Annotated in this window: 49 protein-coding genes and 5 tRNA genes (1 of these 54 running past the window's edge); 41 read left to right on the top strand and 13 right to left on the bottom strand. The window is 34.0% G+C overall.

The window, feature by feature from the left end:
• The 4 genes from gcvP to B2745_RS05905 form a co-directional block, all read left to right on the top strand.
• On the top strand, nucleotides 1-1,253 hold the 3' end of the coding sequence (gene gcvP, locus B2745_RS05920; RefSeq protein WP_304064330.1) for an aminomethyl-transferring glycine dehydrogenase. Its footprint begins 1,630 nt before the window's first position; the window shows 1,253 of its 2,883 coding nt (coding positions 1,631-2,883); the start codon falls outside the window, past its left edge; it ends in the stop codon at nucleotides 1,251-1,253.
• 126 nt (nucleotides 1,254-1,379) lie between these two features.
• The gene (locus B2745_RS05915; protein WP_304064329.1) at nucleotides 1,380-3,581 is read left to right on the top strand and encodes an ABC transporter substrate-binding protein; all 2,202 of its coding nucleotides are present in this window, start codon (nucleotides 1,380-1,382) and stop codon (nucleotides 3,579-3,581) included.
• A gap of 101 nt (nucleotides 3,582-3,682) precedes the next feature.
• A complete protein-coding gene (locus tag B2745_RS05910) occupies nucleotides 3,683-4,270 on the top strand; it encodes a YceI family protein (RefSeq protein WP_304064328.1) in 588 nt (195 codons plus the stop codon).
• A gap of 378 nt (nucleotides 4,271-4,648) precedes the next feature.
• On the top strand, nucleotides 4,649-5,059 hold the full coding sequence (locus B2745_RS05905; protein WP_026902971.1) for a response regulator: 411 nt from the start codon (nucleotides 4,649-4,651) through the stop codon (nucleotides 5,057-5,059).
• Here the strand turns inward: B2745_RS05905 and B2745_RS05900 are convergent.
• Nucleotides 5,052-5,828 carry an MBL fold metallo-hydrolase gene (locus B2745_RS05900; RefSeq protein WP_304064327.1) on the bottom strand — a complete coding sequence of 259 codons (777 nt, stop codon included), beginning with the start codon at nucleotides 5,826-5,828 and terminating at the stop codon, nucleotides 5,052-5,054. The genes B2745_RS05905 and B2745_RS05900 overlap by 8 nt on opposite strands.
• 107 nt (nucleotides 5,829-5,935) lie before the next feature.
• Here B2745_RS05900 and recJ point away from each other — a divergent pair, with 107 nt between their 5' ends.
• The 7 genes from recJ to B2745_RS05865 all read left to right on the top strand — a co-directional run bounded on the left by recJ (nucleotide 5,936) and on the right by B2745_RS05865 (nucleotide 13,208).
• A complete protein-coding gene (gene recJ, locus B2745_RS05895; protein WP_304064326.1) occupies nucleotides 5,936-7,636 on the top strand; it encodes a single-stranded-DNA-specific exonuclease RecJ in 1,701 nt (566 codons plus the stop codon).
• Between the two features lie 10 nt (nucleotides 7,637-7,646).
• Nucleotides 7,647-8,387 carry an LPS export ABC transporter ATP-binding protein gene (gene lptB / locus B2745_RS05890; RefSeq protein ID WP_304064325.1) on the top strand — a complete coding sequence of 247 codons (741 nt, stop codon included), beginning with the start codon at nucleotides 7,647-7,649 and terminating at the stop codon, nucleotides 8,385-8,387.
• A gap of 40 nt (nucleotides 8,388-8,427) precedes the next feature.
• Complete coding sequence (locus B2745_RS05885) at nucleotides 8,428-9,945, top strand: GH3 auxin-responsive promoter family protein (protein WP_304064324.1); 1,518 nt, start codon at nucleotides 8,428-8,430, stop codon at nucleotides 9,943-9,945.
• A gap of 69 nt (nucleotides 9,946-10,014) precedes the next feature.
• On the top strand, nucleotides 10,015-10,587 hold the full coding sequence (locus B2745_RS05880) for an RNA polymerase sigma factor (RefSeq protein WP_026902976.1): 573 nt from the start codon (nucleotides 10,015-10,017) through the stop codon (nucleotides 10,585-10,587).
• Nucleotides 10,577-11,314: a hypothetical protein gene (locus tag B2745_RS05875; protein ID WP_304064323.1), complete on the top strand. Its 738-nt coding sequence runs from the start codon at nucleotides 10,577-10,579 to the stop codon at nucleotides 11,312-11,314. The genes B2745_RS05880 and B2745_RS05875 overlap by 11 nt, the downstream gene beginning before the upstream one ends.
• Before the next feature lies 1 nt (nucleotide 11,315).
• Nucleotides 11,316-12,134, top strand: a complete 819-nt coding sequence (locus B2745_RS05870; RefSeq protein WP_304064322.1) for an outer membrane beta-barrel protein — start codon at nucleotides 11,316-11,318, stop codon at nucleotides 12,132-12,134.
• Nucleotides 12,135-12,239: 105 nt separating this feature from the next.
• Nucleotides 12,240-13,208, top strand: a complete 969-nt coding sequence (locus tag B2745_RS05865; protein WP_304064321.1) for an ABC transporter ATP-binding protein — start codon at nucleotides 12,240-12,242, stop codon at nucleotides 13,206-13,208.
• Between the two features lie 28 nt (nucleotides 13,209-13,236).
• On the opposite strand, the gene B2745_RS05860 is transcribed toward B2745_RS05865, so the two are convergent.
• Complete coding sequence (locus B2745_RS05860) at nucleotides 13,237-14,991, bottom strand: lysophospholipid acyltransferase family protein (RefSeq protein ID WP_304064320.1); 1,755 nt, start codon at nucleotides 14,989-14,991, stop codon at nucleotides 13,237-13,239.
• Between the two features lie 112 nt (nucleotides 14,992-15,103).
• Here B2745_RS05860 and B2745_RS05855 point away from each other — a divergent pair, with 112 nt between their 5' ends.
• The 24 genes from B2745_RS05855 (at nucleotide 15,104) to B2745_RS05740 (ending at nucleotide 33,581) form a co-directional block, all read left to right on the top strand.
• Nucleotides 15,104-15,982, top strand: a complete 879-nt coding sequence (locus B2745_RS05855) for a ComEA family DNA-binding protein (protein ID WP_304064319.1) — start codon at nucleotides 15,104-15,106, stop codon at nucleotides 15,980-15,982.
• Nucleotides 15,982-16,509 (top strand): adenine phosphoribosyltransferase, encoded by a 528-nt coding sequence (locus B2745_RS05850; protein WP_304064318.1) that lies wholly within the window; start codon nucleotides 15,982-15,984, stop codon nucleotides 16,507-16,509. Before B2745_RS05855 ends, B2745_RS05850 begins: the two co-directional genes overlap by 1 nt.
• Nucleotides 16,510-16,535: 26 nt before the next feature.
• On the top strand, nucleotides 16,536-17,060 hold the full coding sequence (locus B2745_RS05845; RefSeq protein WP_304064317.1) for a hypothetical protein: 525 nt from the start codon (nucleotides 16,536-16,538) through the stop codon (nucleotides 17,058-17,060).
• Between the two features lie 54 nt (nucleotides 17,061-17,114).
• Nucleotides 17,115-17,801 (top strand): outer membrane beta-barrel protein, encoded by a 687-nt coding sequence (locus B2745_RS05840; protein WP_304064316.1) that lies wholly within the window; start codon nucleotides 17,115-17,117, stop codon nucleotides 17,799-17,801.
• 34 nt (nucleotides 17,802-17,835) lie between these two features.
• Nucleotides 17,836-17,979 (top strand): hypothetical protein, encoded by a 144-nt coding sequence (locus B2745_RS05835; protein WP_304064315.1) that lies wholly within the window; start codon nucleotides 17,836-17,838, stop codon nucleotides 17,977-17,979.
• Between the two features lie 94 nt (nucleotides 17,980-18,073).
• On the top strand, nucleotides 18,074-18,262 hold the full coding sequence (rpsU, locus tag B2745_RS05830) for a 30S ribosomal protein S21 (protein ID WP_026902983.1): 189 nt from the start codon (nucleotides 18,074-18,076) through the stop codon (nucleotides 18,260-18,262).
• Between the two features lie 82 nt (nucleotides 18,263-18,344).
• Complete coding sequence (locus B2745_RS05825; protein WP_304064314.1) at nucleotides 18,345-19,226, top strand: tyrosine-type recombinase/integrase; 882 nt, start codon at nucleotides 18,345-18,347, stop codon at nucleotides 19,224-19,226.
• 14 nt (nucleotides 19,227-19,240) lie between these two features.
• Nucleotides 19,241-19,579, top strand: coding sequence for a ribosome hibernation-promoting factor, HPF/YfiA family (gene hpf, locus B2745_RS05820; protein WP_026902985.1), 339 nt, complete (start codon nucleotides 19,241-19,243; stop codon nucleotides 19,577-19,579).
• A gap of 170 nt (nucleotides 19,580-19,749) precedes the next feature.
• Nucleotides 19,750-19,822 (top strand) — tRNA-Thr (locus B2745_RS05815).
• 9 nt (nucleotides 19,823-19,831) lie between these two features.
• Nucleotides 19,832-19,911, top strand: a tRNA-Tyr gene (locus B2745_RS05810).
• A gap of 10 nt (nucleotides 19,912-19,921) precedes the next feature.
• Nucleotides 19,922-19,994, top strand: a tRNA-Gly gene (locus B2745_RS05805).
• Between the two features lie 62 nt (nucleotides 19,995-20,056).
• Nucleotides 20,057-20,128, top strand: a tRNA-Thr gene (locus B2745_RS05800).
• Nucleotides 20,129-20,190: 62 nt separating this feature from the next.
• On the top strand, nucleotides 20,191-21,378 hold the full coding sequence (tuf, locus tag B2745_RS05795) for an elongation factor Tu (RefSeq protein WP_026902986.1): 1,188 nt from the start codon (nucleotides 20,191-20,193) through the stop codon (nucleotides 21,376-21,378).
• Nucleotides 21,379-21,440: 62 nt separating this feature from the next.
• Nucleotides 21,441-21,511: transfer RNA gene (locus B2745_RS05790), tRNA-Trp, on the top strand.
• Between the two features lie 14 nt (nucleotides 21,512-21,525).
• The gene (gene secE / locus B2745_RS05785) at nucleotides 21,526-21,720 is read left to right on the top strand and encodes a preprotein translocase subunit SecE (protein WP_026902987.1); all 195 of its coding nucleotides are present in this window, start codon (nucleotides 21,526-21,528) and stop codon (nucleotides 21,718-21,720) included.
• 11 nt (nucleotides 21,721-21,731) lie between these two features.
• Nucleotides 21,732-22,274 (top strand): transcription termination/antitermination protein NusG, encoded by a 543-nt coding sequence (gene nusG / locus B2745_RS05780; protein ID WP_026902988.1) that lies wholly within the window; start codon nucleotides 21,732-21,734, stop codon nucleotides 22,272-22,274.
• A gap of 138 nt (nucleotides 22,275-22,412) precedes the next feature.
• Nucleotides 22,413-22,856, top strand: a complete 444-nt coding sequence (gene rplK / locus B2745_RS05775; RefSeq protein WP_026902989.1) for a 50S ribosomal protein L11 — start codon at nucleotides 22,413-22,415, stop codon at nucleotides 22,854-22,856.
• A 22-nt stretch (nucleotides 22,857-22,878) separates the two neighbouring features.
• A complete protein-coding gene (rplA, locus tag B2745_RS05770) occupies nucleotides 22,879-23,577 on the top strand; it encodes a 50S ribosomal protein L1 (protein ID WP_026902990.1) in 699 nt (232 codons plus the stop codon).
• A gap of 4 nt (nucleotides 23,578-23,581) precedes the next feature.
• Nucleotides 23,582-24,100 carry a 50S ribosomal protein L10 gene (gene rplJ / locus B2745_RS05765; RefSeq protein ID WP_026902991.1) on the top strand — a complete coding sequence of 173 codons (519 nt, stop codon included), beginning with the start codon at nucleotides 23,582-23,584 and terminating at the stop codon, nucleotides 24,098-24,100.
• Between the two features lie 60 nt (nucleotides 24,101-24,160).
• Entirely contained in the window at nucleotides 24,161-24,538 is a 378-nt protein-coding gene (gene rplL, locus B2745_RS05760; protein ID WP_026902992.1) for a 50S ribosomal protein L7/L12, read from the top strand.
• Nucleotides 24,539-24,695: 157 nt separating this feature from the next.
• Nucleotides 24,696-28,496, top strand: coding sequence for a DNA-directed RNA polymerase subunit beta (rpoB, locus tag B2745_RS05755; protein ID WP_026902993.1), 3,801 nt, complete (start codon nucleotides 24,696-24,698; stop codon nucleotides 28,494-28,496).
• Between the two features lie 74 nt (nucleotides 28,497-28,570).
• Nucleotides 28,571-32,863, top strand: a complete 4,293-nt coding sequence (gene rpoC, locus B2745_RS05750; RefSeq protein ID WP_304064313.1) for a DNA-directed RNA polymerase subunit beta' — start codon at nucleotides 28,571-28,573, stop codon at nucleotides 32,861-32,863.
• Nucleotides 32,864-32,960: 97 nt separating this feature from the next.
• Nucleotides 32,961-33,206 carry a hypothetical protein gene (locus tag B2745_RS05745; RefSeq protein ID WP_304064312.1) on the top strand — a complete coding sequence of 82 codons (246 nt, stop codon included), beginning with the start codon at nucleotides 32,961-32,963 and terminating at the stop codon, nucleotides 33,204-33,206.
• Between the two features lie 60 nt (nucleotides 33,207-33,266).
• On the top strand, nucleotides 33,267-33,581 hold the full coding sequence (locus B2745_RS05740) for a DUF3467 domain-containing protein (protein ID WP_026902996.1): 315 nt from the start codon (nucleotides 33,267-33,269) through the stop codon (nucleotides 33,579-33,581).
• Here the strand turns inward: B2745_RS05740 and miaA are convergent.
• The 6 genes from miaA to B2745_RS05710 all read right to left on the bottom strand — a co-directional run bounded on the left by miaA (nucleotide 33,578) and on the right by B2745_RS05710 (nucleotide 39,358).
• A complete protein-coding gene (gene miaA, locus B2745_RS05735) occupies nucleotides 33,578-34,501 on the bottom strand; it encodes a tRNA (adenosine(37)-N6)-dimethylallyltransferase MiaA (protein ID WP_304064311.1) in 924 nt (307 codons plus the stop codon). The genes B2745_RS05740 and miaA overlap by 4 nt on opposite strands.
• Before the next feature lie 50 nt (nucleotides 34,502-34,551).
• Nucleotides 34,552-35,172 carry an IS1096 element passenger TnpR family protein gene (locus tag B2745_RS05730; protein WP_304064310.1) on the bottom strand — a complete coding sequence of 207 codons (621 nt, stop codon included), beginning with the start codon at nucleotides 35,170-35,172 and terminating at the stop codon, nucleotides 34,552-34,554.
• Between the two features lie 71 nt (nucleotides 35,173-35,243).
• Nucleotides 35,244-36,656 (bottom strand): CCA tRNA nucleotidyltransferase, encoded by a 1,413-nt coding sequence (locus B2745_RS05725; protein ID WP_304064309.1) that lies wholly within the window; start codon nucleotides 36,654-36,656, stop codon nucleotides 35,244-35,246.
• A gap of 95 nt (nucleotides 36,657-36,751) precedes the next feature.
• Nucleotides 36,752-37,318, bottom strand: a complete 567-nt coding sequence (locus B2745_RS05720) for an L-threonylcarbamoyladenylate synthase (protein WP_304064308.1) — start codon at nucleotides 37,316-37,318, stop codon at nucleotides 36,752-36,754.
• Nucleotides 37,299-38,438: a glycosyltransferase family 4 protein gene (locus B2745_RS05715; protein ID WP_304064307.1), complete on the bottom strand. Its 1,140-nt coding sequence runs from the start codon at nucleotides 38,436-38,438 to the stop codon at nucleotides 37,299-37,301. Before B2745_RS05715 ends, B2745_RS05720 begins: the two co-directional genes overlap by 20 nt.
• Before the next feature lie 101 nt (nucleotides 38,439-38,539).
• Entirely contained in the window at nucleotides 38,540-39,358 is an 819-nt protein-coding gene (locus B2745_RS05710; protein WP_026903002.1) for a 2,3,4,5-tetrahydropyridine-2,6-dicarboxylate N-succinyltransferase, read from the bottom strand.
• A 74-nt stretch (nucleotides 39,359-39,432) separates the two neighbouring features.
• Here B2745_RS05710 and B2745_RS05705 point away from each other — a divergent pair, with 74 nt between their 5' ends.
• Entirely contained in the window at nucleotides 39,433-39,834 is a 402-nt protein-coding gene (locus B2745_RS05705; protein WP_304064306.1) for an RNA-binding S4 domain-containing protein, read from the top strand.
• A 117-nt stretch (nucleotides 39,835-39,951) separates the two neighbouring features.
• On the top strand, nucleotides 39,952-41,073 hold the full coding sequence (locus tag B2745_RS05700; protein WP_304064305.1) for an ATP-binding protein: 1,122 nt from the start codon (nucleotides 39,952-39,954) through the stop codon (nucleotides 41,071-41,073).
• 26 nt (nucleotides 41,074-41,099) lie between these two features.
• On the opposite strand, the gene B2745_RS05695 is transcribed toward B2745_RS05700, so the two are convergent.
• From B2745_RS05695 to trxA, 4 genes are all read right to left on the bottom strand, one after another.
• Entirely contained in the window at nucleotides 41,100-42,074 is a 975-nt protein-coding gene (locus B2745_RS05695) for a Gfo/Idh/MocA family protein (RefSeq protein WP_304064304.1), read from the bottom strand.
• A 1-nt stretch (nucleotide 42,075) separates the two neighbouring features.
• On the bottom strand, nucleotides 42,076-42,546 hold the full coding sequence (locus tag B2745_RS05690) for a nucleoside deaminase (protein ID WP_304064303.1): 471 nt from the start codon (nucleotides 42,544-42,546) through the stop codon (nucleotides 42,076-42,078).
• Nucleotides 42,547-42,613: 67 nt separating this feature from the next.
• Nucleotides 42,614-43,210 carry an OmpH family outer membrane protein gene (locus B2745_RS05685; protein WP_026903007.1) on the bottom strand — a complete coding sequence of 199 codons (597 nt, stop codon included), beginning with the start codon at nucleotides 43,208-43,210 and terminating at the stop codon, nucleotides 42,614-42,616.
• Between the two features lie 111 nt (nucleotides 43,211-43,321).
• Nucleotides 43,322-43,642 carry a thioredoxin gene (gene trxA / locus B2745_RS05680; RefSeq protein ID WP_026903008.1) on the bottom strand — a complete coding sequence of 107 codons (321 nt, stop codon included), beginning with the start codon at nucleotides 43,640-43,642 and terminating at the stop codon, nucleotides 43,322-43,324.
• Between the two features lie 317 nt (nucleotides 43,643-43,959).
• On the opposite strand from trxA, the gene B2745_RS05675 reads away from it, so the two are divergent.
• From B2745_RS05675 to B2745_RS05665, 3 genes are all read left to right on the top strand, one after another.
• Nucleotides 43,960-48,840, top strand: coding sequence for a translocation/assembly module TamB domain-containing protein (locus B2745_RS05675; RefSeq protein ID WP_304064302.1), 4,881 nt, complete (start codon nucleotides 43,960-43,962; stop codon nucleotides 48,838-48,840).
• Nucleotides 48,837-51,125: a BamA/TamA family outer membrane protein gene (locus B2745_RS05670; protein WP_304064301.1), complete on the top strand. Its 2,289-nt coding sequence runs from the start codon at nucleotides 48,837-48,839 to the stop codon at nucleotides 51,123-51,125. The genes B2745_RS05675 and B2745_RS05670 overlap by 4 nt, the downstream gene beginning before the upstream one ends.
• A 178-nt stretch (nucleotides 51,126-51,303) precedes the next feature.
• The gene (locus B2745_RS05665) at nucleotides 51,304-52,476 is read left to right on the top strand and encodes an ATP-binding protein (protein WP_304064300.1); all 1,173 of its coding nucleotides are present in this window, start codon (nucleotides 51,304-51,306) and stop codon (nucleotides 52,474-52,476) included.
• Between the two features lie 40 nt (nucleotides 52,477-52,516).
• Here B2745_RS05665 and dnaE read toward each other — a convergent pair whose 3' ends face one another.
• Nucleotides 52,517-56,881: a DNA polymerase III subunit alpha gene (dnaE, locus tag B2745_RS05660; RefSeq protein WP_304064299.1), complete on the bottom strand. Its 4,365-nt coding sequence runs from the start codon at nucleotides 56,879-56,881 to the stop codon at nucleotides 52,517-52,519.
• Nucleotides 56,882-57,055: 174 nt separating this feature from the next.
• On the opposite strand from dnaE, the gene B2745_RS05655 reads away from it, so the two are divergent.
• Nucleotides 57,056-57,671: hypothetical protein (locus B2745_RS05655; protein WP_304064298.1), on the top strand; the 616-nt coding region annotated here is incomplete at its 3' end.

The raw sequence follows: 57,671 nt of genomic DNA, 5'->3' as shown, positions 1-57,671 counted from the left end.
TGCAAATTATGGATGAATTAAACCGTTGGTTAAGCGAAATAACCGGCTTTGCCTCGATGAGCTTACAACCAAATGCAGGTGCACAGGGTGAGTATGCAGGTTTAATGGTTATCAGGGCTTATCATCAAGATAGAGGAGATTTCCATAGAAATATTGCTTTAATTCCATCTTCTGCACATGGTACAAACCCAGCTTCCGCTGCTATGGCTGGTATGAAAATCGTGGTGACAAAATGCGATGAAAAAGGTAATATTGATGTTGAAGATTTAAGAGCAAAAGCAGAAGAGCACTCTGCCAACTTAAGCTGTTTAATGGTTACCTATCCATCTACCCATGGTGTTTTTGAAGAGTCTATCATAGAAATCTGCGATATTATCCATCAGCATGGAGGGCAGGTTTATATGGATGGTGCCAATATGAACGCACAAGTAGGTTTAACATCTCCGGCTAATATTGGTGCCGATGTTTGTCACCTAAATTTGCATAAAACATTCTGTATTCCACATGGTGGAGGTGGTCCAGGTATGGGGCCAATTGGTGTAGCTAAACATTTAGTTCCGTATTTACCAGGCCATGCCGTGGTAAATATTAGTCAAGAGAAATCTATACATGCAGTATCGGCGGCACCATGGGGTTCTGCGTCTATTCTGTTAATTTCTCATGCTTACATTGCGATGATGGGCGCAGAGGGTTTAACTAACGCTACTAAATATGCTATTTTAAATGCAAATTATATTAAAGCTAGGTTAGAACAATATTATCCAGTATTATACTCAGGGGCAAACGGAAGATGTGCACATGAGATGATTTTAGATTGCCGAGAGTTCAAAACTTTAGGTATCGAGGTTACAGATATCGCTAAAAGATTGATGGATTACGGTTTCCATGCACCAACGGTTTCATTTCCTGTTGCTGGTACGGTGATGGTGGAGCCTACAGAATCTGAACCTAAACACGAGTTAGACCGTTTCTGCGATGCTATGATAGCTATCAGAAATGAAATAGCTGATATTGAAACTGGTTTATTGGATAAACTCAATAATCCTTTAAAGAATGCTCCACATACAGCAGCAGTAGTTACTGGTAATGATTGGGATAAACCTTACACAAGACAAAAAGCGGCATTTCCATTAGCTTATGTAACTCAATATAAGTTTTGGCCTTCTGTAGGTAGGGTTAATGATACCCATGGCGATAGAACTTTAATTTGTTCTTGCCCACCATTAGAAACTTATGTAGAGGAAACTGTTTAAGAAAGAGAATATTTTCATTCATAAAAAAAAGCTGGATTATCCAGCTTTTTTTGTTTAAGTTTAAAACATAAAATAAATATTTTACAAGAAAAATATTGTCATTAAAATTATGTTTTAGCTATAGGTATGCGGTTTTTAATATCATTTTTAACTAGCTTTCTTTTAGTACTTAAAATTTTAAATGCTTCTGAAAAAGACACGATTAAGCTTCAGCTCAAATGGCGTCATCAATTTCAGTTTGCAGGTTATTATGCGGCACTTATTAAAGGGTATTATAAAGAAGAAGGTTTAAATGTTCAGTTAATTTCTGGAGGTCCATCTGTATCACCTATCAATGAAGTTTTAAGAGGCAGAGCAGACATCGCAATTTTTGATCCTAATATAATTCTTAGAAACTCTAAAAAGAATCCTTTAGTTGTTTTAGCAACTATCATGCAATCATCTCCCTATGTAGTCTTAAGTTTAAAAGAAAAAAATATATTAAAACCTTCCGATTTAATAGGTAAAACAATCTTAGCAGATCAAGACCAAGGATGGAATATTGTTAAAGCTACTTTACTAAAAGAAGGTATAAAGGAAGACTTAATAAATATAATCCCGAGAAAAAAAGATTCAGAAGAAATTGCCGACGGCAAAGCCGATGCTGTTGTTACTTATATTACCACACAACCACAAAGACTTCATCAATTGGGTTTAAAGCTTAATATGATTAGGCCAGTAGAATATGGTGTTGATTTTTATGGAGATGTTTTGTTTACAACAAAATCTTTTGCCTACCACAATACTCAAGTAACAGATGGATTTATTAGGGCAACTTTAAAAGGCTGGGAATATGCGCTAGCACATGAGGATGAAATGATTACCTATATTCTAACATTGCCAGGTGTTAAAGAGTATGGTAATAATAAAGCTTTTTTGAAAGTAGAAGCAGCAGAAGTAAGAAAGCTAATCATGCCAGATTTAGTACAAATTGGTCACATGAATTTAGGTAGGTGGCAGTATATGCTTCAAATTTACCAACAATTAGGTATTGCAAACAAAGATTTAACTTTAAAGGATTTTATCTACAACGCAGAAGATCGTAGCTTAAGTAAATGGCTTAAACCCTTAATTTATCTAAGTATTGTTGTTTTAATTGTTATCGTTATTATTTCTTTTATCAATTGGCAATTGAGGAAAAGAGTTAGAATTAAAACAGCAGAGTTATCGGCAGAAATTGAAAGCAGAAAAGCTGCCGAAAGCTTGGCTAAAAGGAATGAACAAAAGTTAAAGTTGGCTATAAAAAGTGCAAATATTGGTCTTTGGGATTGGGATTTACACCAACAAAGAGCTTTTGTGAGTAAAGATTGGTGCGAAATCTTAGGAATAACTTATCAAGAAACATTAAATCAAATAAATTTACTCCATTATATACATCCCGATGACAGATTAAATGTTGTTAAAAGTTTTCTACGATTTAGAAACAGTATTGAAAAGCAGCAAATTGTACAATTTAGATTAAAAAGTAATCATGGAGATTATTTATATGTTATGGCTTCCTTTACTTTTGGAGAGCAAATAAGTAAGCATATTGTATCGGGCATTGTTATCAATATAGATACCATCAAACGTAAAGAGTTTCAACTCATCAAAGTTTCTGAAGAATTACTGAGAAGCAATAACGAGCTTAAAAAGTTTGCATATATCACTTCTCATAATCTAAGAGCACCTATAGTAAATCTGGAAACACTGTTTAATATGTTGCATCTTCCTGATTTAAATCACGAACAAGTCATTATTATTGATAAAATAAATATCTCTATTCAAAAACTCAGTAATGTATTAAATGATTTGATAGAAATTGTATCTCATCAAATCGCATCAGAAAATAAATATCCAGTTGAAATTAATCTAGAGGAAGAGTTCGTAAAAGTAATTACTTCCCTAGAGCCTCAAATAGTAAAAGCCAACGCCAAAATAAGATTGTATTTTGAAGAAAATGTTCTGTTTTATCCTAAGCAATATTTTGAAAGTGCTATTTATTGTTTATTAACCAATGCTTTAAAGTATAAATCAAATGATAGAAATTTAGAAATAAATATATCAGCACTTAAAGTAGAAAATCAAGTTGTCTTAAAAGTTTCTGATAATGGTTTGGGCATTGATATGAAAAAAAATGGAGATAAAATTTTTGGTTTGTATCAAAGATTTCATGAAAATATTGAAGGTAAAGGATTAGGTTTATTTATATTAAAATCACATTTAGAATCTTTAGGTGCATCCATAGAAGTAAGTAGCCAGCTAAATGTAGGTAGTACTTTTATCCTGAGATTTAATCAATTTGACTAGGTTTAAACAGCTTTTAATAATGTCAGTTTAATGTAAATTGATATTTACATGTTTAAACATGTAAATTATTTATGTAGGTTTGCAATACAAAATTAAAAATTATGAAAAAAGGAATATTATTAATTGCTTTAGTAAGCATGATTATGGTGGCATTTAAGCCTGCTGCTGTAGAGTATAAGGTTGATACTCAAAAATCAAAAATCGAATGGATTGGTAAAAAAGTTACAGGTGAGCACCGTGGTGAAATCAAACTTTCATCAGGCGTATTAAACTATAATGGAAATGCGTTATCTGGAGGTAATTTCATCATCAATATGAACAGTATGACGGTAACTGATTTAGAAGGTGAAATGAACGCAAAATTGTTAGGACACTTAAAAGCCGATGATTTTTTTGGAGTAGATAAATATTCACAATCAAAATTTACGATTACTAAAGTTACTCCTGTTAGTTCAGGAAAAGTAAATATTACTGGTAATTTAACTATAAAAGGGATTACCCAGCCTATAACATTTCCTGCCGCTGTAAGTATTAAGAATGGTGTTTTGGTAGCAGTTGCTCAAGGTGTTAAAGTAGATAGAACTAAATATGATATCAAATACGGTTCTAAAAGTTTCTTTGATAGTTTAGGAGATAAAGCAATTAATGATGATTTCGAGCTTAATATCAATTTAGTTGCTAAAAAATAAGCAATAGAATTATTTAAAATCATCAATAAGGGGGATAAGTATAAACACTTTATCCCCTTTTTTATTTTGTGTAGAAAATAATGCTTGTAATTAACCAATAGTGTATATTTGTCCCCAATAAATGTTTCCCAAATAGCACTACAACTTTAAATGTTAAATGAATAAAAATTAAAATGTGGTATTATATTCCTGATATAGGCTATAAATGATTAATCTTTATGAATGAATATTTATGGTATAAAACTTGAAACAAATTTTAAATTATACTGTATCAATTATGATTAATGATTATAATAGCGGAATAATTTTATTAGGCTAAGTCGAAACTTTATAATTAATAAAAACTTTATTTAAACTCTTTCGTAAAAGAGCCCATATATGATGAATCAAGCCTTACATATTTTAATTATTGATGATGACGAAATCAATAATTTTATAGCCGCTAAACTAATAGACAAGATACCACCAAGAGCAAAAGTTTCTACTTGTTTAAATGGACAAGAAGGGATAGATTATATAATTTCTGGGTTAAATAATCAAGAAGAGCTTCCTGATATTATTTTTTTAGATATCAATATGCCTGTTATGAATGGATGGGAGTTTTTAGAAGAGTACGCTAAAATAGCTCATCAGCTATCAAAAAAGATAGTTATCAATATGCTTTCTTCATCTGTGTACAATGATGATATCAGTAAATCAAAAACTTTTTCTACAGTAAATAAATTTATTTCTAAACCATTAACTGTAGAAAAAATAAAGAGTTTGTATGATAGTTTAGGTATTAACTAAAAGCACTTACCGTAATATTTCCTTGTTCGTCTTCTTTTACTGTACCGATAGTTCTGTTTTTAGCATGATAAAATAAGCAAATCCAATTGTTTTGTGCTGCTTTTTTACCATATTCAGTCCTTAAATCTTTAGCTAATTTTCCATCAAAATCATATTTAGCTATAAAATTTCTTTGTAACTGTTCTGGTTCAGGCACTACATCGCCGCCGAAGAAAATCTCATGTTCTGTATTTTTGATAAAATACACTTGGTGAAATTCACAATGTCCACCGGTAAGTTCATAACTAATTTCATCGGTTAAGATTCCATTTCCATCAATAAAATGAACTTGTCCTGATCTTTGTATCACATCAAAAATCTCTGTTTTGTATGAGGATGATTGCTTGGCATAAGCCGTTTCCCACTCGCCCCTTTGGATAATGTATTCTGCGTTAGCAAAGCTAGGTTCTAATTTGCCCTGATTATTCCAAACCATCCCACCGCTATGGTCGTAATGCAAATGAGACATTAAAACTTTAGTAACATCATCCGGATGATAACCTGCTTTTTTAATATTTTCATGTAAAATAAGATTGCCTTTCTCATCATGATAACCTAAACCCGTATCTAGAATTAATAATTCCTTTTCAGTTTTAATCAAAAACGGATTGATGTGTATAAACAATGAAGCAGGTCTTTCACTTGCTTGATGAATGCTAGGATCAAAAGGGATAAATTTCTTTGATGAATCTACAGAGTATGAACCTTCTTTAAGTGCTATAATTTCCAAAATGCTAGTTTTTTGTAATTTAAATAAGACATAATCAGTGGCTTACAATTCTTTTTTATGGAGCTTATTGATTATTGTATCTTTACTGTGTTACATTGCGCAAATATATGGAAAAAAGGTGGGTAGAGCATTCGATACAAGATATAGAAACTGTTAAATTACTCTCAGAAGAGTTAAATATAGATGAGATTTTAGCTCAAATGTTGGTTGCCAGAGGTATAAAAACTTTTGAGCAAGCTAAGCTATTTTTTAGACCATCTTTGGATGATTTGCATGATCCATTTTTAATGAATGGGATGGAAGAGGCCATATCCAGAATACAAAGAGCCATCAAGAATCAAGAGCATATTTTAATTTATGGAGATTATGATGTTGATGGCACTACCTCCGTAGCTTTAACTTATTCTTTTTTTAAAGATTTATATCCTCATTTAACTTATTATATTCCAGATAGATATGTAGAGGGCTATGGTATATCAACACAAGGGATTGATTATGCCGCACATCATGGTATAAGTCTTATTATAGCTTTAGACTGTGGTATCAAATCAATTGATAAGGTTGAGTATGCCAAAGAAAAGGTAATAGATTTTATCATTTGCGACCATCACCTACCGGGAGATGAAATTCCGGATGCGGTTGCTGTATTAGACCCAAAACGTAAAGATTGCGATTATCCATATAAAGAACTTTCTGGTTGCGGTTTAGGCTTTAAACTGATTCAAGCTTTTGCATCTAGGAATAACATCCCAAAAGAAAAAGTGTTAAAATATCTCGATTTGGTAGTGGTAAGTATTGCTTCGGATATTGTGCCTATTACCGGCGAAAATAGAATTTTAGCGCATTATGGTTTAAAAAAGCTTAACTCAGACCCATGTAACGGTTTAAAAGCTTTAATTGAGTTGTCTGGTAAAGCCGATGATTTTACCATCACAGATATTGTTTTTTCTATTGGCCCCAGAATTAATGCCGCTGGTAGAATTGATGATGCCAAACAAGCGGTTAAACTTTTAATAGCTTCCTCAACGCAATTGGCAGAGGATGCTGGCTTTATCATCAACCTCAAAAACTCAGAACGTAAAGAGTTTGATAATAACATTACAGAACAAGCGCTTAACATGATTTTAAACTCACCAGAAATGGAGAACAGAAAATCAACGGTTGTTTATCATGAAACTTGGCATAAAGGTGTAATTGGTATTGTAGCGAGTAGATTAACAGAGAAATATTATCGTCCAACAATTGTTCTAACTCAATCTAATGGACATATCGCAGGTTCGGCAAGGTCTGTTTTGGGATATGATTTGTATGAAGCTTTATGCGAGTGTAGCGATTTGCTAGAGCAATTTGGCGGACATAAATACGCCGCAGGTTTAACCATGAAACCAGAAAACTTACCTGCTTTCATCCATAAATTTGAAGAGGTTGTATCTGCCACCATTACCGATGATATGCTTATCCAAGTAATAGAAGCAGAAAAATGTATAGATTTAAAAGATATTAATCCTAAATTTTTCAGGATATTAAAGCAGTTTGCTCCTTTTGGTCCTCAAAATATGGCACCTGTTTTTATCAGTAGAAATGTATATTCGTACGGCTATGGCTCTATTGTTGGTAATAACCATTTAAAAATGAGTGTTAGACAAAAAGATAGTCAGGTTTTTGATTGTATAGCCTTTGGTTATGGAGATTTTTTAGAGCAAATTAACAGAGGTATCCCTTTTGATATTTGTTACACCATAGAAGAAAATGTATGGAAAGATAAACGTTCAATACAATTAAACATCAAAGGTATTAAAACCTATTAGGTTAAAATTTATGATATTAAGAGCAGAAAATCTAATCAAAAAATATAAGCAGAGAACCGTTGTTAACAACGTATCCTTTCATGTAGGGCAGGGTGAAATTGTAGGTTTACTTGGTCCAAATGGTGCCGGTAAAACTACTTCGTTTTATATGATTGTTGGCTTGATAAGACCAAATGAAGGTAATGTTTTTTTAGAGGATGAAAATATCACCCAAGACCCGATGTACAGAAGAGCGCAAAAGGGTATAGGCTACTTGGCGCAAGAAGCTTCTGTATTTAGAAAGCTCACCGTAGAAGATAATATCAAAGCTGTTTTAGAGATGACTCAACTCTCCAAAATAGAACAAAAAGATAAATTAGAACAGCTTATTGATGAATTTAGCCTCCATAAGGTAAGAAAAAACCGTGGCGATTTATTATCAGGAGGCGAGCGCAGAAGAACAGAAATTGCCAGAGCTTTAGCCGCAGACCCAAAGTTTATTTTATTAGACGAACCTTTTGCAGGGGTAGACCCTATTGCGGTAGAAGAAATTCAAACCATTGTTGCTAGGTTAAAGCATCGTAATATTGGTATCTTGATTACAGATCATAATGTAAACGAAACCTTATCTATTACAGATAGAGCGTATTTATTAGCAGAAGGTAAAATTATGCTTGCTGGCACTCCTCAAGAAATTGCGGATAATGAAATGGCTAGGAAGTTTTATCTAGGTCAGCATTTTGTACTTAAAATCAAGAATTTTAAAGTTTAAAAATTATATCTCTTACATTCAAAGTAGCCCATAACCCATTATGACAATTGTAAATTCTTTTCTTAACTGGATTATGAAAAAGCGTATGCACCAGATAGAGCTTTTCATGAAATATCCTAATGAAGTACAAGAAGAATGGTTAAATACTTTGGTAAACTCAGCAGAAAATACAGAGTGGGGTAAGCTTTATGACTATAAATCCATAGAAAACGAGCGCCAATTTAAAGAGCGTGTACCGTTGCAAAGTTACGATACGCTAAAGCCTTTTATTGAAAAAATGCTAAAAGGCGAACAGAACATACTTTGGCCATCAGAAATTAAATGGTTTGCAAAATCATCGGGTACTACCAGCGATAGAAGTAAATTTATCCCTGTAAGTGAAGAAGCTTTAGAAGAATGCCATTTTAAAGGAGGTAAAGATATGCTGGCTATTTATTGTAATAATAGACCAGATGCCAAGATGTTTACTGGTAAAAGTTTAGTTTTAGGAGGTAGCCACCAAATCAATCAATTAAGTCCCGATTCCTTCTATGGGGATTTATCAGCTGTTATCATAAAAAATCTACCTATATGGGCAGAAATGATGCGTACGCCAGATATGTCAATTGCCTTAATGGATAACTACGAGGAGAAGATTGAAAAGATGGCTAGAGCAACTATGGAAGTTAATGTAACCAATATTGCTGGTGTACCAACCTGGACTATAGTTCTTGCAAAACGCATTTTAGAACTTACGGATAAAAATAACCTCATGGAAGTTTGGCCTAATTTAGAGCTTTATGTACATGGTGCTGTTAATTTTGAGCCTTACCAAGAGCAATTTAAAATGCTTATTCCTAACGAGCAAATGTATTATCTAGAAACCTATAATGCATCTGAAGGCTTTTTTGGGATACAAGATCAAAGTGAAGATAAAGATTTATTACTGATGCTTGATTATGGTATTTATTATGAGTTTTTGCCAATGGAGCATTTTGATGAGGAAAATCCTAAAACATTATCTTTAAGCGAAGTAGAGTTGAATAAAAACTACGCCATCATCATCAGTACTAATGCAGGTTTATGGAGATATATTATTGGTGATACAGTAAAGTTTACTTCATTAGACCCTTACCGAATTAAAATAACAGGAAGAACCAAGCACTTTATAAACGCTTTTGGCGAAGAGGTTATCATAGACAATGCAGAAAAAGCGCTAACCAAGGCTTGTGCAGAAACCAATGCTATCATCAAAGATTATACTGCTTGTCCAATTTATTTCCAAGGTAATGAGGCTGGTGGTCATGAATGGATTATAGAGTTTGAAAAGAAACCTAACGAGTTTAATAGATTTGTTGATATTCTGGATAATACTTTACGCGAAGTAAACTCTGATTATGACGCTAAAAGATTTAAAGATATGGCTTTAAGAAGACCAACAGTACATATCGCTCCTGATGATACTTTTTATAAATGGTTAAAACAGAAAGGAAAATTAGGCGGACAGCACAAGGTTCCAAGATTGGCAAACAACAGAACTTATGTTGATGAAATCTTACAAATCATACAAAGTTCATAGCTATTTAAAAAATAATTAAACCCACATGCAACCTATCTTATAAATTCATCATCTACCTCATATAACACGATGAATTTGCAGCACAAATACTCTCAGGAAGAAATTATTAAAGGATGCCAAGCAGGCGAAAGACGTTATCAAGAGTTGCTGTATAAGATGATGTCTTCAAAAATGCTAGGTGTTTGTATGCGTTACGCCAAAGATCAATTTGAAGCAGAAGACATGATGCAAACTGCTTTTGTAAAGGTATTTAAGAATATAAATGCGTACCGCGGAGAAGGTTCTTTTGAGGGTTGGATAAGAAGAATAATGGTAAATACTTCTATAGAAGTGTACCGTAAAAATTTAAGAAGTTTAAATATTGTTGATATAGATGAAACACATGATCATCAGGCCTCAACAGCATTTGATATGAGTAGATTAAATATTGCAGACTTAATGAAGTTGATAAGAAATCTTTCTGATGGTTATAGATTGGTATTTAACATGTATGCTATAGAAGGATATTCGCATAAAGAAATAGCAAAAGAACTTGGCATTACAGAAGGAGCATCAAAATCCCAGTTAAGTAGAGCTAGAGCAATATTAAGAGAACAAATTTTAAAAATGGAGGGAAACAGTTATGGAACCAATGTCGGATAAAGAATTGGATATATTATTCAAATCTAAATTTGAAGATTATGAAGTAGAGCCATCAGTTTCAAGCTGGTCTAAGATAGAGGAACAGTTATCTATTAAGCCTATGCAGCGCAGGAAAGTTCCTTTTCTATGGATGGCAGCTGCTAGTGTATTAGTTGTTTTGGGTTTAGGTTTAATATTTTGGAATAAACCACAGGAGCAAATTATGCTAAAAGGTAAGCCCGCTGTTGAAGAAGGAAACATCTTGATTGCTCAAAACAATAGCACTAGTTTAAGTAATGAGGTTAACACTAGCACTAAGCAAACCAATATACAATTAGGAAATCAAGAAAATGAAGTGCAAAAAATAGTTAAAGCTGCTCCAGAACAAAATAGTTTGCAAGAAGAAAATCTTTTTGCATCCACACAAGCAAATAAGCCTGAAATACAGCAAGAGCAAGAGCTTGTAATACGTACAGAACCTGTTAAAAGAATTACAGTAACAGAACTGATACTTCTTGAAGAAGAAAATGCAGCAAAGACTGATAAAATTAAATCGAGCATGTTTTCTTCTTTAAATGAAGATAACCAATCATCAGAAAAAATAAGATCTGTAGGAGATTTGGTAAATTTTGTTATCGCAAAAGTTGATAAAAGAGAGCAAAAGCTTATCAGAATTAGTAAAACAGACGAAAGTGATATAGAAATAACAGGAATTAATCTAGGACTCTTTAAATACAAAAAAGACTAAAATGATGAAACAATTCATACTTATAACATGCAGCATTTTTTCTATCGCAGCATTTTCTCATGCCCAAACGGCAGACTCAGTGATGGTTAAAAAAGAAAGAAAAGCCCATTTAGAAATAGGGAAAGAGGGAGTTAATATTCATATTGGTAAATCAGATTCAACTCAAAAAGATAAAAAGGGAAGTTTTCCCAAAATAAGTTTTGGATTTAACTTTGAGCATTTTGATATTGGTTTAAGCAAATATCATAACAATGGTGATTTCGGGTTCCCAAATAGCTATGATTTTTTAGAGCATAACAACTGGAAAACGCATACTTTTGGTTTTGATATTCTGCAATTTGGAGTAAGGTTTAATCCAAATTTTAAAATAGCGCTTGCCGGGGGGATAGATTGGAACCATATAAGGCTTGAAAAAGATGTAACCATCAGACCAGATTCGCCCGTGTTAACAGCTGACCCATCCTCAGAAACGAATTTAAAAAAGAATAGATTTTCTAGTAGATACGTAAGAGTTCCCTTGTATTTTGAATATAGAAGTAACCAAGGTAAAGATGGGAAAAGATTTTCTGTAGTAGCAGGTCCGGAAGTAGGTTTCCTGATAGATGGCAAGGTTAAGCAAAAGACTGATGGCGGCGAGAAAATCAAAGTTAAAGATGATTTTAATTTTAACCAATTTAGATATGGTGCCAATGTTAGGCTAGGTTACGGGGGCGCAGGTTTATTCTTCAAATATTACCTTAACGATGTATTTGCAGAAACAGAGGCTCCTGGCCTAGAAGGGTATAAAAACCTTTCATTTGGATTAACTTTCGGATTTTAACCTGTATAATATGATGTGTGTAAAAGCTCTGTTTTGATACAGGGCTTTTTTTATTCTTTTATTTATCAACACGATGATTATATTTACTAAGTAAACAATAAGATTTTGCCTTTAATCAGCGTAAGTAATATTTATAAGAACTTTACAGATACCTCTCATTCTGGTGTTTCCGGAATTAGCCTTGATATTCATGAAGGTGAAATTGTGAGTATTGTAGGAGAAAGTGGAAGCGGTAAAACAACTTTACTAAAGCTAATTTATGGTTATCTTATTCCTCAGGAAGGAGAAATCCTTTTTGAAGGTAAGCGTGTATTGGGACCCACAGAAAAATTGATTCCAGGGCATGATGAAATGAAAATGGTTACGCAAGAACTTACCTTAAACCTTTATGCTAGGGTTTATGATAATATATCGTCTCTGCTATCTAATACTGATTTAGATGTTAAAAGAGATTTAACCATGCAAACCATGGAATTCTTAAGAATAGACCATTTGGCCTATAAAAAAATTGTTGAATTAAGCGGCGGCGAGCAACAACGAGTAGCTATAGCAAGGGCGGTTATTACCGAGCCTAGAGTGTTATTGTTAGACGAACCTTTTAGTCAGGTTGATACCATTCTAAAAAAACAATTAAGAGATGATATAGAACGCTTAGCTCGTTTTTTAAAAATAACAGTTATCATGGTATCGCATGACCCTAGCGATGGCTTGTCATTATCTGATAAGTTGGTGATTGTAAAAGACGGAAAAGTAGTTAGAGAAGGTAAACCACAAGAAATTTATCACCACCCACAACATGCTTACGTGGCTCAGCTTATTGGTAAAGCCAATATTTTAGAAGGTCTATCTTTTTTAGAAAAAGGTAAGTATGCTGTTTACCCTCAGGATGTTGTTGTAAAAAAAGATGGTATAGCTGCTAAAGTTAAATCAGTTCATTTTGGAGGTTTATATCAAGAAGTTGAATATGTAATTGAAGATAAAATCATATTATCTTATGATTTTGATTTTCTACCGTTATCTAAAGGCGATGAAATAAACATTGCTTTTAAAAAGCAAATAGCGTTGGATTCTTAATAAAAATCGAAGCATAAATTGGGCAAAATCAAAGATTTTTACCCAGTTTTTCTATCATATCTTGAGGGATATTTTCTAAATCCAAAACTAAGAAACCATCTAAACTATCAGAGAATTTAGGGTCAATATTAAAACAAATAATCTTAGCATTTAAGGCGATATATTGCCTTAGCAAAACAGGAATTTTAATATGATTGCTCTCTACTTCAGCAATTAAACTATCCAGATTTTTAAGAGAGTTACTGTTAGCCGTTAGTATATCAGCATCAATTTTAGAAAAGTCTACCTTAAATTGTTTCCTAGGTTTAACCATTTGTGCCATTTCGTGGTCAAAATGATTACGGTAAATAAAATCCACAATCAAAGATTTAGAAAATTTACTAAAAGTATTACTAATGGATACAGGACCAATCAAATATTTATATCTAGGATTATCAATCAAAAATTTAAGAATCCCTTTCCACAGTAAAAACAGTGGTAAAGGTTTTTGTTGATATTCTTTTCTTATCCAAGAACGCCCAAGTTCTAAACTATTTCTTAAAACAACACTAAACTGAGGCTTTATCTTAAACAACTCGGCAGTGTAAAAGCCTTTTTTGCCATAGCTGTAAAAAATTTCATCACCTTTACCAATTCTATAAGCCCCAACAACCATTTTTTGCTCGGTATCCCAAATAAATAAATGGTTGTAATAAATATCATAACTATCTAAATCGATAGATTTATTAGTGCCTTCTCCAATTTCCCTAAAAGTAATTTCTCTTAATCTTCCTATTTCTTTAATGATGTTAGGGATATTTTGAGTAGGGGTGATGTAAACCTCATAGTTTTTCTCTGTCCACACCAAACACTCACCACGCAAGTCCTCAATTTCTTTTTCCATCAAAGGTGTTTCAATAGGAGGAATAATATCTTGAGATTGCTTTAAAATTTTAAATAAATTAGCACTGCTAAAAATTTTTCGCTCGTTTTCTAAACCGGCACCTAAAGCATAAGTTTTGGCTCTTAAAAAAGCCAATAGAGCGCTGTTATTATCGTTATTCGGGATTTCTTCAAATTTTATAGGTTTCCCTATTCTTACATGGATGGTATGCCCCTTTTTATTAAACAATTCTGATGGTAGCTTGGCAGTTCTTAAAGCAGGGTGTATGAGTGATAATAAGTTAAATAACAAACCATTATTACCATGAAAATAAATAGGTACTACGGGTACTTTTGATTTTGATATCAATTTACCTACTACCGGATGCCACAGCTTATCTGTTACTTGCTGTTGCTCTAATTTAAAGGTAGATACCTCGCCAGCAGGAAAAATCCCGATAGGAGTACCGCCATTTAATAAGCCCAAAGTTGTTTTTATACCGCTAATGCTAGATGAGTGATCTATATTTTCAAACGGATTTACAGCTACAAAAAAATCACTCAGGTTAGGTATTTTCTTCAATAAGAAATTTGCCATCACCTTGGCTTCTGGTCTTATAGTACAAAGTATTTTTATCAAAACCAAACCTTCTATGCCGCCATAAGGATGATTTGCTACGCTTATAAAAGCACCATCTAGTGGGAGATTTTTAAAATCACTTTCTTTAATCTCTACTTTAACACCTAGAAGTCTTAGAATTTCATCTACAAAAGCCACACCCTCAAAATCGGCTGCTTTAGCAAATGTTTCGTTAATATCATTTATTTTCATGATTTCCATTAACAAGTAAGCCAATCCGGGCATTCTAAGCTTGTTAATTTTAGTAGCTTTCGCAAATTCTTCTGTCGTAATTATTTTCATCAGAATTGGTCGGTTTTTTATGCAAATATCAACTCTTTTAATAGATATTAACTAATTAAATTTTTATTGATAGTATTAAAAATAATTCTTTAATTTGATTTATTATCTACGTATGAATCAAAAATTTAAAGAATACTTTAGTATTTCTCGTCAGGAATACAGAGGTGTATTGGTGTTATTTATATTAATTGGGATACTTTTTAGCCCTTATGTTTATGAACGTTTCTTTTTCAAGCCTTTAGAAATAAAAATAGAAACCATTAAGCCCGCTTTAACCCAAATTGATAAATATAAAAATATAGGCGATGAAAATCATGAAGAAGAATTTCATAAACCTATTTTATTTAAGTTTAACCCGAACCATTTACCAGTGGAGGATTGGATAAAGCTAGGGCTATCAGAAAAGCAGGCTCTTTCTATTAAAAAATATGAAGCCAAAGGAGGCAAGTTTTATAAGAAGGAGGATGTTAAAAAAATGTATGCTATTTCTCCTGCTATGTACCAACGGTTAGCACCTTATATAGACATACCAGAAAATAAAAAGGAGGCTTATACCACTTACGATAGGAAGGAGTCTTTCCCTAAAAAGGCTTTTGTTATGGTTGATGTAAATAATGCAGATTCATTACAGTTATTAAACATCAAAGGAATAGGTCCTGCATTTGCCTCAAGAATTATAAAATATAGAAATAGGTTAGGAGGTTTTATCAGAAAAGAGCAACTCATGGAAGTTTACGGATTAGACTCTGTTAAATATGCTCAAATAGAAAGACAGGTTTTGATAGATACAGAGAAAATTATACCCATCAATATCAATACCTGCGAATTTGTAGATATCAAGAGGTTCCCATATTTGTCTTATAAGCAAATGAATGCCATTATTGCTTACCGTAAACAACATGGGGCTTATAAAACTATTGCAGATTTAAATAAAATCCACATCTTAAATCCCGAAATAATCAGTAAAATTGCTCCATATATCCAATTTTGATGATTGAACAAAAAATAAAGGAAACCGTAAGAGATGTTATGGATTTTCCCAAGCCAGGTATTGTTTTCAAAGACATTACACCTATTCTAAAAAACCAAGAATTATGTACTCAAATAATTGATGCTTTTGTAATACGATTAAAAGAGTTAGACTTTGATGCTATAGCAGGTATAGAAAGCAGAGGCTTTTTATTTGGATTAATGTTAGCCAATAGGTTAAATAAGCCTTTTATTCCTATCAGAAAAGCAGGTAAATTACCCTATAAAACCGTAAAACAAAACTATAACCTAGAATACGGCTCAGCAACTATAGAAATGCATGAAGACGCTTTTGAACCAGGAACCAAAATTCTGATTCATGATGATTTATTAGCTACCGGAGGAACTGTTGAAGCTACATCTTTATTGATACAAAAAATGAAAGGTGAGATAGCAGGCTTTTCTTTTATCATTAGCCTAGATTTTTTAAAGGGTAAAGATTTAATTAAGCCTTATGCTGATAAAGTTGTGGCTTTGGCAGAGTATTGATTAAAAAGTTTAATTAAAATCTAAATATGAAAAACAGCTTACTATTATTACTGTTATTTGGTGCTACACTCACCAATGCCCAAGACCTTCCCAGAAAAGGCTTTTTTAACAAAACTAAATTAGGTGTAGCCATACGAATGAATACATCTCCATCTTATTCTGGTATTAGGGATGAAGGAAACGGTACAGAAATTACCACCATAAACGGTTGGCATATCAATAAGCATGTTTCATTAGGTTTAGGGTTAAGTACATCTTCTTACATCAATCCAACTTTAACTTCTTATCCTGTATTTGCAAATGCACATTACTATTTTAAAAAAAGCTTTAAAACGCCTTACACTTTTACAAATTTAGGCTATGGCATTACATCTAACAGATATGATGGGGGCTTACTATATGAGATAGGTGCAGGTTACAATCTTAAATTAGGTAAGAAAACAGCCCTAACACCAGAAATATCTTATAAATATCAAGATTTTAGATATAAAAGCTCTAATGGTAAAATAGCTTTAAGTTCTATAGCATTAGGTATAGGCATTCTTTTTTAAACTTTATGATCTAGAGCGTTTAAGTATTAGTAGCTTAAAAGCTTTTTACTTCCTATGAAATCTAAAATAATTATTGCCACTTTATTTGTTTTACTCTTAAACAAAAGTGCTCAAGCGCAGCATTATTTTTATACACATCTAAAAATCCCGCTGTTTGAATATTTAAGCAAATCAAATAAAGAGCAGCCTGATAAAAATACCGATGGAATAGCTTTAAATGCAGGCTATGCTATTCAGTTGATGCCCAACTTTTGCCTAGAAACAGGTATTGATTATTTATTAGGAAACGCATTAACTAATAAAAACTACACCGATAATACTTTAACAGAATTAAAATCAGAAACAAGTCTGAGCAATCAGGCATTTTCTTTCCAGATAAGACCTACCTATAAAATTTCTATAGATGTGGATGATCAAACCTATTTGGCGCTAGCTTGTGGATTAAATTACCAAAAGCTTTATACGGATGCTTCTTTTACCACCTATACTAAGAATAGTAATAATCAAGCAAGCACTCAAAAAAGGCAAGCAACTGCTAAAAGCAACTTCTATTTAGTGCTAGAACCTAAATTGGCTTTAGAATTTAAAACAGAAAAGAAAATAGCTTATCGTTTTGGATTTAATTATACCCGTATAAATTGGGATAGAACTATCCAGCAGCTGAATTTTAATGATGTAGCTTATCAACAACCCAAACATCAAACTTCTACTATTTTCTTTTTTGCAGGCTTTGTGTTTTAAAATCGTATTTGTAAAATATGATCAAAATGAAATTATGAAAAACATCACAAAAAGAGATTTAAAATCCTTTTTATTAAGCTTTGCAATAATGTTTTTAATTGAGCTAATTTTAAATTGGAGTGATTTTGAACGAGGTTTTAAAGATGGTAAACCTTATCCTAAAGAGATTGATAAATAGCTTATTAAATAAATCTTTCAAAACTTGCAAAATACAATCTCACTCATTACCTTTGCAATCCATTAAAAATGAATAGAAGGGTGGTATTTAAAAAATGATTATTATCAACGTAAAAGACGGAGAATCAATTGATAGAGCTTTAAAGCGCTTCAAAAAGAAATTCGAAAAAACAGGTGTTTTAAGAGAGCTTCGTAGTCGCCAGGCTTATGAAAAGAAGTCTGTTGCCCGTAGAATGGAAGTTAAACACGCTATTTACAAACAAGGCTTAAACTTAGAATCTTAATAAATAACAATTTATTAAATAGATTCTTATATTATATAAAAACTATTTGTATATTCAATTTCGGATAAACAAATGGTTTTTTATGTTTTTAGAGCGTTTTTTTAATTATCTACAGTACGAAAAAAGGTATTCCAAGCATACCTTAACTGCTTATAAAAACGATTTATTACAATTTGAAAATTTCCTTAAAGAATTTGAATCAGATATTCTAACCGTTAATCATCAACAAATAAGAAATTGGATGATTACTTTGCTAGATGATGGTATAGAAGCTAGATCTGTCAATAGAAAAATATCTACACTAAGAGCTTTTTATAAATTTCTGGTAAAAGAGGAGGTGCTATCCATTAATCCTGTGTTAAAAATACAGGCACCTAAGGTTGCTAAAAAATTACCGGTTTTTGTAGAAGAGGCCAAACTTATTACTTTATTAGATAGCACCAGCGCTTTTGAAGATAGCTTTATAGGTGTTAGAGATAAATTGATATTAGAATTATTATTTGGTACAGGTATGCGATTAAGCGAGCTTTTGGGTTTAACCATTGCTTCAATAGATTTAAACCATCATACCATAAAAGTTCTGGGTAAAAGAAACAAAGAAAGAATTATTCCTATCCACCATTCATTAATAAATCAAATAAAAAGTTATTTAACAGAAAGATTAGCTATCGTTGCGGATACAAATACACCGTCCTTTATCGTTACAGAAAAAGGAGAACAAGCTTATGCAAAACTAATTTATAGAGTTGTGCAGCGTTATTTAAGTTTAGTAACTACACAAGACAAAAAAAGTCCACACCTGTTAAGGCATAGTTATGCAACATCGTTATTAAACCATGGGGCAGATATCAACGCCATCAAAGAGTTGTTAGGGCATGCAAGTTTAGCTGCTACACAAGTTTACACGCATAATTCTATAGAGAGAATAAAAACAATTTATAAACAAGCCCATCCAAAGGCTTAAAAACAGGAGGTAAAATGAAAATCGGAGTTCAATCCATCCACTTCAATGCCGACAAAGATTTATTGGCATTCATTCAAAAAAAAGCAAACAAACTAGATTTGTTTTTTGACCAGATTATTGGCGGAGATGTTTATTTAAAATTAGATAATGTCTCTGATGAAGCTAATAAGATTACGGAAATTAAGCTAATGATACCAGGTAATACCTTATTTGCAAAAGAACAATGTAAAAGCTTTGAAGAAGCAACAGACTTAGCCATAGAATCTTTAAGGAAGCAAATAAATAAACATAAAGAGAAAATTAAAGCTCATGAGAGTAATCATAAGCAAATTATTTCTCAAGCTATAAACTAGCTATATAATTCATTATCAACAGCCTTGAAACAGCCTTAATCGATGATTGTAAAAATCATCGATTTTTTTTTAAAAAAAATTTTGTTCGAATAGTAATTTTTGTACTTTTGCAGTCCCTCAAGCACAGGTCTTCTGGGATAAAAAAAGAAAGTTCTTTAAATTTAATAAAAGCCTCCTTAGCTCAGCTGGTAGAGCAACTGACTTGTAATCAGTAGGTCATTGGTTCGATTCCGATAGGAGGCTCAAGAGTGCGGGGGTATCGCATAGCGGCAATTGCGGCGGACTGTAAATCCGCTCCTTCGGGTTCAGTGGTTCGAGTCCACTTACCCCCACAATTAACATGCGGAAGTAGCTCAGTTGGTAGAGCGATAGCCTTCCAAGCTATAGGTCGCGAGTTCGAACCTCGTCTTCCGCTCACTTATTAAAAATAATATAGCCGCCTGTTTTAAAATTAGGCAGGGCTTTTTTTGTTTAAAAGCCGATGTAGCTCAGCGGTAGAGCACTTCCTTGGTAAGGAAGAGGTCATGGGTTCAAGTCCCATCATTGGCTCGATAAGATAGAGATTAAAAAAATAAAGTATATAAAATTAACCTACTAATAAGTACAAAATCATGGCAAAAGAAAAATTTGACCGTAGTAAACCACACTTAAACATCGGTACAATCGGTCACGTTGACCACGGTAAAACTACATTAACTGCAGCTATCACTAAAGTATTAGCTGATGCAGGTTTATCTGAAGCTCGTTCATTTGATTCAATTGACTCAGCTCCTGAAGAAAAAGAAAGAGGTATCACTATCAATACAGCACACGTAGAGTATTCTACTGCTAACCGTCACTATGCACACGTTGACTGTCCAGGTCACGCGGATTATGTGAAAAACATGGTTACTGGTGCTGCTCAGATGGATGGTGCTATCCTTGTTGTTGCTTCAACAGATGGTCCAATGCCTCAAACTCGTGAGCACATTCTATTAGCTCGTCAGGTTGGTGTACCAGCTCTTGTTGTTTTTATGAACAAAGTAGATATGGTTGACGATCCAGAGTTATTAGAGCTTGTTGAAATGGAAATCCGTGAGTTATTATCTTTCTATGATTTCCCTGGTGATGACATTCCTGTAATCCAAGGTTCTGCTTTAGGTGGGTTAAATGGTGATGCTAAATGGGTTGGTAAAATCATGGAGTTAATGGATGCGGTAGATAACTTCATTCCAATTCCACCAAGATTAACAGATCTTCCTTTCTTAATGCCTGTTGAGGACGTATTCTCAATCACTGGTCGTGGTACTGTTGCAACTGGTCGTATAGAAAGAGGTGTTATTAACTCTGGCGAGCAAGTGGATATCTTAGGTATGGGTGCTGAGAACTTAAAATCTACAGTTACTGGTGTTGAGATGTTCCGTAAGATTTTAGATAGAGGTGAGGCTGGTGATAACGTAGGTTTATTATTACGTGGTATTGAGAAAACTGATATCCGTCGTGGTATGGTTATCTGTAAGCCAGGTTCAGTAACTCCTCACACAGATTTCAAAGCTGAGGTTTACGTATTATCAAAAGCAGAAGGTGGACGTCATACTCCATTCTTTAACAAATACCGTCCTCAATTCTATTTTCGTACAACAGACGTAACTGGTGAAATCACTTTACAAGAAGGTGTAGAAATGGTTATGCCTGGTGATAACGTAACAATCAATGTTAAATTGATTAACGCAATCGCAATGGAAAAAGGTCTACGTTTCGCTATCCGTGAAGGTGGTAGAACAGTAGGTGCTGGTCAGGTAACTGAAATTGTAGCTTAATTTTAAGCATCATAAATATTTGAAAGCTAAGGTATTTAATGCCTTAGCTTTCTTTAACAAAAACGGGAATAGTTCAACGGTAGAATAGAGGTCTCCAAAACCTTTGATCAGGGTTCGAATCCTTGTTCCCGTGCTAAAGCAATACAAATGGCTAATTTTGCAGAATATATTAAAGAATCTTACACAGAGCTTACTGAAAAAGTAACTTGGCCAACTTGGGGTGAATTGCAGAATAGTGCTATCATAACCTTAGTGGCTTCTCTTATCATTGCATTAATCATATTTGCAATGGATGAGTCTGCAGGTAATCTGATTAAATTAATTTATAAGTCATTCGTATAATATAATTAAAGATGAGCGACCAATTAAAGTGGTATGTAGTAAGAGCGGTAAGTGGGAAGGAAAAAAAAGTAAAGCAATATATAGATGCTGAAATCAGTCGTTTAGAGCTTACTCATTTGGTTCCTCAGGTTTTAATACCTATGGAAAAATACTATCAGATGCGTGATGGTAAAAAAATCGCTAAAGAAAGAAACTACTACCCAGGGTATGTTTTAATAGAAGCTGCTTTAAATGCAGAGTTAGAATTAATCATCAAAAATATCAATAGTGTTATCGGCTTCTTAGGAGATAAAAGCGGAAACGCTGTCCCGTTAAGACCGGCAGAAGTTAATCGTATCTTAGGTAAGGTTGACGAGATGGCACAACAAGGAGAGATGATTAATATTCCTTATTACGTAGGTGAAAACATTAAAGTGATGGATGGCCCTTTCAATGGCTTCTCTGGAGTTATTGAAGAAGTGAATGAGGAAAAGAAAAAATTAAAGGTTATGGTTAAGATTTTTGGAAGAAGAACTCCATTAGAACTTAACTATATGCAAGTAGAAAAAGAATAAGTATTGTGTAGTGTGTACTGAGTATAGAGATTTCTCAATACCCAATACTCAAATCTCAATACTCAATTAAAAATGGATATGAGCTCAACAAAAGAATGCTTCCACATTAATTAACGTTGAGAAATAAATAAATAGAAAATGGCAAAAGTAGTCAGTGCGTTAATCAAATTACAAATCAAGGGTGGCGCTGCAAATCCATCACCTCCAGTTGGTCCGGCATTGGGAGCAAAAGGGGTGAACATTATGGAGTTTTGCAAGCAATTTAATGCTCGTACCCAAGATAAACCAGGGAAAGTTCTTCCGGTTGTAATTACTGTTTACGCAGACAAATCTTTCGATTTTATCATCAAAACTCCACCAGTAGCTATTCAATTAATGGAAGTTACTAGCATTAAAAGTGGATCTGCAGAACCTAACCGTAAAAAAGTTGCTAGCGTAACTTGGGAACAGGTAGAGGTTATTGCAAAAGATAAAATGCCTGATTTGAATGCATTCACAGTAGAATCAGCAATGAGAATGGTAGCTGGTACCGCCCGTAGTATGGGTATAAACGTTACAGGAAACGCTCCCTGGAACAATTAATTAAACAACAAAGTTAAAGACAGTGGCTAGATTAACAAAAAATCAAAAGACAGCACTTTCCAAACTTGAAGCTGGTAAAGCTTACTCTTTAAAAGAGGCAGCTAACCTGGTTAAAGATATCACAACAACTAAATTTGATGCATCGGTAGATATTGATGTTCGTTTAGGTGTTGATCCACGTAAAGCCAATCAAATGGTTCGTGGTATTGCTACTTTACCTCATGGTACCGGTAAGACAGTACGCGTTTTAGCATTAGTAACTCCTGATAAGGAAGAAGAAGCTAAAGCTGCAGGTGCTGATCACGTAGGTTTGGACGAGTATATTGCTAAGATTGAGAGTGGTTGGACAGATATCGATATTATTATTACTACTCCTAGCTGTATGGCTAAAGTTGGTAAATTAGGTCGTATTTTAGGTCCACGTAACTTAATGCCTAACCCTAAGTCAGGTACTGTAACCCAAGAAGTTGGTAAAGCAGTTGCTGATGTTAAAGGTGGTAAAATCGACTTTAAAGTTGATAAAACAGGTATTATCCATTGCTCAATAGGTAAAGTATCTTTCCCTGCTGATAAAATTTATGATAATGCTTTGGAGGTTCTTCAAATCATTTCAAAATTGAAACCATCAGCTGCTAAAGGAACATATTTTAAGAGTATTCATTTATCTTCAACTATGTCTCCTGGAATTGAAATTGAAACTAAAACAGTAGCGGGAATTTAAGATTATGAGAAAGGAAGAAAAACACGAAGTTGTTTCTGCTTTAGCTGAACAAATGAAAGAGTACGGTAATTTCTATATTACTGATACATCTGATTTAACAGTGGCAAAAATCAATAATATTCGCCGCAAATGTTTTGAGAACGAAATTGGTATACAAGTTGTAAAAAACACACTTATCAGAAAAGCTTTAGAGCAATTAGATGGTGATGTTGCACCTTTATTCGATGTTCTTAAAGGTTCATCTTCTGTGATGTTTTCTACTACAGGAAACGCACCTGCAAAGCTTATTAAAGCTTTAAGAAAAGAAGGTGATAAACCAGTTTTAAAAGCAGCATATATTGATTTCACTGCATTTATCGGAGATAACCAGTTAGACGCTCTAGTTAATCTTAAATCTAGAGAAGAGCTTATTGGTGATATCATCGGTTTATTACAGTCGCCAGCGAAGAATGTTGTTTCAGCACTTCAATCTGGAGGAAACAAATTGGCAGGAATTGTCAAAACTTTACAAGAAAGAGGTTAACCAAATACCTAAAATTTGGAATTAGTAAAACAAAAAGTAAAATTTTAAAAATTAAATATAATGGCAGATTTAAAAGCGTTTGCTGAGCAGTTAGTAAACTTATCAGTTAAAGAAGTAAACGAATTAGCTCAAATTTTAAAAGATGAGTATGGTATTGAGCCTGCTGCTGCTGTTGCAGTTGCTGGTCCTGCTGCTGCTGGTGATGCACCTGCTGCTGCTGAAGAGAAAACATCTTTTGATGTAATCTTGAAAGATGCTGGTGGTCAGAAATTAGCAGTTGTTAAATTAGTTAAAGACTTAACTGGTTTAGGCTTAAAAGAAGCTAAAGATTTAGTTGATGGTGCACCTAAAGAATTAAAAGCTGGTGTTGCTAAAGACGAAGCTGAAGCTCTTAAAAAACAATTAGAAGAAGCAGGAGCTGTTGTTGAGATTAAATAATTAGAGTCTCTCTACAAAATATAGCCTTAAACTCCCTCCGTTAAAGCGGATTGGAGTTTATGGCTTTTGGTGTATATCACCAATTTTAATAAAAATACTGAATGGTTGTTCAGTATTAATCGAATTTTCGGTTTAGTTTAACTAAAATTTTAGACCCTTGGCAAACAAAAGCAATCAAAGGATAAACTTTGCTCAAAGTAAGCATGTAATTGATTATCCTGATTTTCTGGATGTTCAAATCCAATCGTTCAAGGAATTCTTTCAGTTAGAAACCACTTCAGATAACCGTCATACAGAAGGGTTATTTAAAGTTTTTGCTGAAAACTTTCCGATCTCAGACTCGAGAAACATATTTGTTTTAGAATTTCTGGATTACTTTATTGATCCACCTCGTTATGATATACAAGAGTGTATTGAGCGTGGGTTAACTTACAGTGTACCTCTTAAGGCAAAATTAAGATTGTCTTGTAATGATGAGGAACACGAAGATTTTGAAACAATTGTTCAGGATGTTTATTTAGGAACTATTCCTTATATGACACCTAAAGGAACTTTTGTAATTAATGGTGCAGAACGTGTAATTGTTTCTCAGCTACACCGTTCACCAGGTGTATTTTTCGGCGTAAGTCGTCATACAAACGGTAGTAAATTATACTCAGCCCGTGTTATTCCTTTCAAAGGTTCATGGATAGAGTTTGCTACAGACGTTAACAATGTGATGTATGCTTACATAGACCGTAAAAAGAAATTCCCTGTAACTACACTTTTAAGAGCAATTGGTTATGATTCTGATAAAGATATATTAGAATTATTTGACTTAGCAGATGAAGTTAAGGTTAGCAAATCTGGACTTAAAAAATATGTAGGTCGTAAACTTGCTGCAAGAGTTCTTAAGAAATGGGTAGAAGATTTTGTGGATGAAGATACAGGTGAAGTTGTTTCTATTGATAGAAATGAAATTATTCTTGAAAGAGAAACCATTTTAGAAGATGATCATATCGATATGATTGTTGATGCTGGTGTTAAAACTTTAATTCTTTCTAAAGAAGATAGCAACAGCGGAGACTATACTATCATTTATAATACTTTACAAAAAGATACTTCTAACTCTGCTAAAGAAGCGGTAGAACATATCTACAGACAACTACGTAACGCCGAACCACCTGATGAGGAAACCGCTCGTGGTATCATCGATCGTTTATTCTTCTCAGATAAACGTTATGATTTAGGTGATGTTGGTCGTTACCGTATCAATCGTAAGTTAAAATTAGATACTCCTGTGGAGACTAAAGTTTTAACTAAGATGGATATTATTGCGATTGTTAAATATTTGATCAAATTAATCAACTCAAAAGAGGATGTTGATGATATCGATCACTTATCAAACCGTCGTGTTCGTACAGTAGGTGAGCAGCTTTACGCTCAGTTTGGTGTAGGTTTATCAAGAATGGCAAGAACCATTCGCGAGCGTATGAATATCCGTGACAACGAGGTATTTACGCCAACCGACTTAATTAATGCTCGTACATTATCTTCAGTAATCAATTCTTTCTTCGGTACCAACCAGTTATCTCAATTCATGGATCAAACCAATCCATTAGCTGAGATTACTCATAAACGTCGTTTATCGGCCTTAGGTCCAGGTGGTTTATCTAGAGAGAGAGCTGGTTTTGAGGTTCGTGACGTTCACTACACGCACTACGGTCGTTTATGTACTATCGAAACTCCAGAGGGACCAAACATTGGTTTGATTTCTTCTCTTTGCGTACATGCTAAAATTAATAACCTTGGATTTATTGAAACTCCTTACCGTAAAGTTGTTGAGGGTAAGGTAGCGGTAGACCAACCAGTTATTTACTTAAGTGCAGAGGATGAGGATGGTATGACTATCGCTCAGGCAAATGCACAATATGATGAAAAAGGAAATTATGTTGACGATAAAGTAAAAGCAAGATATGAAGGTGACTTCCCGGTAATCGAGCCAGAAAAACTTGATTATATGGACGTATCTCCAAATCAGATTACTTCTATCGCGGCTTCATTAATTCCTTTCTTAGAGCATGATGATGCGAACAGAGCTTTGATGGGATCTAACATGCAACGTCAAGCTGTTCCTTTATTACGTCCAGAAGCTCCTGTAGTAGGTACAGGTTTAGAAGGTCGTGTTGCTCGTGACTCAAGAACTTTGATTAACGCAGAAGGTAATGGTGTTGTTGAGTATGTTGATGCTAACAAGATTACCATTAAATATGATAGAACAGAAGATGATACTTTAGTTTCATTTGATGGAGAATCTAAATCATACAACTTAATTAAATTTAAGAAAACCAACCAAAGTACTTGTATCAACTTAAAGCCAATTGTTAAAAAAGGACAAAGAGTTGAAAAAGGTCAGGTTCTTTGCGAAGGTTATGCTACACAAGATGGTGAATTAGCCCTTGGAAGAAACTTAAAAGTTGCTTTCATGCCTTGGCAAGGTTACAACTTTGAGGATGCTATCGTAATCTCTGAAAGAGTTGTTTCTCAGGACATCTTTACTTCTCTTCATATTGAAGAATTTGAATTAGAAGTGCGTGATACTAAGCGTGGTGAAGAGGAGTTAACTCCGGATATTCCTAACGTTTCTGAGGAGGCTACAAAAGATTTGGATGAAAACGGTATCATTAGAGTAGGTGCTGAAGTTAAAGAAGGTGATATTCTTATTGGTAAAATCACTCCTAAGGGAGAATCAGACCCTTCACCAGAAGAGAAACTTTTAAGAGCAATTTTCGGAGATAAAGCTGGTGATGTTAAAGATGCATCTTTAAAAACTCCACCTTCAATCAATGGTGTTGTTATTGATACTAAATTATTTTCAAGAGCTAAGAAAACTTCTAAAGCAGAAGAAAAAGCAGCTTTAGATAAATTAGAAGCAAGACATGAGAAAGCTGTAAGAGAGCTTCGTGAAACCTTGGTTGAGAAATTGTTTACTATCGTAAATGGCAAAACTTCACAAGGTGTTTACAATGTTTACAAAGAGCTTTTAATTGCTAAAGGTGTTAAGTTTACGCAGAAGTTATTAATGGAATTGGATTACAATCACATTAATCCAACGAAATGGACAACTGATGAGGACAAAAACGAATTGATAAAAGCGCTTCTACATAATTTCAATATTAAAGTTAACGAAGAATTAGGTGCTTACCGCAGAGATAAATTTGCTATCAGTGTGGGTGATGAGCTTCCTTCAGGTATCGTTCAAATGGCGAAAGTTTATGTTGCTAAGAAACGTAAATTAAAAGTAGGTGATAAAATGGCTGGTCGTCACGGTAATAAGGGTATAGTTGCTCGTATCGTTCGTGATGAAGATATGCCTTTCCTTGCTGATGGAACTCCAGTAGACATCGTGTTAAACCCACTAGGTGTACCTTCTCGTATGAACTTAGGGCAGATTTACGAAACTGTTTTAGGTTGGGCAGGTAAAGAATTAGGGTTGAAATTTGCAACTCCAATTTTTGATGGTGCATCTCATGACGAGGTTGAACATTATGTAAAAGAAGCTGGTGTACCAGAATCAGGAAGAACATACCTGTACAATGGCTTAACTGGAGAGCGTTTTGACCAACCAACAACCGTAGGTATCATCTATATGTTGAAACTAGGTCACATGGTTGATGATAAAATGCATGCTCGTTCAATAGGACCATACTCATTAATTACACAACAACCATTAGGTGGTAAAGCACAATTTGGTGGTCAGCGTTTTGGTGAGATGGAGGTTTGGGCACTTGAAGCGTTTGGTGCTGCTAATATTCTACAAGAGATCTTAACAGTTAAATCTGATGATGTTGTAGGAAGAGCAAAAACTTACGAAGCAATTGTTAAAGGTGAAAATCTTCCAACTCCGGGTGTTCCAGAATCATTCAACGTATTGGTTCATGAACTAAGAGGATTAGGTTTAGATATTACATTAGATTAATAAGGCCGAAGGCCGAAAGCTTAAGGCGTAATGCTTTAAGCTTTTAGCATTCTGCTTTTAGCTTAAGAAAGAATATGTCTTACAAAAAGGATAATAAAATAAAAAGTAATTTTACCTCAATTACCATTAGCTTATCTTCTCCTGAAGCAATTTTGGAAAGATCAAGTGGTGAGGTATTAAAGCCTGAGACAATCAACTACAGAACGTATAAACCAGAACGTGATGGTTTATTTTGCGAGCGTATTTTTGGTCCGGTGAAAGATTACGAATGCCATTGCGGTAAATATAAGCGTATTCGTTATAAAGGAATCGTTTGTGACCGTTGCGGTGTTGAGGTTACAGAGAAAAAAGTACGTCGTGAGCGTATGGGACACATCAATCTTGTTGTTCCTGTTGCGCACATCTGGTATTTCAGATCTTTACCTAACAAAATTGGTTACTTATTAGGTTTGCCAACTAAAAAATTAGACTTGATTATTTACTACGAGCGTTATGTAGTTATACAGTCTGGTTTAATGGCAGATCAAGGAATCAATTACATGGACTTCTTAACAGAAGAAGAGTATCTTGATATCTTAGATAAATTGCCTAAAGAAAACCAGTATTTGGATGATAAAGATCCAAATAAATTCATCGCTAAGATGGGAGCGGAGGCTTTAGAAGATTTATTAAAGCGTCTTGATTTAGATACTTTATCTTATGATTTACGTCACCAAGCTGCTAACGAAACTTCTCAGCAACGTAAAAATGAAGCTTTAAAGCGTTTACAAGTTGTTGAAGCATTCCGTGGTTCTCAAGGTCGTATAGAGAATAATCCAGAATGGATGATTGTTAAAATCGTTCCGGTTATTCCACCAGAATTACGTCCATTAGTGCCATTAGAAGGTGGTCGTTTTGCAACTTCAGATTTAAATGATCTTTATAGAAGAGTTATTATCCGTAATAACCGTTTAAAAAGATTAATGGAAATTAAAGCTCCAGAAGTAATCTTACGTAACGAAAAACGTATGTTACAAGAAGCTGTTGATTCATTATTTGACAACTCACGTAAAGTGAATGCTGTTAAAACTGAAGGTAACAGAGCTTTAAAATCATTATCTGATATATTAAAAGGTAAGCAAGGACGTTTCCGTCAAAACTTACTAGGTAAACGTGTGGATTATTCTGGACGTTCTGTAATTGTGGTAGGTCCTACCTTAAAATTACACGAATGTGGTTTACCTAAAGATATGGCAGCAGAGCTATTCAAACCATTTATCATCCGTAAGATGATAGAAAGGGGAGTAGTTAAAACTGTTAAATCTGCTAAGAAAATTGTGGATAGAAAAGACCCTCTAGTTTGGGATATTTTAGAGAACGTATTAAAAGGACATCCAGTTCTTTTAAACAGGGCTCCTACACTTCACCGTTTAGGTATCCAAGCATTCCAACCTAAATTAGTTGAAGGTAAAGCTATCCAATTACACCCATTAGTTTGTACTGCATTTAACGCGGATTTTGACGGTGACCAGATGGCTGTTCACGTACCACTAGGTAACGCTGCTGTTTTGGAAGCCCAAATCTTGATGTTAGCATCACATAACATTCTTAACCCTGCTAACGGAACTCCGGTAACGGTACCTTCTCAAGACATGGTTCTTGGTTTATACTACATGACTAAAGGTCGTAAGTCTGAGCCAGGACACCCAGTAAGAGGTGAAGGTTCTATTTTCTATTCTTCGGAAGAGGTAACGATTGCCTACAACGAGAAGCAAATAGATTTACATGCCTTCATTAAAGTAAAAGCTAAGGTTAAAGGTAAAGATGGTTCAATAGAAGCTAAAACTATTGAAACTACAGTTGGTAGAGTATTATTTAATGAAGTTGTACCAGAAGAGGTGGGTTTCATTAATGAATTGCTAACTAAAAAATCTCTTAGAGATATCATTGGGGAAGTTGTAAAAGTTACTGGTATGGCCAGAGCTGCAAATTTCTTAGATGAAATCAAAACTATGGGATTCCAGTATGCTTTCAGAGGAGGTTTATCTTTCAACTTGAAAGATTTAAATATTCCTACAGAGAAACATACTTTATTAGAGCAAGCTCGTAAAGAAGTTGATGAAGTAATGAATAACTATAACATGGGTTTCATTACCAACAACGAACGTTACAACCAAATTATCGATATCTGGACGCGTATCAATAACAAACTGACATCGCATGTAATGCACCAGTTAACAAACGATAACCAAGGATTTAACTCTGTTTATATGATGTTAGATTCTGGAGCTCGTGGTTCTAAGGAGCAAATTCGTCAGCTTTGTGGTATGAGGGGATTGATGGCAAAACCTCAAAAATCAGGTTCTGGTGGTGAGATTATTGAGAACCCTATTCTTTCTAACTTTAAAGAAGGTTTATCAGTTCTTGAGTACTTTATCTCTACCCACGGTGCTCGTAAAGGTCTTGCAGATACAGCATTAAAAACTGCTGATGCTGGTTACTTAACTCGTCGTTTACATGACGTTGCTCAAGATATGGTTATTAAAGCACACGATTGTGGTACTTTAAGAGGTATGTTCACAACAGCTTTAAAAGATAACGAGGATATTGTTGAGCCATTATACGATAGAATCTTAGGTCGTACTTCATTACATGATGTTTACCATCCATTAACTAACGAATTATTAGTTGGTGCTAATGAGGATATCACTGAAGAAATCGCGAAAGCCATAGAAGAATCTCCGTTAGAAGGAGTTGAAATACGTTCTGTATTAACTTGTGAGGCTCCAAGAGGAGTTTGTGCACTTTGCTACGGAAGAAACTTAGCTTCTGGTAAACGTGTTCAAATGGGTGAGGCAGTTGGTGTAATTGCAGCACAGTCTATTGGTGAGCCGGGTACACAGTTAACACTTCGTACTTTCCACGTGGGTGGTACTGCATCTAACATTGCTGCAGAATCTCAAATCAATGCTAAATTTGATGGTGTTATCGAGTTTGAAAACATCAGAACTGTTGAGTATGAGACAGAAGAAGGTAAAGTAGAGGTTGTTTTAGGTCGTTCTGGAGAATTTAAAATTGTAGATCCAAATAGCGGAAGAGTTATTGTAACCAATAATATCCCTTATGGTTCTTATTTATATGTTAAAGAAGGAACTAAATTAACTAAAGGCGATAAGATTTGTTCTTGGGATCCGTACAATGCAGTAATCATATCAGAATTCTCTGGTAAGGTAGAGTTTGAATCAGTGATAGAAGGTGTTACCTTCCGTGAAGAATCTGATGAGCAAACCGGACACAGAGAGAAAGTGATTATTGATACAAGAGATAAAACCAAAAACCCTGTTGTTAAAATCGTTGACAAAAAAGGTGGCTCTATTAGAGAATACAACATTCCAGTAGGAGCACACATTGTTGTAGATGAAGGCGACGAGGTTAAAATGGGTGAAATCTTAGTTAAGATTCCTCGTACAACTGGTAAAACTAGAGATATCACCGGTGGTTTACCTCGTGTAACCGAATTATTTGAAGCTAGAAACCCATCTAACCCAGCTGTTATTACAGAGATTGATGGTGTAGTAACTTTAGGAGGTGTTAAACGTGGTAACCGTGAGGTAACTATCGAGTCTAGAGACGGTCAAGTTAAAAAATACTTGGTGCCATTATCTAAGCACATTTTAGTACAGGATAATGACTTTGTTAAAGCTGGTATGGCATTGTCTGATGGAGCAACTTCTCCAGGCGATATCTTATCAATTAAAGGTCCTGCGGCTGTACAAGAATATCTTGTTAATGGAATCCAAGAGGTTTACCGTTTACAAGGTGTGAAAATTAACGATAAGCACTTCGAGACTATCGTTCACCAAATGATGCAAAAAGTAATGATTGAGGATGCTGGTGATACGAAATTCTTAGAAAAAGAAGCCGTAGATAGATTTGATTTCTCTATTGAGAATGATAGTATCTATGATAAAATGGTAGTTGAAGATCCAGGAGATTCTAATGCTTTAAAACCAGGTCAGATTATTTCTGTACGTAAATTACGTGATGAGAACTCACAATTGAAACGTAAAGATTTAAAACTGGTTACAGCAAGAGAGGCTCGTCCGGCAACGGCAAGTCCAATGCTACAAGGTATTACCAGAGCATCTTTAGGTACTAAATCGTTTATCTCAGCTGCATCGTTCCAAGAGACTACTAAAGTTCTTAACGAAGCTGCAATTGCTGGTAAGCGTGATAATTTATTAGGATTGAAAGAAAACGTAATTGTTGGTCACTTAATCCCGTCTGGTACAGGTTTAAGAGATTACGAAAGAATTATTGTTGGATCTCAAGAAGAATACGATAAATTAATGGCTTCTAAAGAAGAGGAAGAAGAGATTGAAGCATAGTAATCTCTCTAAATAATAAAAAGCCTGCTAGAAATAGCAGGTTTTTTTGTTTCCCTCTTTTGGAGCAAATTTTGTATTTTTATAAAAAAGTCTAATAATGAGCGTTTCAGAAATTCAATTGTATCAAATTCTTAAAGCCAAAATAGGGGATAAAGAGGCTGAAGAATTGGTTTCTTGTGTAAAATCCGAAGTCAATAAGGAATTTGAGACTAAAAAAGATACTTTAGCAATAAAGGTTGATTTGGCTAATATGAAAAGCGAAATCATCAAATGGATGTTTATTTTGTGGATTGGCCAAATAACTATTACTTTAGGTATAATATTCGCTTTTATTAATAAATAGAAGAATATTGATGATTCATTTTTAGTTCTGGAAAGACCAGGACTTTTTTATTTTTATAGCATGCAAGAACAAAACGACAACCAACTAAACATAGAACTATCAGAAGAAATAGCAGAAGGCGTATATTCTAACTTGGCCATTATAACGCATTCTAATAGCGAGTTTGTACTTGATTTTATTAGGGTAATGCCTGGTATACCAAAGGCAAAAGTGAAAAGTAGAATTGTATTAACACCAGACCATGCAAAGAGGCTATTATTAGCTTTAGAAGATAATATTGCCAAATTTGAAATGATAAACGGACAGATAAAAGGCGGTGGAGAACCTAACAATGGAATGCCTTTTAACTTTGGAGGGCCTACTGCACAAGCTTAATTATGAGGAAGAGAGGTAATTTCTTTTTCAATAAAGGAAATAATCTCTCTTTCTTCTTTTGGGTTAAACCAATGTATATTTTCTGTTTTTCTAAACCAAGTGAGCTGTCTTTTAGCAAACCTTCTAGTATTTTGTTTAATAGCTTCAATAGCTTGTGGTAAAGTAATCTTATCCTCTAAATATTCAAATATTTCAGAATAGCCAACCGTATTGAGGCTGTTTAAGTGTTTGTCATCTTGTAAGGCTTTTACCTCATCAACTAAGCCTTGGGCTATCATTAAATCTACCCTTGTATTGATTCTTGTATAAAGTTCTTCTCTTGGGATATCTAAGCCAATGATGATACTTTTAAAAGGACGTTCTTTTTTTATTCCGCTACGAAAAGAAGAAAATGTTTTACCTGTGGAGTGATAAATCTCAAGAGCCCTTATAATACGCTGCGGGTTATGTATATCAACTTCTGTGTAATAAGTTGGGTCTATTGCTTGTAATTCTTGCTGTAGAGGGCTTATCCCTTCTTTAATGAGTCTATCATTAAGATTTTCTCTAATTTTTTCGTTTACCGGAGGAAGTTCATCAAAGCCATGGAGTACAGCATTAATGTATAAGCCAGAACCACCAACCATAACCAAAACATCATGACTTTTAAAAAGTTGATTTAGAAGTTCTAAAGCCTCTTTTTCGTAAGAACCTACACTTATTTGCTCTTGTATGCTGTGCGAGTTGATGAAATGGTGTGTAGCTGCTTTTAGTTCTTCATCTGTAGGTTTGGCAGTGCCAATACTCATTTCCTTAAAGAATTGTCTACTATCGGCAGATAAAATTTCAGTATTAAAATATTGGGCAATTTTAATAGCTAAAGCAGTTTTACCTATAGCTGTTGGACCTGCAATTACAATAAGAACCTTGGTTTTATTCATGCTGTTTTTAAACAAAAAATCCGGCTTAAACCGGATTTTAATATGTTGTTTTATTCTCTATCATAATCATCCTGATCGAAGTTTTCATTATCAGAAAACTCGTCAGAAAATTCATCGCTTTCCTCTTCTTCATCTTCACCTTCTTCGGTATCAGAATTTAAAGCTTCTAATTCATCCTCATCGGCAATTAAAATGGTTTCATCTTCTAAGAAGTCTGGGTCTTCATCGCCCGTAATTTCATCAGGAGAACCAATAATATTGCTAATGATTTTTGGTGCTTCGCCAACAGCTTTAAATACTAAAGGATAAGTTTGAGTAGGGTTGTTTTCTAAAATTTTAATCAGCTCTACATGAAAATCAAAAGGTTTTTCAAAATTATAGATGTAATAAAACTTTTGATGCGGATCATCTATATGGCTGCTTAATTTTGCATTCTCCATTAAACTTATACCACGGTCTATTTTTCTTTCATTAGGTAAGTAAGCAATTTCTTCGTTTTTTATCCAATGGTCGTTACTTACATAAAAAGAAGAAGACTTCTCTGGGTCATAACCTATAGATTTATGAATTGCATAATGCAAATCTTTAAATGTTTGATTTGATTTAATATCAATCTCTCTGATTACATCATCGTAATCCTCAAAACTTACCCTGAATCTGTAAACTGCCATGCTGCAAAAATAATTTTTATAGGGGATTTTTCTTAATTTATTTCACCTTCGTTGATAAATAAAAGGAAAACCTAATCTAGTTCTTTTTCAATTTTTAGCCCAAGTTCTATGCCTGTTTTTTTCATGAAATAAAGTGCTTCAGAACGGTTATTGGCTATATCTCCTTCTAAAATAGCTTCTCTAATCTTGTTTTTGATGATTCCAACTTCTTTACCGGCTTGTAAATTGAAAGTTTTCATAATGTCTTCACCGGTAACTGGAGGCTGCCAATTTCTTATTTTATCTCTTTCCTCAACATCTTTAAGTTTTTGTTTTACCAGCTCAAAGTTATTCCTGTACTTTTTGATTTTGTACTCATTTTTGGTAGTTACATCTGCCTGGCATAAGAGCATTAAAGCCTCTGTATGTTCGCCTGCTTCAAATAAAAGTCTCCTCACGGCAGAATCTGTAACAACTTCTTGTGCCAGTACAATAGGACGGAGGTGAAGCTGAACCAACAATTGTACAAACTTCATTTTATCATTAAGTGGGAGCTTTAAATCGGCAAATATTTTAGGAACCATTCTAGCTCCTTTGTCTTCATGACCATGGAAAGTCCAACCGTGATTTTTCTCAAAACGTTTAGTAGCTGGTTTGGCTATATCATGTAAAATAGCTGCCCATCTTAACCATAAATCATCAGATGTTTTGGCAACATTATCCAATACTTGTAAAGTATGGTAAAAGTTATCTTTATGGCCTTTACCTTCTATGATATCTACGCCATACAAAGCCACCATTTGTGGAAAAATCAGTTTTAACAGACCTGTATCAAACAAATAATTAAAGCCTATAGAAGGTTTTGGCGATAGAATAATTTTATTAAGTTCATCTGTAATACGCTCTTTTGAAACTATTTTAATGCGCTCTAAGTTGAGTTTAATAGCATCAATAGCATCTTGATTAATTTTAAAATTAAGTTGAGTAGCAAAGCGTATAGCTCGCATCATCCTTAAAGGGTCATCAGAAAAAGTCTCATTAGGATTTAAAGGCGTAATGATATTTTTTTCTTCCAGATGTTGGATACCACCAAAAGGATCTACCAATTCACCATATTGATGAGGATGAAGGTGAATAGCCATAGCATTGATGGTAAAATCTCTTCTTTTTTGATCGTCTTCTAAAGTGCCATCTTCAACAATGGGTTTTCTAGAATCTGCTCGGTACGATTCTTTTCTGGCACCAACAAATTCTACTTCTAAATCTTTATAGCGCAACATAGCGGTACCAAAATTTTTAAAAACAGCAACCTTAGTTTTTAAGATTTTACCTACTTCTAAGGCGAAATTTGGTCCATTGCCTATCACTAAAATATCCACATCTTTAGAAGGACGGTTTAGAAATATGTCTCTTACAAAGCCACCTATTACATAAGTTTCGACATTTAAATTGCCAGAAATTTTAGAGATAATTTTAAAAATAGGATGTTTAAGGTGTTGCTTCATATTTGATTTGGACAATGCTATCAAAAACTGAATGCATATTCCTGAAATTTTAAAAACGCTACCAAAGATAATTCTTTAAACTGAAGGCTGAAAGCTTATTTCCTGATAAAGGCAAAGGCTCCATTTGCTTCTAATTTCATGATGGTGGATGGCTTTTTAGTTTGATGATTATCTTGTTCTAATTGCACAATATAATCTACACCATCTTTAATGGTTTGAGGTATTTGAGAAAAGTTATTAGGGGTAGGCTCACCACTTAAGTTAGCAGATGTAGAAATTATAGGTTTTCTAAATCTTTGCACTAATTCTTTACAAAATGGATGTTTGGTTATTCTAATGCCAATGCTACCATCGCTATTGATAGCGTTTTCCGCTAAATTTTTAGCACCTGAGTAAATGATAGTCAAAGGGTTTTCTGCAAATTCTATTAAATCATAAGCAACATCGGGTATTTCTTTAACATAGCTTGGTAGCTTGGCATCTGTGTCTAATAAAATGATAAGGCTTTTAAACTCTTCTCTTTTTTTAAGCGCAAAAACTTTAGCAACGGCATCTTTATTGGTGGCATCGCAACCAATTCCCCAAACGGTATCTGTTGGGTATAGAATTAAACCACCATTTTTTAAAACTTCTAAAGCTTTATTAATTTCTTCTTTTAGCATGTTCAATGGTTTTTAGGTAAACGCTGTTTAAGTTTTTTGCAATACTTTCATCATTAAAATTTTCGGCATAGGTTAAGCCTTTTTTAATCATGTTAGCTTGTAAATCTTCATCTTTTAACACTATTTCTATGGCTTTAGTAAGTGCAATGTCATCATCAGGATGAACGTATAAGCTATCTGGCCCACCAGCTTCTTCTAAACAAGAACCTGTTGCTGCAATTACAGGAATCTTGCTGTTCAAAGCCTCTACAATAGGTATCCCAAAACCTTCGAACCTGGAAGGATAAATGAAAATTTTAGCTCCTTGGTAAATAAGTGGTAATTCTTGAAAAGGAACATTTTCTAAGAAAATAACCTGTTGTGTAAGATGATTTTCTTGAATAAAATCTAAAATTTCTTGTTTATAAGCGGTTACTTTACCTACTATAACCAGCTTAATATCTTGTTTAAGATGCTTTAAAGCTTTACAAATCAATAATTGATTTTTGCGTGTTTCTATAGTTCCAACAGATAGAAGATATTGCTGTGGTAGCTTATATTTTTCTTTTATTTCCTTGATAGCATCATCTGAATATGGACAACAAAAAGCAGCATCGCAACCTTGATAAACAACATCAATTTTTTGAGGATTGGTATTAAAATACTGAACAATATCTCGTTTTGTTTGCTCGCTTATGGCAATAATCCTATCTGCATTTTTGCAAGCCGCTTTAAATTTGTAACGATAAATTTGTCTATCAACCCATTTGAAATAGTGTGGAAAACGAAGGAATATCAAATCATGAATGGTAACAACGCTAGCAATATTAGATTTTTTAATATTAGCCGGAAGCTCGTTACTTAAACCATGAAATAACTCAACATCATCATAAACCAATGATTTTGTAAGCTGCAAACTCCTCCAATAGGATTTTAAAATTTTTACGGGAGCTGTTTTAACCGATATGTTGGCAAAAGGTTCAACCAATGTTTGCCTTACCTTTGCGTTATCTTGCGGTGTGTAAAGTAGGTATTGGTTCTGAGGATAATATTTAGCCATGATGCGGATAACTGCCCGACTATAATTACCTAAGCCAGTGAAGTTTTTAAATGCTCTTTTGGCTTCGAACCCTATTTTCATATTTTTTAAGTTTAAAGTAAAAAGTTAAAAGTAAAAAGGTTTTGATCAATGTTTATCTAGCTTTCTACTCTTAACTTTAAACTTTTTACTTTCAACTTCTATTAAATCGCTACACTATGTTCTCTTAATGCATCGTTTAATGATGTTTTTTTATCGGTAGATTCTTTTCTTTTGCCAATAATTAGTGCACAAGGTACTTGGTACTCGCCAGCAGGGAATTTCTTGGTATAACTACCTGGTATCACAACAGAGCGCTCTGGAACATACATTTTATGTTCTACAGGCTCATCGCCAGATACGTCAATAATTTTGGTTGATGCGGTTAATACCACATTAGCCCCTAAAACAGCTTCTTTACCTACTCTTACACCTTCTACAACAATTGCTCTAGAACCTATAAAACAGTTATCCTCAATAATTACAGGTGAAGCTTGAACCGGCTCTAATACACCGCCTAAACCAACACCACCACTTAAGTGTACATTTTTACCTACTTGTGCACAAGAACCAACTGTTGCCCAAGTATCAACCATCGTACCTTCATCAACAAATGCGCCTATGTTAACATAAGAAGGCATCATGATAACGCCTTTTGCTAAATGCGCACCATAACGGGCAATACCATGAGGTACTACACGCACACCTCTCTCTTTATAGTCGGTTTTCAATTTCATTTTATCGTGAAAAACAAAAGGACCAACTTCAATTTCTTCCATTTCTCTGATAGGGAAATAAAGAATTACTGCTTTCTTTATCCAGTCATTAACAGCCCAACCATCTAAAATAGGTTCTGCAACTCTTAGTTCACCTAAGTCTAAACGATAAATAACTCTTTCTATAGCATCACGGTATTCTTTGAAATTCAATAAATTTCTATCTTCCCATGCATCTTCAACGGCTTTTTTTAATTCGGCAATCATATTAAAATTTTTGTTTGCAAATTAAAGCTTTTTTTAGCTAATAATCTGATTTTTGACTTATTTTGAGAAGATTTATGGTAGAAAAAGTAAGGATAGATAAATACCTGTGGGCAATAAGATTGTTTAAAACCAGAACCTTGGCTACAGAAGCTTGTAAGGCTGGAAGGGTAAAGAAAGATGGCACAAACATTAAAGCCAGTTACGAGGTTAAGGTGGGCGATGTTTTACAGGTTTCGAAAAATATTGAGAAGAAGTTGATAAGAGTAACAGCTTTATTAGCCAACCGTGTAGATGCTAAAAAAGCGGTCTTACATTATGAGGATATAACTCCATTAGAAGATACGATTAAATTTAAATGTATGTTTAGGATGCCTGTTTTAGAACGAGACCGAGGAACAGGAAGACCAACTAAAAAGGATAGACGTGAAATAGACGATTTACAAGATAACTTTTTTATGGATGAAGAAGACGATTAAGGGAATTCATAGATATTTTTAAATGAATACATGACTTTTTTGGATTCTATTCCGAAAAAGTTATAACTTTTTTGGATTTCATTCCGAAAAAGTTAATTTTGTAAGAAATCAAATACCATGATAGATAGATTTCTTACAGAAAAAATCAAGGCTAAACTCTTTAAAGGAAAGGCTATCATTCTTACTGGGGCAAGGCAAATTGGTAAAACCACTTTACTGAAATCTTTTTTTGGAAGTGATGAAGAAGTTTTATGGCTTAATGGAGATGAAGTGGATGTACAAGAGTTATTTTCTACAATTTCTGCAACTCGTTTAAAAGCTATTTTTGGTCAGAAGAAAATAATTGTCATAGATGAAGCACAAAGAATCAAAGACATTGGTTTACGCTTAAAACTCATTACAGACTCTATTCCAGAAGTACAACTTATTGCAACCGGGAGTTCTGCTTTTGAGTTGGCAAATCACATTAATGAACCTTTAACCGGTAGAAAATGGGAGTACAAAATGTTTCCAATCTCATTCTCAGAAATGGTACAGCATCATGGTTTATTAGAAGAAAAACGTTTGATTCCACATCGTTTAGTTTATGGTTATTATCCGGATGTTATTGTTAATCAAGGAAACGAAGTAGAACTATTAAAGCAATTATCTGATAGCTATTTGTATAAAGATATTTTGGCTTGGGAGCAAATCCAAAAGCCAGATAAATTATTAAAACTCTTACAAGCTTTAGCTTTTCAAGTTGGTTCTCAGGTTTCTTTTAACGAATTAGGGCAACTTTGTGGATTGGATTCTAAAACAGTAGAGAAATATATTGTATTGTTAGAACAAACCTATGTTATATTTAGGTTGAGTTCTTTTAGTAGAAACTTGAGGAATGAACTTAAAAATAGCAAGAAGATATATTTTTATGATAATGGAATTAGAAATGCGGTTATAGCAAATTTTAATCAAATAGAAAATAGAGCTGATGTAGGTGCTTTATGGGAAAACTTTGTAGTTTCTGAACGTATTAAATTCTTGAATTACTCTGACAAGTGGGTAAATTACTGGTATTGGCGCACCAAAGAACAAAAAGAGATTGATTGGGTAGAAGAAGCTAATGGACAATTAACGGCCTTTGAATTTAAATGGAGTGCGTTAGCAAAAGCAAAGTTACCTCAGCTTTTTCTTAAAACTTACCCCAATAGCCAATTTAAAGTCATTAGTAAAGAGAATATAGATGAATTTTTGTTGTAATGGAGTTATTGTAATTTAAGGAATTTTCAAGATTTTCTAACAAAACTTTCTATAATTTCTAATCCTAATAAAGCTTCTTCTAGCGAACACGGGTTTTCTCCTTCACCTCTAAAATAGGCTATGGTTTTAGTAATCATTGGTCGTTGAATATTCACAGGATGCTCAAATTCTTCATGAACAGTTTCTCCATTTTTGGTGATACTTAATTTATTGCCAAAAATGTGAAAGGTTATTTTCCCTTTTGTACCTATAATCTCACAAAACTCTTCTTCTTGTTCGGGCAGTACATCAAAACACCATAAACCGTTGAAAATGATGTTGTTTTCGAATTTGATTTGGCCGCAAATAATATCATCAGCATTACTTTTTAGGGATTGATTAGCAGATACTCCACCATAATAAACAGGTTTGCCGAAGAAATGAAGCATTAAATCTATGGCGTGTGGTGCTAAATCATGAAATAAGCCTCCACCAGAAATGCTGGGGTTTAATCGCCAGTTTTCTTCGCTTGCGGCAATCATATCAGAACCGCTTCTTTGTAAAGTATGTAGGTTAACAAATTTTACCTCACCAATAAGCTGCTCATCTAAAAGATTTTTTATAGCCTTAAAATAAGGCACTTCTCTTCTATAATGGGCAACTACCACTTTCTGCTGATATTGCTTTTGGGCTTCTATAATAGCTTTACAAGCTTCCGTATTAATGGTAACAGGTTTCTCAATATAAACTGGTTTACCTGCTTTTAAGGCTTCAATAGCATAGTCATGATGTTGAAGAGGTGGTGTGGCTATGTAAATGGCATTTATATCATCATCCAGAATTAAGGCAGAAGCATCTTGATACCACTTTTGTATATGATGTCTTTTAGCATAATCAGCAGCTTTTTCTGCATTTCTTCTCATTACAGCTACAACTTTAGAGTACTCTTGTCTAAAGGCAGGACCACTTTTAACCTCAGTAACATTACCACAACCAATAATTCCCCAATTGATATTTTCCATTTTAATAATCTTTTTTACTGGCTGATTGTTGCCACATTTCAAAAGCTTTTAAAGCCTCATCTCTTAATAATTGTTGCGATGGTAATTTCCTGTCCTCAGGTTTCAAGTCTATTTCCTGATAAATGAAATCGTCATCAAAATTGATAGCGGCAGCATCTTTTTTAGTATTAGCATAGTACAATTTATCTATCCTAGCCCAATATATTGCACCTAAACACATGGGGCAAGGTTCGCAACTGGCATAAATAGTGCATCCTTCTAAAGAAAAGGTGTTTAGGTTTTGGCAAGCTAGTCTTATGGCGGCAACTTCTGCATGTGCTGTAGGGTCATTTGTAGTGGTTACGGTATTTGCACTTTTGGCTATGATCTCACCGTTTTTAACGATAACCGCTCCAAACGGACCACCTAAATTGTTTTTAACATTATCTTCAGAGAGGGCAATAGCCATTCTCATAAAATCTTCATGTTCCATAGCTGTAAATTAAAAAAGCTCAACATCAAATGCCGAGCTTTTGTTTATATTTTAAGAATTGAAAATATTACTTTTTATCTTTTTTGTAAGCTTCATTTAAGCCTTTGATTACTTCTTTAGTAACATCTAAGCTTTCATCAGCAAATAAAATAGCGCTATTACCTTTAGAGTAAGTTAAAACCATTTTATAACCTTTTTCTTTAGCATAAATTTTAAGGTAATCAGCTACTTTATCATAAAGTTTCTCGTTTTCTGCCATTTCTTCGCTTTGTAAAGCAGAGCCTGCATTTTGCTGATAAGCCTGTAATTCTTGTTGTTTACGGGCTAAACGCTGTTCTGTACTAGCTCTTTCATCAGCACTCATACCTTGTGCACCTTGTTGGTATGCAGCAACTTCACGTTGGAAAGCAGCACCTTTAGTTTTTAAATCAGCTTCGGCTTTTTTAGACTTATCTTCAAATTTAGATTTGATTTCTTTGAAATACTCGTAATTATTTAACAATGAATCTGAGTTTACGTATACCACAGCAGCAGCTTGGTCTTTAGCAGTTTCGGTTGTTGATTTAGTTGTTTTTGGTTCTGTACTATCATTACAGCTTACTACAGCAACAGCTAATAATAAGCCTAAACCTGCTTTAGTAATGTTAGAAAAATATGGTGTCATTTTAATTTATTTTTACACAAAGATATACTTTCAATAAAAGTATCCTAATAAAATAAAAAAAGACCTTTCAGAATCATCGAAAGATCTTTTTTTAATATCAATTTAAATGGATTAAGCCATTTGCTTGGTTAATTTTTCAGCTAAAACTGATTTTGGAACTGCGCCAATTTGCTTGTCAACAATTTCTCCGTTTTTGAAAAATAATAAAGCAGGGATGTTTCTGATACCAAATTTCATAGAGATTTCTGGATTGTGGTCTACATTAACTTTACCAACAACAGCTTTACCATCATATTCTTTTGCTAACTCTTCTACAACAGGTCCAACCATACGGCATGGTCCGCACCACTCTGCCCAAAAGTCTACTAAAACTGGTTTATCTGATTTTAATACTAATTCTTCAAAATTAGCATCTGTAATTTCTAATGCCATAATATCAATGATTTAAATAAAAATTCTTTTTTTAAGATTTCAAATATACATACCCAAACATTCTGCCACAAATAGATTCTTGTAATCTTACCATAGGATAAAGCTATAGTTAAAACAATATGGGTATTTTTTGTTTAATAGTATGGATAGATGTTGTACTGGCGCATATTTTGTTAATTATATTTAAAGCAATAAATTTTTATTTTTTGAACAAATATCTATCACTCTTTTTAAAGACAATTCTCTGGATTTTTACCGGTGTTATTACTTTGTTTTTACTGGTCGTATTGCTTATCCAAGTTCCGGCTATACAAAATATGGTAAAAAATAAAGTAGTTAACTATCTAGAAGAGAAAATAAAAACCCCCGTAAGTATAGCTAAGCTAGAAATTGGCTTGCCAAAAAAAATAATTCTTCATGGCGTTTATTTTCAAAGCCTGCAAAAGGATACTTTATTAGCTGGCGATAAACTGGCTGTAGATATCAGTTTGTTTAAATTACTAGACAATAAGCTAGAGATTAATAGCATAGATTTACAAGGCGTTACGGCTAATGTTAAAAGAAATCAAGATTCTGTTTTTAATTTTGATTACATCATTAAAGCATTTGCTGCCGAGCAATCTAAAGAACCAAAGCCTCAGGATAGTAGTGCAACCATGAAATTTTCAATAGAAAAAATAAATTTGGACAAAATAAGGGTAAGGTTTGATGATGCCATCACGAAAAATAACCTGGATGTTTACCTCAACCATTTTGATACAAAAATTAAAAAATTTGATTTAGATAGTTTAGATTTTGACGTTCCAAAGATTACCCTAAACGGTTTAAATTTAAATTTGAAACAAGGTATAGTAGAAGAACTGGTAAAGAACACACAAGAAACTGTTAAAGAAGCTTCTCATAACCCATCTTTAAAATTAAAGCTCGAAGAAATAGCTCTTTCTGCTATAAAAATCAATTATAATAGCGAAGGGAGCAGCTTAAAAACCTTTTTAGATTTGGGTGAACTAAACCTGATTTTTAATACACTAGACTTACAAAAACAATGGATAAACATTGAAAAACTATCTATAAAGCAATCTAAAGGAAGTTTAGCCTTTGGAAAAGCATTAGCGAAACCCATTACAGAAACAACAAGCAATAACACGCAACCCGGCTGGAAAGTTGGTTTACAAGAAGTGGCTATAGCACAGGTTGATTTTAAGTTTGATGATTTTAATAGCAAACCTTTAAAAAGAGGTATAGATTATATGCACCTGGATTTAAAAGGACTTTTGCTAAATGCAGATGATATTTATTACAGTACCGATACCATTTCTGGAAAAATAGCCAGTTTGAAAGTTGCAGAAAAAAGTGGCTTAAATATTCAGGATTTTAAAACATCTTTTTTTTACGGACCTAAGTACGCTTACCTAGAGGATTTATATATTAAAACTCCAAGGTCGCTTATTCGGGATGAAATTAAAGTGGCTTATCCATCTATTGCAACTTTATCAAAGAATTTAAGTGAACTGTATATAGAAGCATCGTTAAATAAAAGTAGTATCGCTTTCGCTGATATTTTACTATTTGCACCAGATTTAGCTCAAAATCCTCCCTTTAAAGGAAACCCAAATGCTATATTAAGGGTGAATAGCACTGTAAAAGGAAGGTTAGACAATCTAAATATTCCTAAACTAGAACTTAGCGGAATTGGTCAAACTAATCTAGTTGCCTATGGCAGGATAAAAGGACTTCCAAATGTAGAAAAAGCTTTTTTTGACCTTAATATCAAAGAATTTAGAACCACTGCAAAAGACATCAATAGCTTTATTCCTAAAGGTACTTTACCGGCTCAATTTCAAATTCCGCAACGTTTATCATTAAATGGATTTTTTAAAGGAGCTATAAATAATTTTAATACGCAACTCTTTCTAAAAAGTAGTTTAGGAAATGCTACCGTTAAAGCTAATTACGACCAACGTTTAAAAAACAAAGAACGCTACCAAGCAACAGTTGAGGTAAAAGATTTCCATGTAGGGCAATTGATTAAAAATGATTCTATCGGTAGGATAAGTTTAAATGCACAAGTAAGTGGTATGGGCTTAAACCCTAAAACGATGGTTGCCGGCGTAAAAGCTCGGGTTTTAAAAGCTCAATACAATGGTTATAATTATAAAAATTTAGATGTTAAAGGAAATATCAAAGCAGGAATATATCAGGCAACAGCCAATATGGAGGATAAAAACCTTGATTTTGATTTATTAGCTAAAGGAAGTTTTAATCAGCAATATCCAAGTTTATATTTAAAGACCAATATAGATAGCGCCAATTTTGGAGCTTTAAATCTCTATAAAGGAAGCTTAAAATTTAGAGGTAAAATAGATGCTGATATAGCAACGCTAGACCCTGATTATCTGAATGGGAAAATATCTATAAACAATATGCTTATTGCAACAGAAACAGAGCGTTTTCCGTTAGACTCTATCAATATCATTTCGCAAGCATCGGCATCTCAAAACTCGTTAAACATCAAATCTCCTTTTTTAAATGGAAGTATAAAAGGTAAATATCAGTTTACGCAATTGGCTACAGCCTTGACCAATAGCATAGCTAAATATTACGATACCAGCCAGGGAATAAAAAAAGAGCCTGTTAAACCTCAATATTTTGCCTATCAATTATCGGTTCAAAATCATCCAGCATTAATAGCTTTTGTTCCGGGTTTAACCCGGATAGAGCCTATCCAAATAAACGGACGCTACAATAGCGAAGGCGACACCATTATTATGAAAGCCAATATTCCAAAAGTAATTTATGGTTCAAACATCATCAGTAATGCGGTATTAAATATAGAACCCAAAAACGATAGTTTGGCTTACAGCTTTATTATTGATGAAGTTAAAAGCAGTCAATTCTTGCTTCCTTATACAGCCTTAAGTGGAAACATTGCAAAAAATATCATCGATTATCGTTTACAGGTTAAAGATATCCAAGACAAAGAACGTTATTTAATTGCCGGAACCATGCAGGCCATTAAAAACGATACGGAGTTTAAACTAGCTTTAGAAGGATTAAAACTTAATTACGAAAGATGGCAGATTAACGAAAACAACCTTTTAAGTTTTGGAGAAAGTGGTATTTATGCCAATAATTTCGAATTACGAAACCAATCTCAATCCATCAAAATACAATCACAAGCAAGGGTTTTAAATGCCCCTATGACTGTTACTTTTGATAATTTTAAAATTGAAACCTTAACAAGCATCATCGAGAAAGATTCTTTATTAATAGGTGGAACCTTAAATGGAGATGTTTTACTGAAAGATTTAGATCGGGATTTCTCTTTTACTTCAGATTTAGCTATTCAAAACTTTAATTTCAGAACAGATACTTTAGGAAACATCAGCTTAAAAGTTAATAACCAGCAGGCCAATACTTTTGCTGCACAGGTAGCCATAACTGGGCAAGATAATGATGTTAGACTAGATGGAATTTACCGTACCAATAATAGTAGTTTTGATATGGATTTGAATATGGTAAAGCTAAATCTTAAAAGTATAGAAGGTTTTACTTTTGGTAATTTAAAAGAGAGTAGCGGTTATTTAACAGGCGGTTTTAAAATATCTGGTACAGCTACAGCCCCAAAAGTTATTGGCGATTTACAGTTTAAGGATGGAGCTTTTAGAGTAACACCTTTAAACTCTTATTTTCAATTACTAAATGATAAAATATCTTTTACCCAAGAAGGAATAAATTTTGATAGGTTTAGTTTATCAGACTCGGCCAATAATAAACTCACGGTAAACGGAGCAATTTATACCAGCAATTATCAGGATTATAGATTTAATGTAGATGTAAATGCCAATAATTTTAGGGCAGTTAACTCAACAGCTAAAGATAATGAGCTTTATTATGGCGATTTGTTTTTAAACACCCGATTAAGAATTCGCGGTGATTTAAACCAGCCAGAGATAGAAGGAACACTAAAAATTAATAAGGATACCAGATTCACTATTGTTTTACCACAGTCAGACCCGGGTATAGCAGACAGAGAGGGGATTGTAGAATTTATAGATCAGGATAATCCACAGCTGGCAGAAACTTTTGCTTTACCAGATTCTCTTAATAAAAGTAGTGTTACCGGTATGGATGTTTCTATGAATATAGAAGTAGACCCAGAAGCAGAACTGACCATGATTATTGATAAAGGAAATGGCGATTTTGTAAAGCTTAAAGGCGAAGCAGAGCTAACAGGTGGCATGGACCCATCAGGTAAAATAAGCCTCACCGGGAAATACGAATTAAAAGAAGGAAGTTATGAAATGTCTTTCAACTTCATCAGACGGATATTTAAAATTAAAGAAGGAAGCTCTTTGGTTTGGACAGGAGAGCCAACCACCGCTAATATAGATATTACTGCTATTTACGAAACAGAAACAGCTCCTCTAGATTTATTGGATAATCAATTAGGTGGTAGGTCCGCTGCGGTACGTAACACGTACAAGCAAGAAATTCCTTTCCAAGTATTACTCAATATGGATGGCGAGTTACTAAAGCCAGAAATTAGTTTTGATATTGTGCTCCCAGAAGGAAATTATAACGTTTCTCAAGATATCATCAGTGAGTCAAGAACCCGTTTAGAGCAGTTAAGGCAGCAACCATCAGAGCTTAATAAGCAAGTTTTTGCATTGTTATTGTTAAACAGATTTGTAGGCGAAAACCCTTTTGCAAGCGAAGCTGGTTCTGGTGGAGTAGAATCTATAGCCAGACAAAGTGTTAGTAAAATATTATCTCAACAATTGAATAATCTTGCAGGCGATTTACTTGGTGGTGTTGAGTTAAATTTTGATTTGGAAGCTACCGATGATTATACCACAGGACAGCTAGAAAACCGTACCGATTTAAATGTAGGCCTATCTAAAAGATTGTTAAACGACAGGTTAAAAGTTACCATTGGTAGTAATTTTGGCTTAGAAGGTCCGCAACAAGCAAACCGCCAAACTAATAACATAGCCGGAGATATTGCTGCTGATTATCAGCTTTCTAAAGACGGACGTTATCTGTTAAGGGCATATCGTAAAAATCAATACCAAATGGCTATACAAGGGCAGGTTATAGAAACAGGTTTAGGATTTATTTTAACGATGGATTATAACCAGTTTAAAGAGATTTTTGAAAAGCCTAAATCGCCACGAAGAAGAAATAATTCAAAATGATAAATAGATATTTGATAGTTTTTATGGTTATTTTCTTGATGTCTGCTTGTAGCAATATCAAGTATTTGCCTAAAGGCGAGCAACTTTATACAGGGGCAGAAGTTACAATTACAGATAAAGAAACTACCAAAAGCGAGCGTAAAAGCTTAACATCAGAATTGGAAGGTGTGTTAAGACCCAAACCTAACTCAACTATTTTAGGTTTAAGACCAAAATTATTTTTTTACAACATAGCCGGAACTCCTAAAAAAGAGAAGGGTTTAAGAAACTGGCTGAAGAATAAAGTTGGCGAACCTCCTGTATTCATGAGTCAGGTAGATTTGGATTATAATGCATCTATCATCCAAAACCGCTTAGAAAATAAAGGATATTTTTTAGCAGAAACAACCGCCGATTCTACCGAAAGAAACAGAAGAGTAAAAGCCCAATACTCGGTGCAAACCAAAAAACAATATAAGATAAGGAAGGTGATTTTTCCTCAAGATTCATCGGTATTAACTCAAGCCATCAAAGAAACAGAAGTTAATACTTTCCTAAAACCAACGGAAGCTTACGATTTAGACAAAATTAAGGCCGAGCGGGAGCGTATCGATGTACGCTTAAAAGAGAAAGGCTTTTATTATTTCGGGCCAGATTATTTAATTGTTAAAGTTGATAGTACCGTTGGAAACCAGCAGGTAGATTTATTAGTAGAAGTAAAAAAAGAAACCCCTATTAATGCCAAACAAGTTTATACGATAGATGATATTTACATTTACCCTGATTATTCTTTAAGAAAAGAAAGGCGGTTAAATAAAGACTCGGCAGTTGCTTATAAAGATTTTAAAATTATTGATGATGGCGATCCACTTTTTAAACCTCAGGTTTTTGATCGTACTTTGTTTTTCCATAAAGGAGATGTTTACAACCGTACTGATCATAATTTATCGCTTAACAGATTGGTAAATTTAGGTGTTTTCAGATTCGTCAAAAATCAATTCAAAGAGTCTGATTCTGTTCGTCATGTCTTGGATGCTTATTATTATTTAACACCAAGAGAGAAAAAATCTATCCGTTTTGAGTTGTTAGGGAAAACAAACTCAGCTAATTATACTGGTACAGAGTTAAATCTAAACTGGATAAATCGCAATACCTTTAAAGGAGCAGAACAATTAACCATTACAGGTTTTGGTGGGATGGAGACACAAGTATCAGGTCAAAACCAAGGCTTTAATGTTTATCGCTTTGGTGCTGATGCTAGTTTGGTTTGGCCACGTTTTATAACACCTTTTAATATCAATGGTACCAGTGCTTTTGTCCCTAAAACCAGAGCAACTTTAGGTTATGAGTTCCAGAATAGGGTGAAATTATATTCTTTAAACACTTTTAAAGCCTCCTTTGGCTATTTATGGAAAGAAGAAATCCGTAAAGAACACCAACTTAATGTAATTGATATTACTTATGTAAATTCTTTTAATGTTTCTGATTTATATAGGCGTCAAATTGATAGTATACCATCTTTAGCAAGAGTGATAGAAAAACAATTAATTTTTGGTCCAACTTATAGCTTTACTTTTACCAATACCACAGAAACCAGTAAAACACACACTTTTTACTATAAAGGTTCTATAGATTTATCTGCCACTATTACAGGTTTAATAAAAAATGGTAATGTACAAAGAGGTGATACTGCTACCATTTTGAATGTTCCTTATAGCGAGTTTGCTAAAACCGAACATGATTTTAGGTATTACCTTAAGCTTAATGACAGAAACAGGTTAGCTAGTAGAATTATTATTGGAGCTGGCTTACCTTATGGAAACTCCAGTTCTTTACCTTTTATCAAACAGTTTTTCTCTGGTGGAACAAATAGCATCAGAGCATTCAGGGCTCGGTCTTTAGGTCCTGGTACTTTCCGTTATAATGTTGATGAGGATAGCTTTTTACCAGACCAATCTGGAGATTTTAAATTGGAGTTGAATGCAGAATATAGAGCAAAATTATTTTCTATTGTAGAAGGTGCAGCTTTTATTGATGCAGGTAATATCTGGATGGCTAACAACGATCCAAACCGACCAGGTGCTGTTTTATCTAAAGATTTTATGAAAGAATTGGCTGTAGGAACAGGCGTTGGTTTGCGTTTTGATTTATCTTTTCTGATTTTGAGGGGAGATTTAGCATTTCCTATCCGAAAACCTTATTTACCTGATGGTGAACGTTGGGTTTTAAACCAAATAGATTTTGGTAACAGAGATTGGCGTAGAGAAAATCTAGTTTTCAATTTAGCTATTGGATACCCTTTTTAAGGATATACATATCTTTTTTGGCGGATTTAAAGTTGTACTTTAAATTTGTCTATTTAATTATAAAAATTTGAATTTTAGGTGTTTTATGTTTGTATTTTTAAAATCAAGTAGTTGATGCTATTTGTAATTCGGTGAAAATAAATCTATATTTGGACAGATTTAAAGTTGTACTTTAAAAATGGCTATTTCATCAAAAGAGTTTATATTAAGGATATTAGATAGCGAGTTAAATCGATTATCAAAATTATATACCATCATAGTGGTTACAGGCCCTAGGCAATCTGGAAAAACTTCTTTGTGCAAGCATCAGTTTCCAAATTATCATTACATCAATTTGGAAAATCCTACTACCAGAGAGCAAGTAATGGCAGCACCAAAAGCTTTTTTAGAGGAGCATCTTGGCGGATTAATTATAGATGAAGCCCGGCATATCCCAGAGCTATTTTCTTATTTACAGGTTATCGTAGATGAGCATGAGGATGCTAAATATGTATTAACCGGTAGTAGTAATTTTGCTTTATTACAAAGCGTTACGCAATCATTAGCTGGTAGGGCAGCTATACTTACCTTATTACCTTTATCATTAAATGAAATTGGCGAACATAAAAATACAAGTACCAATACTTTACTCTTAAATGGTGGTTATCCGGCTGTTTGGGCTAAGGGAATTCCTGCAAATGATGTAACACAAAATTATTATAACACTTATATAGAAAGAGATGTAAGACAGTTGTTAAATATCAAGGATATTAATCGTTTTCAAGTGTTTATGAAGTTGTGTGCTGGTAGGGTAGGTTCGGAGTTTAATGCTTCTTCATTATCTAATGAGATAGGTGTATCGGTACCTACAATACAAGAATGGTTAAATACTCTAGAAGCATCCTATGTAGTATTTAGGTTACCACCTTTTTTTAGAAATATTGGTAAAAGGTTAGTGAAATCTCCTAAAATATATTTTTATGATACCGCATTAGCCTGCTTTTTGTTAGGTATAGAAAATGAGCAACATTTAGATGCTCATCCTTTGCGAGGTGCTATTTTTGAGAATTTGGTGGTGTTAGAGTTTATGAAAAATAGATTTAACAAAGGTAAATTACCTAATTTATATTTTTATAGAGATAAATCTCAACATGAAGTTGATTTAGTAGAAGAAAAAGGTTTGCAACTTCATGCTTATGAAATTAAATCAGCTAAAGCTTTTACAAGAGATTTTTTAAATAACTTAAATTATCTTAGAAAAGTTGTTGGACAAGATATCACATCTACACAAGTAATTTATGATGGTCCTGATGATTATGAAACCTCGGAAAACGGAGTTATCAACTTTAGAAATATTAAGTTTGACAGCTAGCTATTAAACGCAAATAGTTCTCCATTATCAAAACTTTTTTCTAATTTAATACATAATCTACTTCCAATTCATCCAACTGGCTTAAAAGCTCTTTACAAATATTAATTTGTTTGGTTTTGCTTTGCATATCTACTTTTAAGCGGTCTTTTTTATCCAAAATAACAAAGCTTAATTTTTTGGAGCCACTATGGTTTGATATCACTTGATTTAAACTCTGAATAAATTCATCACTTATCTCGCTTATATCCACACTAATATCAATTTTGGTAGATTGTTTTTCCAGAACATCTCTAAGGTCTGTAAAATCTGTATAAGAAATACGATGCCTTTTAGTACCGTCTGGATTAGAAAAGTAGCTTACATTTCCTTTGATATAAAGATAATTATTGACAATCAAATGGTGTTTAAATTTCAGATATTCATCTCTATAAATGGTAAATTCAAAAGCATCATCATATCCCTCAAGCTTAAAAATACCCCAGCCTCTACCGTCTTTAGTAGTCATGTGCCTGATAGCGGTCACAATACCGCCAACTTTAAATTGGAAATCGGCACCTTTTTCAATATCATTAAAAATGGTAAGATTACCGCTAGAACAATATTTATTTAAAACCAATTTATACTCATCTAAAGGATGCCCTGAGATGTAAATCCCAACAACTTCTTTTTCTTTAGCAAGTTTTTCCATAGCTCCCCATTCTTCGCAAGGAGATAGCGTAGGCTCTGCAATTTCTACATTGCTTGAGCCTCCAAATAAACTTCCTTGAGAGGAATTTTCATTTTCTTTATGCTTAGCACCGTATTTAATTGCTTTTTCAAGTGGCGATGCTCCATCACCATCATCATAAAAATATTGAGCTCTATGGGTATTTTCAAAACAATCAAATCCGCCTGCCAGAACAAGATTTTCAAGAGCTTTTTTATTGGCAGCTCTTAAATCAATACGTTTGGCTAAATCAAAAATAGATTTGTATTTACCTGTTTTACGGTTTTCTACGATGGTTTCAACTGCTCCGGCTCCTACACCTTTAATAGCACCCATACCAAATCGGATAGCATATTGCTCATTTACAGTAAATTTATAATAAGACTCATTCACATCCGGACCTAAAACTTCCAAACCCATACGCTTACATTCTTCCATAAAGAAAGTTACCTGCTTAATATCATTCATGTTATTTGATAGTACAGCAGCCATATATTCGGCAGGGTAGTGGGCTTTTAAATATGCAGTTTGGTAGGCAATCCAAGCGTAACAGGTAGAGTGAGATTTGTTAAAAGCGTAACTCGCAAAAGCTTCCCAGTCTTTCCATATTTTTTCTAATGTTTTAGGGTCATGACCTTTTTCTGCAGCTTGTTGCACAAATTTAGGTTTCATTTTATCCAAAACATCTTTTTGCTTTTTACCCATCGCTTTACGTAAAACGTCTGCCTCACCTTTGGTAAAGCCAGCAAGTTTTTGGGAAAGTAGCATCACTTGCTCTTGGTAAACCGTAATTCCGTAGGTTTCTTTTAGGTATTCTTCGCAGGCATCTAAATCGTATTTTATTTCTTCTTCTCCATTTTTTCTTCTAATGAAACTAGGGATATACTCCAATGGTCCTGGTCTGTAAAGCGCATTCATGGCAATTAAATCACCAAAAACGGTTGGCTTTAGCTCTTTCATGTACTTTTGCATTCCGGGCGACTCGTACTGGAAAATACCTACCGTTTCACCACGTTGGAAAAGTTCATAAGTTTTTTCGTCATCAATAGGGAAGGTATCAGGGTCTAAATCAATACCCAGTCGGTGTTTAACCAACTTAACAGTGTCTTTTATCAGCGTAAGCGTTTTAAGACCTAAAAAGTCCATTTTTAATAAACCAGCACTTTCTACTACCGAGTTATCAAATTGGGTAACATATAAATCAGAGTCTTTTGCAGTTGCAACCGGAACGAAATTAGTAATATCGTCAGGAGTAATGATTACCCCGCAAGCATGAATACCGGTATTTCTTAAAGAACCTTCCAGAACTTTTGCTTGTTTGATGGTTTCGGCACCTAAATCATTCCCATTGGCCAAAGCAATTAATTGCTGAACGTTTTCCATCTCCTCAGAGCGGAGCGCACTTCTAAGCGCTTGTTCATCCATATTGAAAATCTTATTCAGCTTTAAGTTAGGGATGAGCTTAGCAATTTTATCAGCCTCAAAAAGTGGTAAATCTAGCACACGGGCGGTATCTCTGATAGATGATTTTGCCGCCATAGTACCGTAAGTGATGATTTGCGCTACTTGGCTGGCTCCATATTTTTTGATAACGTAATCCATCACTCGGCCACGACCTTCATCATCAAAGTCGATATCAATATCGGGCATGGAAACCCTGTCTGGATTTAAGAAACGCTCGAAAAGTAAATCATAAGCAATAGGGTCTATATTGGTAATACCTAAACAATAGGCTACTGCAGAACCTGCTGCCGAACCCCTTCCTGGGCCTACAGAAACGTCCATTTCTCTGGCTTTGGCAATAAAATCCTGAACAATTAAGAAATATCCCGGGTAACCGGTATTTTCTATAGTTTTAAGCTCAAAATCTAAACGCTCTCTAATTTCAGGAGTAATTTCATTATAACGTTTTGCTGCGCCGACATAGGTTAAATGAGCAAGGTATTTATTTTCTCCTCTTTTACCTCCATCAGCTTCGTCTTCTGGAACTAAAAACTCTTCCGGAATATCAAATTTAGGAAGCAAAACATCGCGATAAAGCGAGTAAATTTCTACTTTATCAATTACATCAGAAATGTTAATAATGGCCTCCGGAATATCAGAAAACAGCTTTTTCATCTCATCGGTAGATTTAAAATAATACTCGTCGTTTGGTAAGGCATAACGGAAACCTCTTCCACGTCCTTTTGGTGTAGAGAACTTCTCGCCATCTTTTACGCATAGTAAAATATCATGCGGATGAGCATCTTCTTTATTGATGTAATAAGTATTATTGGTGGCAATAAGTTTAACCTGATGTTTTTTAGCTAAGTTTATTAAAGTTTGGTTTACCCGATTTTCATCTTCCTGATTATGGCGCATCAGCTCGATATAAAAATCCTCGCCGAAGGTTTGTTTCCACCAGATTAAGGCTTCCTCTGCTTGGTTTTCGCCCATGTTTAAAACCTTACTTGGGATTTCACCATAAAGGTTTCCAGAAAGCACCATAATATCTTCTTTATACTGCTCTATAATTTGTCTGTCTATCCGGGGTACATAATAAAAGCCACTTGTATAAGCAATAGAAGACATTTTAGCTAAATTATGATAGCCTTTTTTATTCTTTGCCAAAAATACAACTTGGTAGCCATTGTCTTTTCTGCTTTTGTCTTTATGGTTATCGCAAACAAAAAACTCGCAGCCTACAATCGGTTTAATAATGGTTTCTGTTGGTGCTTCACCATTTTCTAAGGCAACTTTATTTTTTGCTTCTGCTGCTTTATTATGGTTTAAAACCTGACTTACGAAATGGAAAGCCCCCATCATATTGGCATGGTCTGTAATGGCAACAGCTGGCATTTTATATTTTGCAGCTGCTTTTACCAAATCTGCTACAGATGCTGTAGATTGTAAAATAGAAAATTGGGTATGGTTATGCAGATGTGCAAAACTTACATCTGCCAGGCTAGCAAAACTATCGCTGTTAATTTGATTAACATCATGTTGCTGTTTTGTACTTTTTCTAAGCGCTTCGGAAGCTTCTTTGAGGTTAATGTGTTTTAAACCAACTGGGCGAATAGTTTCTGGGTTGGCTGTTTTAAACTGAGTTAGATAAGCTTCATCAGTTTGTAATTCTTGCGTTGTAAAAACGTCTTTTCTAAGAAGTTCAAAAAAGCATCGGGTGGTAGCTTCAACATCAGCTGTTGCATTATGTGCTTCGCCAAAAGGTACTTTAAATAGGTATTGGTGAAGCTCTGTTAAATTAGGGAGTTTAAATTTTCCGCCTCTACCACCAGGTAACTGTAATAAGCTAGCAGTAACTTCTGTACAGGTATCTAAAATAGGTTTGTTGTTAAGTTCTGTAGCTATTTGAAAGCGGTGGAACTCGCAACCCATAATGTTTAAGTCAAACTTGATGTTTTGCCCTACAATAAATTTAGCTTGTGCAATGGCAGCATTAAATTTTACTAAAACATCTGCTAAAGGAAATCCTTCTGCAGCGGCTAGCTCGGTAGAAATACCATGAACTTTTTCGGCATCGTAAGGGATATTAAAGCCCTCTGGTTTAATTAAATAATCCTCATTGGAGATGAGTTTCCCCATATCATCATGTAATTGCCATGCAATTTGAATACACCTCGGCCAGTTATCTGTATCGGTAATAGGGGCGTCCCATCTTTTAGGTAATCCAGTGGTTTCGGTATCAAAAATTAAATACATCGTAATGATATGTTTTTGTGAATGAGGAGTTTGGCAGATGAAGATTATTCTGCCTGACTAAGCTCAAATTTACCAAAAAAATTGTGTGATTTTGGGGTGTTGATAACTTGTTTGCTCATTTAAACTATCAACATTATTTTGAATTTATTCATATAATAAGCATATTTAGTAACTATGAAAAAACATGTTTCAAAACCTATGGAAGTAGGTGTTATTAAATCTACTGCTGTATTTATACTGTTTATTTGGATTTCTTTTTTGCATGTTAATGCTCAAACACAGACTTTTAATTACGAAAGTTTCAAAACTAGCTTAAGAGATACCGTTATTTTAAGCAAGAAAGATAGTTTGGAGGTAATTAAACATCTTTCAGGAGACTTTGATAAGTATTATAATTATAGATTGAAAATAAAGAGAGAAATAATAGAATCTTATTCTTGGGATAGAGCATCTTTTTATCTAGACAAACCTATTAAAGAAGTTAAAGCTTATGCTAAAGAACTCAAAATTGATAGCGCTTATTATTTGGTAGCTTTTGTTTCGGATACTCAAATTAAACATCCTTTAAAAAAGGAAATCATTAGCGATTTAAAAAATAGTTTTTATGAAATAAAGAAAGATTCTTCTGTTTATAATTTAGAAGGTGTGGGCTTATTGAATGCTTTTTTTACTATCAGGATGAAACCTAGAAGTGAGAAACAGCATAAACTCATTTATCAAATAAAAAACAAACCAGACATTGCTTTAATAGAACAGGTTTTCTTAATTAAACAAGATGATTTAAAGCCAG

The sequence above is a fragment of the Pedobacter glucosidilyticus genome, assembly GCF_002483235.1.
GTDB classification, from domain to species: domain Bacteria; phylum Bacteroidota; class Bacteroidia; order Sphingobacteriales; family Sphingobacteriaceae; genus Pseudopedobacter; species Pseudopedobacter glucosidilyticum_B.
This window is presented reverse-complemented; position numbering and strand designations above follow the sequence as displayed.

Excerpts from the sequence above, each read along its gene's own strand:
- B2745_RS05915 (WP_304064329.1), top strand. The coding sequence starts at position 1,380 with ATGCGGTTTTTAATATCATTTTTAACTAGCTTTCTTTTAGTACTTAAA.
- B2745_RS05910 (WP_304064328.1), top strand. The coding sequence starts at position 3,683 with ATGAAAAAAGGAATATTATTAATTGCTTTAGTAAGCATGATTATGGTG.
- B2745_RS05905 (WP_026902971.1), top strand. The coding sequence starts at position 4,649 with ATGATGAATCAAGCCTTACATATTTTAATTATTGATGATGACGAAATC.
- recJ (WP_304064326.1), top strand. The coding sequence starts at position 5,936 with ATGGAAAAAAGGTGGGTAGAGCATTCGATACAAGATATAGAAACTGTT.
- lptB (WP_304064325.1), top strand. The coding sequence starts at position 7,647 with ATGATATTAAGAGCAGAAAATCTAATCAAAAAATATAAGCAGAGAACC.
- B2745_RS05885 (WP_304064324.1), top strand. The coding sequence starts at position 8,428 with ATGACAATTGTAAATTCTTTTCTTAACTGGATTATGAAAAAGCGTATG.
- B2745_RS05880 (WP_026902976.1), top strand. The coding sequence starts at position 10,015 with ATGAATTTGCAGCACAAATACTCTCAGGAAGAAATTATTAAAGGATGC.
- B2745_RS05875 (WP_304064323.1), top strand. The coding sequence starts at position 10,577 with ATGTCGGATAAAGAATTGGATATATTATTCAAATCTAAATTTGAAGAT.
- B2745_RS05870 (WP_304064322.1), top strand. The coding sequence starts at position 11,316 with ATGATGAAACAATTCATACTTATAACATGCAGCATTTTTTCTATCGCA.
- B2745_RS05860 (WP_304064320.1), bottom strand. The coding sequence starts at position 14,991 with ATGAAAATAATTACGACAGAAGAATTTGCGAAAGCTACTAAAATTAAC.
- B2745_RS05855 (WP_304064319.1), top strand. The coding sequence starts at position 15,104 with ATGAATCAAAAATTTAAAGAATACTTTAGTATTTCTCGTCAGGAATAC.
- B2745_RS05850 (WP_304064318.1), top strand. The coding sequence starts at position 15,982 with ATGATTGAACAAAAAATAAAGGAAACCGTAAGAGATGTTATGGATTTT.
- B2745_RS05845 (WP_304064317.1), top strand. The coding sequence starts at position 16,536 with ATGAAAAACAGCTTACTATTATTACTGTTATTTGGTGCTACACTCACC.
- B2745_RS05840 (WP_304064316.1), top strand. The coding sequence starts at position 17,115 with ATGAAATCTAAAATAATTATTGCCACTTTATTTGTTTTACTCTTAAAC.
- B2745_RS05835 (WP_304064315.1), top strand. The coding sequence starts at position 17,836 with ATGAAAAACATCACAAAAAGAGATTTAAAATCCTTTTTATTAAGCTTT.
- rpsU (WP_026902983.1), top strand. The coding sequence starts at position 18,074 with ATGATTATTATCAACGTAAAAGACGGAGAATCAATTGATAGAGCTTTA.
- B2745_RS05825 (WP_304064314.1), top strand. The coding sequence starts at position 18,345 with ATGTTTTTAGAGCGTTTTTTTAATTATCTACAGTACGAAAAAAGGTAT.
- hpf (WP_026902985.1), top strand. The coding sequence starts at position 19,241 with ATGAAAATCGGAGTTCAATCCATCCACTTCAATGCCGACAAAGATTTA.
- tuf (WP_026902986.1), top strand. The coding sequence starts at position 20,191 with ATGGCAAAAGAAAAATTTGACCGTAGTAAACCACACTTAAACATCGGT.
- secE (WP_026902987.1), top strand. The coding sequence starts at position 21,526 with ATGGCTAATTTTGCAGAATATATTAAAGAATCTTACACAGAGCTTACT.
- nusG (WP_026902988.1), top strand. The coding sequence starts at position 21,732 with ATGAGCGACCAATTAAAGTGGTATGTAGTAAGAGCGGTAAGTGGGAAG.
- rplK (WP_026902989.1), top strand. The coding sequence starts at position 22,413 with ATGGCAAAAGTAGTCAGTGCGTTAATCAAATTACAAATCAAGGGTGGC.
- rplJ (WP_026902991.1), top strand. The coding sequence starts at position 23,582 with ATGAGAAAGGAAGAAAAACACGAAGTTGTTTCTGCTTTAGCTGAACAA.
- rplL (WP_026902992.1), top strand. The coding sequence starts at position 24,161 with ATGGCAGATTTAAAAGCGTTTGCTGAGCAGTTAGTAAACTTATCAGTT.
- rpoC (WP_304064313.1), top strand. The coding sequence starts at position 28,571 with ATGTCTTACAAAAAGGATAATAAAATAAAAAGTAATTTTACCTCAATT.
- B2745_RS05745 (WP_304064312.1), top strand. The coding sequence starts at position 32,961 with ATGAGCGTTTCAGAAATTCAATTGTATCAAATTCTTAAAGCCAAAATA.
- B2745_RS05740 (WP_026902996.1), top strand. The coding sequence starts at position 33,267 with ATGCAAGAACAAAACGACAACCAACTAAACATAGAACTATCAGAAGAA.
- miaA (WP_304064311.1), bottom strand. The coding sequence starts at position 34,501 with ATGAATAAAACCAAGGTTCTTATTGTAATTGCAGGTCCAACAGCTATA.
- B2745_RS05730 (WP_304064310.1), bottom strand. The coding sequence starts at position 35,172 with ATGGCAGTTTACAGATTCAGGGTAAGTTTTGAGGATTACGATGATGTA.
- B2745_RS05725 (WP_304064309.1), bottom strand. The coding sequence starts at position 36,656 with ATGAAGCAACACCTTAAACATCCTATTTTTAAAATTATCTCTAAAATT.
- B2745_RS05720 (WP_304064308.1), bottom strand. The coding sequence starts at position 37,318 with ATGCTAAAAGAAGAAATTAATAAAGCTTTAGAAGTTTTAAAAAATGGT.
- B2745_RS05715 (WP_304064307.1), bottom strand. The coding sequence starts at position 38,438 with ATGAAAATAGGGTTCGAAGCCAAAAGAGCATTTAAAAACTTCACTGGC.
- B2745_RS05710 (WP_026903002.1), bottom strand. The coding sequence starts at position 39,358 with ATGATTGCCGAATTAAAAAAAGCCGTTGAAGATGCATGGGAAGATAGA.
- B2745_RS05705 (WP_304064306.1), top strand. The coding sequence starts at position 39,433 with ATGGTAGAAAAAGTAAGGATAGATAAATACCTGTGGGCAATAAGATTG.
- B2745_RS05700 (WP_304064305.1), top strand. The coding sequence starts at position 39,952 with ATGATAGATAGATTTCTTACAGAAAAAATCAAGGCTAAACTCTTTAAA.
- B2745_RS05695 (WP_304064304.1), bottom strand. The coding sequence starts at position 42,074 with ATGGAAAATATCAATTGGGGAATTATTGGTTGTGGTAATGTTACTGAG.
- B2745_RS05690 (WP_304064303.1), bottom strand. The coding sequence starts at position 42,546 with ATGGAACATGAAGATTTTATGAGAATGGCTATTGCCCTCTCTGAAGAT.
- B2745_RS05685 (WP_026903007.1), bottom strand. The coding sequence starts at position 43,210 with ATGACACCATATTTTTCTAACATTACTAAAGCAGGTTTAGGCTTATTA.
- trxA (WP_026903008.1), bottom strand. The coding sequence starts at position 43,642 with ATGGCATTAGAAATTACAGATGCTAATTTTGAAGAATTAGTATTAAAA.
- B2745_RS05675 (WP_304064302.1), top strand. The coding sequence starts at position 43,960 with ATGGTAAAAAATAAAGTAGTTAACTATCTAGAAGAGAAAATAAAAACC.
- B2745_RS05670 (WP_304064301.1), top strand. The coding sequence starts at position 48,837 with ATGATAAATAGATATTTGATAGTTTTTATGGTTATTTTCTTGATGTCT.
- B2745_RS05665 (WP_304064300.1), top strand. The coding sequence starts at position 51,304 with ATGGCTATTTCATCAAAAGAGTTTATATTAAGGATATTAGATAGCGAG.
- dnaE (WP_304064299.1), bottom strand. The coding sequence starts at position 56,881 with ATGTATTTAATTTTTGATACCGAAACCACTGGATTACCTAAAAGATGG.